This is a genomic window from Microbacterium kribbense, from assembly GCF_039537285.1.
GTDB classification, from domain to species: Bacteria; Actinomycetota; Actinomycetes; order Actinomycetales; family Microbacteriaceae; genus Microbacterium; species Microbacterium kribbense.
The window spans coordinates 342,326-399,197 of record NZ_BAABAF010000008.1 but is presented as its reverse complement, the minus strand read 5'-3'; the positions used below and the strand labels follow the sequence as shown (position 1 = coordinate 399,197).

The window sequence follows — 56,872 nt, the reverse complement described above, 5'->3', positions numbered from 1 at the left end:
GGCGGTGGATAACCCCAGGCGAGGCGCGTGATCGAGCGTCGGGGGAGGAGCCGGTGCCTGATACACTGAATGCGCGCTCCGCATGTCGGGGTGACTACGCGTGCCCACAGCGAGCGGACCTCCGCACGTGGCATCCACTTCCCACCGGTCCCTGATTCAGGGCGGGACGTGTGCCGGGCACCAGGATCATCGGGCGCTCGCCCGAGAAAACAACCGAAAGCGGCGCTTCTGCGCCGAGAACAGGAGAACGGCCATGGCCGTCGTCACCATTCGCCAGCTGCTGGACGCCGGCGTCCACTTCGGACACCAGACCCGCCGGTGGAACCCGAAAGTCAAGCGCTTCATCCTGACCGAGCGCAGCGGCATCCACATCATCGACCTGCAGCAGTCGCTGGGCTACATCGACACCGCCTACGAGTTCGCCAAGGAGACCGTCGCCCATGGCGGCACGATCCTCTTCGTCGGCACCAAGAAGCAGGCGCAGGAAGTCCTCGCCGAGCAGGCCACCCGCGTCGGCCAGCCCTACGTGAACCAGCGCTGGCTGGGCGGTCTGCTGACCAACTTCAGCACCGTCAGCAAGCGCCTGCAGCGCATGAAGGAGCTTGAGGAGCTCGACTACGAGAACCCCTCCGAGAGCGGCTTCACCAAGAAGGAGCTGCTGCTGAAGAAGCGCGAGCTCGACAAGCTGCACAAGTCGCTGGGCGGCATCCGCAACCTGCAGAAGACACCGTCGGCGCTGTGGGTCGTCGACGCCAAGCGCGAGCACCTCGCCATCGACGAGGCCCGCAAGCTCGGCATCCCGGTCATCGGCATCCTCGACACCAACGCCGACCCGGACGAGATCCAGTACCCGATCCCGGGCAACGACGACGCGATCCGCTCGGTCGCGCTGCTGACGCGCATCATCGCCGACGCCGCCGCCGAGGGGCTCATCCAGCGCCACCAGCCCGCCGACGCCGAGTCCGAGACGGCCGCCGAGCCGCTGGCCGAGTGGGAGCGTGAGCTGCTCGAGCAGGGGGCCCCCGAGCAGTCCTCCGCCACGACCGACAAGGTCGCCGACGAGGCCGCCGAGCCGGTCGCCGCCGAGCCTGCCGCCGACAAGGGCGAGCCGGTGGCCGTCGCCGAGGCAGCGGCTGCCGCTGAGACAGAGGTCGCCGAGCCCGAGGTCGCCGAGCCCGAGGTCGCCGAGCCCGAGGCCGCCGCTGCTGTCGAGGCCGAGCCTGCCGCGCAGTAGCACGGGTCGCACGCATTCGTCCGGCGGAGTCGTCCACGGACGACTCCGCCGCGGCATCCACGAGAACCCACCACAGACAAGGAGCCGATACCCATGGCAAACTTCACGATCGCCGACATCAAGGCGCTGCGCGAGCAGCTGGGCACAGGCATGGTCGACACCAAGAAGGCGCTCGAGGAGGCCGACGGCGATCGCGAGAAGGCCGTCGAGATCCTGCGCCTGAAGGGTGCGAAGGGCAACGCCAAGCGCGCTGACCGGTCCACCAGCGAGGGCCTGATCGCCGCGCGCGAGCACAACGGCAAGGCCACGCTGATCGAGCTTGCCTGCGAGACCGACTTCGTCGCGAAGAACGACCGCTTCATCGCATTGGCCGACAAGGTCGCCGATGCCGCCGCCGCCGCCGCAGCGGACTCGGCCGAGGCTGCCCTGGCCGCACCGGCCGGTTCGCAGACCGTGGCCGAGCTCATCTCCGAAGAGGCCGCGATCATCGGCGAGAAGGTCGAACTGCGTCGCGTGCGCACCCTCTCCGGCGATGCATTCCAGGTCTACCTGCACAAGACCAGCAAGGACCTGCCGCCGCAGATCGGCGTCGTCGTCGCCTACAGCGGCGGCGACGCGGAGACCGCGCGCAGCATCGCCCAGCACATCTCGTTCGCCAACCCGTCGTACCTCTCGCGAGAGGACGTGCCGGAGGCAGACATGGAGAAGGAGCGCGAGATCGTCACCGAGATCTCGCGCAACGAGGGCAAGCCCGAGGCCGCGCTGCCGAAGATCGTCGAGGGACGCGTGCACGCGTTCGTCAAGCAGGTGGCGCTGCTGGAGCAGGACTACGCCAAGGACAACAAGCATTCCGTCGCGCAGATCGCGGCGGACGCCGGCATCACGATCACCGACTTCGCTCGGTTCAAGGTCGGCGCGTAGCACGCCCCAAGGGCCCGCATCGGAATCGATGCGGGCCCTTGGCATGCCGGTTCGCTAGGGTGTGATCGCGACGAGAGGGAACATACGTGAACAATGAATCCACGCGGCGCCGCCGCGTTCTGCTCAAGCTCTCGGGCGAGGCATTCGGCGGCGGCTCACTGGGCGTGAACCCCGACGTGGTCGGCCAGATCGCGCGCGAGATCGCAGCGGCGGTGGACCGGGTCGAGATCTCGATCGTCGTCGGCGGCGGAAACTTCTTCCGCGGCGCCGAGTTGAGCCAGCGGGGCATGGACCGCGGCCGCGCCGATTACATGGGAATGCTCGGCACGGTCATGAACGCGCTCGCCCTGCAGGATTTCCTCGAGCAGGCGGGCGCACCCACGCGCGTGCAGTCGGCGATCCAGATGACCCAGGTGGCCGAGCCGTACATCCCGCTGCGTGCCGAGCGACACATGGAGAAAGGCCGCGTCGTCGTCTTCGGCGCCGGCGCCGGCCTGCCCTATTTCTCCACCGACACGGTCGCCGCTCAGCGGGCGCTGGAGGTGCGCGCCGACGAGGTGCTGGTGGCCAAGAACGGCGTCGACGGCGTGTACACGGCGGATCCGAACAAGGATGCCTCGGCCACCAAGATCGAGCGGATCACCTACCTGGAAGCGCTGCAGAAGGGACTGAAGGTGGTCGACTCGACCGCGTTCAGCCTGTGCATGGACAACAAGATGGACATGCGCGTGTTCGGCATGGAGCCGGCCGGCAACGTCACCCGGGCCCTGCTGGGGGAGCCGATCGGCACCCTGGTCACGACCTGATCGCCCGGGCCGCGGGATGGGCCCAGACTAGACTGAGCAGGAACGCCTGAGCGAATGGAGAGACCGTGATCGCGGACGTCTTGGCCGATGGAGCCACGCGGATGGACAAGGCAGTGGAAGTGGCGAAGGACGACTTCGCCACCGTGCGCAGCGGGCGTGCGAACCCGCAGATGTTCCAGAAGGTGCTCGTCGACTACTACGGCACACCGACCCCGCTGGCGCAGCTGGCCTCGCTGAACGTGCCCGAGGCGCGCAGTGTCATCGTCACGCCGTACGACAAAGGGGCGCTCAAGGCGATTGAGCAGGCTATCCGCGACATGCCGAACCTCGGTGTGAACCCCACCAACGACGGCAACATCGTGCGCATCACGATGCCGGAGCTGACCCAGGAGCGCCGCAAGGAGTTCGTCAAGCTGGTGCGGTCCAAGGGCGAGGATGCGAAGGTGCACGTGCGCGGCATCCGTCGCAAGATCAAGGACGAGCTCGATACCCTGAAGTCCGATGTCGGCGAGGACGATCTGGCTCGTGCAGAGAAGGATCTCGACACTCTGACGCGCTCGCACGTCGACGCGATCGACGAGGCGCTCAAGCGCAAAGAGGCCGAGCTGCTCGAGATCTGAGCACCCCTGATGACCGATGCGCCCGATCAGCGGCCTGGGGCGGAAGATCCCGACCGGGCCGATTCGGCGCGCGCAGCGGGCAACGCGGGCCCGCCACCCGGTGGACACGACGACACGGACCCGCAGGATGCCGCCGCCCGATTGCATGAGCACCTGCGCTCCGCACGCGATGAGTTCGGCAGCCAGGTGGCGCGCACCCGCGCCGACTTCGAAGAGGCCAACGAGCGGATCAAGGCCCGCACCGGACGCGACCTGATCGTGGCGATACTGATCGGCCTGGCCGCCGGCGCCGTGCTGCTGCTGTCGCTGCTGATCTACAAGCCAGTGTTCCTGCTGTTGGCCCTGGCGGCGGTGGTGCTCGGCGTGTTCGAATTCAGCCGCGCCCTGCAGGCCCACGGCCGACGCGTCGACCTCATCCCGCAGGTGACCGGTGCGGTCGTCCTGATCGCCTCCGGCTGGTTTTTGAGCATGTGGCTGCATTGGGTCATCACGTGCGCGATCGTCGTGATCGTGCTGGTGTGGCGCCTGATCGCGCAGATGATCGCACGCGACGGCCGCAGCTACGCCGATGTGGTCGGCGACGTACTGACCGGCACGTTCACGCAGCTGTACGTCTCGTTCCTGGGGAGTCTGTGCGTCGTGCTGCTGCGGCAGGACGGCGGCCAGTACTGGGTGCTCGCGTTCATCGTCATCGCCGTCGCCGCCGATACCGGGGCCTACGCCACCGGGCTGACGCTGGGCAAGCACCCGATGGCGCCGCGGATCAGCCCGAAGAAGACCTGGGAAGGCTTCGGCGGTGCGGTCGTCGCTGCGCTGGCGGCCGGCGTGCTGCTGGCGACGTTCATGCTGCATCTGCCGGTGTGGGCCGGCCTGGTCATCGGCGCCGTGATCCTGGGGACGGCGACCGTCGGCGATCTGGGCGAGTCGATGATCAAACGGGATCTGGGCATCAAGGACATGAGCTCCTGGCTGCCCGGTCACGGCGGCGTCCTCGACCGGCTCGACTCGATCCTCCCCTCTGCCGGTGCGGCACTGGCCCTCTACTTCCTCCTGATCCCTCTGGTGGCACCATGACCAACGATTCCCGCGACGCGCGTCCGGCCGGGCACTCCTTCCCCCGCACCGCGGGGCGCGCGAAGGGCTATCAGGTATCCGCCGTCGACGAGTTCCTCGGGCGTGCACGCGCCGCGTTCGAGTCCGCGACGGATGCCGATGCCCTCGCCGCCGCCGATGTCAGATCGGTCTCGTTCCGGCTCGTGAAGCGCGGATATCAGCCGGAAGCGGTCGATGCGGCACTCGTGCGCGTCGAGGACGCCTTCGCCGCTCGTGAGCGCGACCAGGGGATGGCGACGACGGGCACCGGCGCATGGATAAATCAGACCCGGGACCGCGCGCAGGAGATCCTGGACCGGCTCACCCGACCGCCGCGGCGTCGCTTCGACCGCGCGCGGGGTCTGGGCTACGGCTACCGCATCGACGAGGTCGACATCGTCGCCGACAAGATCGCCGCCTACCTGGCCGACGGAAAACCGGTCACCGTCGAGCAGGTGCGCGCGGTGGCGTTCCGGATGCAGCGACGCGGCTACCGCGAGACGCAGGTGGATGCCGTACTGGACGCGGTCGTGGACGTGATGCTCGCGGTCGGCTGAGAACCCACCCGAGCAGCTGATGGCCATCACGCGATCTGCGCGGTAGACTCGGGCCCACTGTGACTTCCGCCAACGAGACGACCCCCGAAGCCTCCCGTGCGATGTTGCGCCGCGACCTGCGGTCCGCGGCGGCGCGGACTGCCCGTCCGGCGCACCCGCACGCGCCGCGCACGGCGGCGAAGGGCCGGACGTGGGGGCGAGCGATCATGGGCGGCTTGGCCGCGCTGGCCGTGATCGGTTTGGCGACGGCGTATCTGACCCCGTTGGGGTCGGTGATCGCGGCGCCCGCCAGCGCCGAGGTCACTCCGCAGGTGACGCTGTACGCGAGCGCGCTGGGGGATGCCCAGACCGTGGAGATCTCATCGCTGGAGCCCGCCTCGGCGACCGCGCTGAACCGGGACGCCTACACGGTGTACGTCAAGCCCAAGCCGACACCCACGCCGAAGCCACAGCCAGCGAGTGTGCGATCGCGAGCCGGCTCGTTCACGGTGCCGTTCGTCGCGCCGAACCCGGGCACGGCCCAGGCCATCGCCTACGACATCGTCAAGGCGCGCGGCTGGAGCGACGGCGAGTTCGCCTGCTTGGTGTCGTTGTGGAAGCGCGAGTCCGGCTGGCGTGTCAACGCCTACAACCCGAGCGGGGCCTATGGCATCCCGCAGGCGCTGCCGGGCAGCAAGATGGCCTCGGCCGGCGCCGATTGGGCCACGAACCCGGCGACCCAGATCAAGTGGGGCCTCGGCTACATCAGCGGCCGCTACGGCACCCCCTGCGGCGCCTGGAGCCACTCGCAGTCCTACAGCTGGTACTGACCCCATGCCGCGATCGCGCCGGCGGCGCCCCGATCCCAGGACCGCTGATTCGTTCGAGCAGTTCGTCGCGGGCTTCACGCGCACCGAGGTGCGCCGTGGTTCGCAGTGGACGGTGCAGCCGGTCTCGGCCGCGCACGCGCAGAAGGTGTACACGTGCCCCGGTTGCGGTGCACCCGTCGAGGTCGGTACGCCGCATCTGGTGATCTGGCGGGCCGACGGCATCCTCGGCGATGCGGCGGACCTCGCCGGCCGTCGGCACTGGCACACGCACTGCTGGAGGGTGTTCTGAGTGGAGATCCGTGGTCCCGTCCTGCTGCCGGCACGGCGCGAAGACATCGAACTGCATACTGCAGACGGCCTGACGCTGGTCGGCGAGCTGGCGCTGCCCGAGCATCGCGACCCGGTCGCCACGCTGGTCACGCTGCACCCGCTGCCCACCGCCGGCGGATTCATGGACTCGCACATCCTGCGCAAGGCCGCCGGGCGGCTGCCGGCGCTGGCGGACCTCGCCGTGCTTCGGTTCAACACCCGCGGCACGACGTCGCCGCGGGGCACCAGCGCGGGCGCCTTCGGTGACGGCGAGACGGAGCGGGACGACGTGGCCGCGGCCATGGCCTTCGTGCGCGAGCGCGCGCTGCCGCGACCCTGGCTGGTGGGCTGGTCGTTCGGCACCGAACTCGCGCTCAAGCACGGTCGCGGGCAGCCGGATGCGGTCGGCCTCATCCTGCTGTCCCCGCCGCTGCGCCGCACCAGCGAGACCGAACTGGCGGCGTGGGCCGACGACCCCCGCCCGGTCGTGGCGCTGATCCCCGAACTGGACGATTACCTGCGGCCCGCCGAGGCCGCGCGGCGCTTCGCGGTCGTGCCGCAGGCCGACGTCGTCCCGGTCGCCGGCGGCCGGCATCTGTGGGTGGGCGAGAACCAGACCCGGCGGGTGCTGAACGAGATCGTGGCGCGGGTCAATCCCGCGGCGCTGCCGCTGCCGACCACATGGGCGGACCAGCCGGCATAGCGTCAGCGCTCGTTCTGGCGGGGAATCACGACCTGGCGGTAGAGGATCAGGATGCTGGCGGCGACGGGGATCGCAATCAGCGCGCCGAGCAGGCCCAACAGCGACCCTCCGGCGAGCGCGGCCACCACGACCAGGGCGCCCGGCACCGACACCGCACGATTCATGATGCGCGGCGAGAGCACGTAGGCCTCCACCTGCATGTAGATCAGGTAGTAGATCGCCGCCACCAATGCGGTGCTGGGCGAGCCGAGCCCGGGGATGAGGCAGGTCAGCACGATGATCGTCGAACCGGTCAGCGTGCCCACGAGCGGGATCAGCGAGAAGAAGAACGCCACGACGGCCAGCACCGCCGGGAACGGCGCATGGATGATGGACAGGAAGATCGAGCTGAGGATGCCGTTGATCAGTCCCAGCGTGACCTGGCCCATCACGTAATAGCCGACCGAACCGGTGATCTGCTCGGCCAGATCGGAGAACCGCGCGCGCTTGGAGGCCGGCACCAGCTGGTACACGGCGTGCTTGAGCGACGGGATCGACGACGTGAAGTAGATCGTCAGGATCAGCACGATGAAGGCGCCGGCCAGCCCCCCGAAGAACGCGATCCCCGCGGTGAGCACGCCCTGCCCGATCGAGCCGCTGATGTCGGCCAGGTTCGTCACGAGCCAGTTCTGCACATAGGCGAAGACGTCGTCGACCTTCAACTGCGGGAAGGTGCGGGTCAACCAGTTCTTGAATTCTTCGAGCGCGTTGGGGTTCTGCGCGATCTGGGTGATCGAATCCACCAGCTGGGTGATCTGGCCGACGATGATCGGCACCACCAGCAGCACGATCCCGGCGAACACGGCCAGCACGCCGAGGATCGTCACGAGCACGGCGAGCCACCGGGGCAGCCGGCGCCGCTCCAGGAACGCGACGATCGGCTCCAGGCCCAGAGCCAGGAACAGCGCGGTGCCGATGTAGAGCAGGATCGTGGACAGAGTCTGGATGCTGCCGATCAGAAGCAGCCCGAGCCCGACGCCCAGCGTCGCGATGAATGCGACGCGAAAGGGGTTCTGCACCTTCATTGCTCATCCTCTCCGACGACGGCTCGTGTGGAAAGACTACTTGCCGACACGCCTGAAGCCGGCCGTGACCCTCCCGGCACGCACACAGGCTGGATTCGCTAACCTGAGACGTCGAGTGAAACGGCCGCGCGGCGGCCCGAGAGGATACATTCGTGCGTTTCGTGTGGGCTGTGGCAGCCTTCGTCCTGGCTGCTGTGATGATCGCCACCGGGATCGCTCAGCGCACCGTGTTCCAGGGTCCGAAGACGGCGACCACGGCGGTGAGCCAGCCCGCAGCGGCGTCCTACACGCTGATCGACGGCGCTGTGCTGAACCGGCTGCCCGGCTCGCAGACACTGCGCGCGGCGCAGTCCGGGACGATCTTCGCCGCCTACGCCCGCACCTCCGACATGAAGTCCTGGCTGTCGGACGTCGCCTACACGTCGGTGACGCTGAATGAGGCCGGCAAGGTGGTCGACACCGTCGTGCCGCCGACCGCGGCCGGGCCCGACGGCGCCGCCGACCGCGATCCGGCCGGTTCTGACCTGTGGCTGGACCAGTTCCAGCAGGATGACATCCTCATCCAGCACCTTCAGCTGCCCGACACGATGAGCGTCCTGGTGGCCACCGACGGCACCAAGCCCGCACCGGCGGCGATCTCCGTCACCTGGTCGCTGCAGACCAACACGCCGTGGGCGGGGCCGCTGATCGCCGGCGGCAGCATCCTGATGGCCATCGGCGTGTTCCTGTACATCCTCGGTCTGCGCAGTCTGCGCCGCCGGCGCGGGCCGCGCCGCAAGGCGCTGCCCCCGCTGCCCGAGACCGAGCCGATCGACATCTCGGTCGCCGCCGCCGACAAGGGCGTGATCAGCGCGGGTCCGGCATCCACGCGCACGCCGCTGACCCGCCGGCGCACCTTCGCGGTGGTGCCGGTCCTGGCGATCTCGGCGCTGCTGATGGCCGGGTGCTCGGCCGATGCGTGGCCACAGCTGGGCGCGTCGGCCACGCCCACGCCCACCCGGACCGTGGTGGACCCCAGCGGAGTGCAGCAGCCGGCCGTCACGCCGTCGCAGGCCGATCGCATCCTCGCCCGCATCTCGCAGACGATTGCCAGCGCCGACGAGAAGCAGGACGCGAAGCTCGCCGCGACCCGGCTGACCGGGGCCGCCCTCGCCGAGCGCGAGACCAACTACACGCTTCGCGGCAAGATCTCCGGTGAGGCGGCGCTGCCGGCGATCCCGGCGACCGGGGTGAAGGTCGTGCTGCCGCAGGCGTACGACGGCTGGCCCCGCACTATCCTGCTGATCGCCGAGCAGAAGGCTGACACAGCGGTCACCTCGACGATCATGATGATGGCGCAGCAGGATGCCTGGAGCCAGTACAAGCTCAGCTACACCGGTCAGCTCGAAGCGGCCGAGCTGCCCGATGTCGCCCCCGCCTACGTGGGTGCGGCGGCCGTGCAGCCGGACTCGTCATTCCTGGTGATGCCGCCCGAGAAGATCGCCGCCGCGTACGCCGACATCATCGACCACGGCGACGCGAGCGCATCCGCGGGTGCGTTCGACACGCACGCCGATCTGTTCCTGAAGGGGGTCATGGCCAAGCGCAAGGAGCAGCTGGCCGAGTTCGACAAGACCGCCGCCAAGGCAGACAAGGACGCCAAGAGCAGCAAGACCGGCAGTCTCACCTTCACGGCGCTGGCGGGGAGCGCGCCGCCGCTGGCGCTGGCGACACTGGAGAGCGGTGCGATCGTGGCAGTCAACGTCAACGAGACCGAGACGGTGAAGCCGACCAACGCCGATGCCGTCATCAAGCTCACCAACAACCCGCGCGTGCAGGCGCTGACCGGCGTGAAGGAGTCCCAGACCGGCTTCACCACGACCTACAGCGACCAGCTCTTCTTCTATGTGCCCGGGGTCGGATCCGGCGATGCCTCGATCCGGCTGCTGGGGTATTCCTCGAACATCCTCGGTGCGAAGGTGGTCAGCAAGAAATGAGTCAACCCAATCCCGGCGCCGTGCTTCGCGGCGCGGTGGACCTGTCGTCGCTGCGCAACCGGCCTGCCCCGGCCGATCCGGCCGCGCCGGCTGCACCCGCGCCGGCAGACGGCCTGGTGGTGGATGTCACCGACCAGACCTTCCCGCAGATCGTCGAGCTCTCCCGCACCGTGCCGGTGGTCATCGACCTGTGGGCGGAGTGGTGCGGGCCGTGCAAGCAGCTCAGCCCGATCCTCGAGAAGGTCGTCACCGAGCTCGGCGGACGCCTCGTGCTGGCCAAGGTCGACGTGGACGCCAACCCGCAGCTGGCGCAGGCCTTCCGCGCCCAGTCCATCCCGATGGTCGTCGCGATGGTCGCCGGCCAGCCGGTGCCGCTGTTCACCGGCGCCGTCCCCGAGCCGCAGGTGCGCGAGGTCTTCGCACAGCTGCTGCAGGTCGCCGCGCAGAACGGGGTGACCGGCACCGTGGCTGCCGGCGCCGGGCAGGACGCCGAGGCGGGTCAATCGGAGCCGGAGGAGCCAGCACTGCCGCCGCTGCACGCCGAGGCGTACGACGCGATCGAGGCGGGCGACTACACCCGCGCCATCGCGGCGTATGAGCAGGCTCTGGCCGCGGATCCGCGCGACGAGGCCGCGCAGGCGGGCCTGGGCCAGGTGCGGCTGCTCGCGCGCGTGCAGAGCATCGATGCGCCGGTCGTCCGCGCGGCCGCGGCCGCCGACGCGCAGGACGTCACCGCCCAGCTTGCCGTCGCCGACCTGGACGTGTCGGGCGGGCACGTCGAGGACGCGTTCGCGCGGCTGCTCGAACTGTTCGCCGCACTCGGACCGGATGAGCGCGCAGAGGTGCGCGAACGGCTGCTGGAGCTGTTCGGCCTGGTCGGCGAGGCCGACCCCCGCGTGGCCACGGCACGCCGGAGCCTGACCTCGCTGCTGTTCTAACGCGGCCGATCTCGTGCCGCCGATCTAGCGCTGCTGTTCCAGCCAGAGCACACTCAGATGGGGCAGCACGAGGCGCGCCAGCCGGTCTGCGCCGGCGTGGACGATGCCCATGTTGCCCTGGCCCGCCCCGCCGTGCTCGACGGCATCGGTGTTCAGGATCTCGTGCCAGTCGCCGTCGGCGGGCAGCTCGAGCTGGTAGCCGTCGATCGTGGTGCCGGAGAAGTTGCAGACGGCCACGAGCGTGTGGCCGGCGTCGTCGCTGCGGGTGAACGCCAGCACGTTCGGGTTCCACAGCGGCCCGCCGATGCGCGAGAACGCGGCGCTGTCGTCGTCTCTGGCCCACAGCGCGGGGCGGGACGCGTAGAGCCGGTTCAGGGTGGCCACGAAGGCCTGCAGCTGCTGATGGCTGGGCTGGTCCAGCAGCCACCAGTCCAGGCTGCGCTGCTCGGACCACTCGGACAGCTGGCCGAACTCCTGCCCCATGAACAGCAGCTGCTTGCCCGGATGCGCCCACATGTAGGCGAGGAACGCGCGCATGCCCGCGAGCTTCTGCCCGTGATCGCCGGGCATCTTAGCCAGCAGGCTGCCCTTGCCGTGCACGACCTCGTCGTGGCTGATCGGCAGCACGTAGTTCTCGCTGAACGCGTAGACGAACGAGAACGACAGCTCGCCGGCGTGATGCGACCGGTACAGCGGATCGCGGCCGATGTAGACCAGCGAGTCGTTCATCCAGCCCATGTTCCACTTGAACCCGAAACCGAGACCGCCGCGATCGGTCGGCGCGGTCACCCCCGAGAAGCTGGTGGACTCCTCGGCCATCATCGCGATCCCCGGATACAGCCGGTAGGCGGTGGCGTTGACCTCCTGCAGGAACTGGATCGCCTCGAGATTCTCGCGTCCGCCGTGGACGTTCGGCTCCCACTGCCCGTCCTCGCGCGAGTAGTCCAGGTACAGCATCGAGGCCACGGCATCCACGCGCAGCCCGTCCACGTGGAACTCGTCGAACCAGTACAGCGCATTGGCCACCAGGAAATTGCGCACCTGGGGGCGGCCGTAGTCGAAGATGTAGGTGCCCCAGTCCTTGTGCTCGCCGCGCCGCGGATCGGGATGCTCGTAGACCGGCTGGCCGTCGAACCGGCCCAGCGCGAAGACATCCTTGGGGAAGTGCCCCGGCACCCAGTCCATGATCACGCCGATGCCGGCGGTGTGCAGCCGGTCGATCAGGTAGCGCAGATCGTCCGGGCCGCCGAACCGGCTGGTGGGGGCGTAGTAGCCGCTGACCTGATAGCCCCACGAGCCGCCGAACGGGTGCTCGGCCAGCGGCATGAACTCGACGTGCGTGAAGCCCAGGGCCTGCACGTGGCCGATCAGCTGGTCGGCGAGGTCACGGTACCCCAGCCCCTGCCGCCACGAGCCCACGTGCAGCTCATAGATCGACATCGGACGCGCGACCGCAACGGCGACGCCGCGCGCAGCGATCCAATCGTGGTCGGCCCACTCGTGCGCGGCGGCGGTCACCACCGACCCGGTGTGGGGCGGCACCTCGGCGCGCTGGGCCATCGGGTCGGCCTTGAGGATCCAGGCGCCCGCGCGGGTATGGATCTCGTACTTGTACACGGTGCCGGCGGGCACTCCCGGGATGAACATCTCCCACACTCCGCTGGCGCCCAGGGACCGCATCGCGTGCCCCTCACCGTTCCAGTCGTTGAAGTCGCCGACCACCCGCACGACCTGGGCGTTCGGAGCCCAGACGGCGAACGCGGTGCCGGCGACTTTGTCCTGGGTGCGCACGTGCGCACCCAGGACGTCCCACAGCCGCTCGTGCCGGCCCTCGGTGATCAGGTGCATGTCCAGCTCGCCCAGCGTCGGCAGGTGCCGGTACGGGTCGTCGGCGGTGTCGGTGGTGCCGTCCGAATAGGTCGCTTCGATCACGTACCGGCGCGACCGGCCCTCGCGGGTACCCGCCCAGACACCTTCGCGCAGGTGCGTCAGAGGCACCCGGTCGCCGTCCGCGAAGACGGCGGTCACGCTGGTGGCCAGGGGCCGGCGAGCCCGCACCGTCCAGACGGCGTGGCCGTCGGCGGCGGTGGCCGGGTGGATGCCGAGCACGTCGTGCGGGGCATAGTGCAGGCCGTGCGCGACCGCGTCCAGCACTTCGTCGCTGATGGTCATCGCGGTCCTTTCACGTGCACGATGTGCACCGGCTCGGTGAACGCGTCCAAGCGCACGAAATCGTGCTCGGACCACGTCCACGCGGCGCCGGTGACGAGATCCTCGACGTCGTACTCGTCGCCGGGGCGGATGCCGAACAGCGTCGTGTCCAGGTGGATCACGGTCTGTCGCACCGAGTGCGGGTCGAGGTTGGCCACGACCACGATGGTGTCGGACGCGCCGGTGGGTGAGAGCGCGGCGTCCAGATGCTTGACGAACACCAGGATCGCGTCGTCGTCGCTGCGGCCGAGGGTCAGATTGCGCAGCTGCCGCAGCGCCGGATGCGCCGCGCGGATCTCGTTGAGCCTGCGCAGATAGGGCGCCAGCGAATCGTCCGCGGCCTCGGCGGCGGCCCAGTCCCGCAGCTTGTACTCGTATTTCTCGTTGTCGATGTTCTCTTCCGACCCCGGCCGGGCTACGTTCTCGAACAGCTCGAAGCCGGCATACACGCCGTACGACGGGGCGGCGGTCGCGGCCAGGGCGGCGCGGATCTTGTAGGCCGGTCGGCCCCCGAACTGCAGGAACTCGGTGAGGATGTCGGGCGTGTTCACGAACAGGTTGGGACGCAGGAAGTCCGCCGTCTGACCGCTGATGGAGGTGAGGAACTCCTCGAGCTCGGCCTTCGTGTTGCGCCAGGTGAAGTAGCTGTAGCTCTGCTGGAACCCGGCGCGGGCCAGCGCGAGCAGGGGCGCGGGCCGGGTGAACGCCTCGGCGAGGAACACCACGTCGGGATGCTCGTCGGTGACGGTGCGGATCAGCCACTCCCAGAACTGCAGCGGCTTGGTGTGGGGGTTGTCCACCCGGAAGATCTGCACGCCCTGCGCGATCCAGTGCCGCACGAGGCGCAGCACTTCGGCGCGCAGACCTGCGGGGTCGTTGTCGAAGTTGACCGGGTAGATGTCCTGGTACTTCTTCGGCGGGTTCTCCGCATAGGCGATCGAGCCGTCCGGCAGCGTCGTGAACCACTCCGGGTGGGCGCTGACCCAGGGATGGTCGGGGGATGCCTGCAGCGCCAGGTCGAGCGCGACCTCCAGGCCTTCGGCGTGTGCGGCGTCGACGAAGTGGCGGAAGTCGGCGAGGGTGCCCAGGTCCGGGTGCACGGCGTCGTGTCCGCCGGCTGCGGCGCCGATCGCCCACGGCGAGCCGGGGTCGTCGGGCCCGGCCTGCAGGGAGTTGTTCGGTCCTTTGCGGTGGGTCTGGCCGATCGGGTGGATCGGCGGCAGATACAGCACCTGGAAGCCCATTCCGGCGACGCCGGCCAGGCGCCCGGCGGCGGTGCGGAAGGTGCCGCTGCGGATCGTGCCGTCGGGGCGCCGATGTGCGCCCTCGGAGCGCGGGAAGAACTCGTACCAGGCACCCACTCCGGCGCGCTCGCGCTCCACGCGCAGCGGCAGGGACTCGCCGATGGTCACGAGCGACATCAGCGGGCGCCGGCGGAACACCTCGGCCAGGTCGGCATCGCGCACGACCCGCAGCGCCTCGACGGCGCCGTGCCGGTCGTCGCCGGCGTCACGCAGCCGGGTGGCGGTCGCCCGCAGCATGCTGCGCTCGCGCACCGGGCGGCTGCGCTCTGCGGCCGCCCGGGTGCACAACGTCGCACCGAGCTCCTGCATCAGGGCGATGTCCACGCCCGCGTCGATCTTCACCTCCGCGGCGTGCTGCCAGCTGGCGTAGTCGTCGGCGAAGCCTTCGAATCGGAACGTCCATTCGCCCTGCTCGAGCAGTGCGACCTCGGTGCGCCAGTGGTCGAAGCCGTCGCGCAGCGGTGTCAGCCGGTGCAGCGACTCGTCGCCGGTGGGGGAGAACAGGCGCAGCTGCACGCCGATGAGGTCATGCCCCTCCCGGAATGCGGTGACCGTGAACGGGACGACCTCGCCGACGAACGCCTTCGGACGCAGCAGCCGATCGGCTGCGCAGAAGGCGGGGCCGGGCTCGAGCAGGGGAATGCGCCCCGTCGCGGTGCCGCCTTCGTGCGGCCACGGCGTGACCGGGCGCCTCGGGATCGCGCTCGGGCTGCGCCAGGCGCTGCTGCGCCTGTGTGAAGTCCGTGTTGCTGCCACGCCTCGAACCTATCGCGCGGCGGGCACGATGCACAGGATGCGTGCCCACCGCCGCGCCGTCACTCGATGTGGAAGAGCTTCGTGCGCACCAGCGCGCCCAGGTGGCGTGCGGCGCGGTCGCCCGGGCTGCCGAACGGGTCGTCGGTGACCATGTACGTCCATGTCGCGGCCGGGCGCCGCAGCCCGAGGGTGCCGATGTCCTGCCCGATCTCTTCCGGGACCAGCGCCTGCAGGAACGCGGCGACGTCGGCGTAGACCTGGTCGAAGAACCCGTCGAATTCGCGCAGCGCGATCGTGTGGAACTCGTCGACGGGGTTCTGTCCCGCGATGGCGCGCAGGTGGATGCCGTCGCGGATCTCCTGGAGCTTGCCGAGCTGGTCCGTCCAGTGCGTGTCCAGGCAGCTCAGCGCCGCGGCGCGGACGGTGCCGGCGGCGGCATCCACCCCCGCGCGCCGCAGCCGATCCAGGTGCTCGGGGATCAGCGTGTGCACGATCCGCTCGGCGAGGTCGCCGGCGATCACTTCGTCGCGGTGCGCGAGCACGGTGGCGCGCTGACGGGCGATGGCACGGTTGTAGCCCCACGTGTTGCGGTGCCGGTCGAGGCGGATGCCCTCGGCGATGCGCTGCGCGCCGTCCACGATGCGCTGCCGGGCACTTGCGGCCAGGGCGTCGCCGGCACGGGCCACCAGGGCCAGTTCGAACGCGGGCGCGTGCGCCGTGACCAGATCGTCGGCCAGGCTCGCGAAGGCGATCGTCGTGCCCGGATCGCCCTGCCGGCCACAGCGGCCACGCAGCTGCGCGTCCAGCCGCCCGGTCGGGTAGCGGCCGGTGGCGATCACGGCGAGCCCGCCGACGGCCGCGACCCGAGCGCGATCGCGCTCGTCGGCGCCGCCGAGCCGGATGTCGGTGCCGCGCCCGGACATCTGCGTCGAGATCGTCACGGCGGCGTATTCGCCGGCGCGGGCGATGATGGCGGCCTCGTCGGCGTCGTGCTTGGCGTTGAGCACCCGCGTGCGGATGCCGGCGCGATCGAGCCGGGCCGCCAGCGCTTCGGATTCGGCGACGCTCTGCGTGCCGACCAGCAGCGGCTGGCCGCTCGCGTGGCGCCTCGCCACCTCGGCGTCGATCGCCGCCTGCGCATCGGCACGGCTGAGCAGGATGCGGTCGGGTTCGTCGATGCGGATGTTCGGCTCATGGCGGGGGATGCGGCCGACCGGCAGCTGGTAGAACTCGAGCAGGTCTTCGGCCACGGCCAGCATCGTCCCGCTCATTCCGGACAGCGTCCGATACCCGCCGAGCAGACTCTGCACCGTGACGGTGTCCAGGACCTGGCCCGCCGCGGTGGCCGCCAGGCCCTCCTTGGCCTCGATGGCCGCCTGCAGCCCGTCCGGCCAGCGCTGCAGATGCGCGATGCGGCCGCGTGCCGAGTTGATCAGCCTGATCTGGCCGTCCGAGACCAGGTAGTCCACATCACGGCGCATCAGGGTGCGGGCGTGCAGCGCGAGATTGATCCGGGTCAGCGTGCGCACGTTCTCGCCCGCGAACAGGTTCACCCCGCCCAGTCGCGCCTCGATCAGATCGAGCCCTGCGTCGGTGAGGACGGCGGTGGTCTGGTCGTCGGCGACGGTGTAGTCGCGCTGCTCGCGCAGGTCGGCCACCAGCTGCGTGGCCGCCGTGAAGTCCTCGCCGGCATCGTCGGCCGTGCCGGCCAGCACGAGCGGCACCGTCGCCTCGTCGATCATCACGGCATCGGCCTCGTCGACGATCGCCGCGTCGAAGTGCGGGTCGACGCGGCCGGCCGCATCGGTGGCGAAGCGGTCGCGCAGCACGTCGAAGCCGATCTCGCTGACCGGTGCGTAGACGACATCGCACCGGTAGGCGTCGCGCCGGGCGGCGTGCGGCGTGTGCTGACCGACCCAGCCGACGGTGATGCCCAGGGCCGCGAACAGCGGCCCCATCCACTGCGCGTCGCGCTCGGCGAGATAGTCGTTGACCGAGATGACGTGCACGTGCCGGCCCGCGACGACATGACCGGCGGCGGCGAGCGCGCCGACCAGGGTCTTGCCCTCGCCTGTGTCCATCTCCACCCCCGTGCCCGACAGCAGGGCGCAGCAGGCCAGCAGCTGCCCGTCGAACGCCGCCAGACCCAGCGTGCGGGCGGCGGCCTCCCGCGCCAGGGCGAGGAAGCGCGCGGTGGGCTCGCGCGGCAGCGCGCGGGAGCCGGTGCGCAGAGCGAGCGCGCGGATGCTGCTGCGCAGTGCGTCGGCATCCAGAGCTCTCGCCTCGTCGGCGCGGCCATGCGCGGCCCGCACCAGGGGAGTGAACGCGCGCAGCGAGGCGGCGCCGGGAAGCCCGAGCAGACTCCGAAGCCACGTCGGACCGGCCCCGCTCACGGCCGGCCGGTTCTGCGGCGTCGGCATCCCGCGGCGATTCCCATGGCCTGACTCTACGGCCGGGCGCCCGTCGTCCGGGCCGATCCGCCGGAGGGCCCGCATCTCGGCGAGGGGAACTGACTGTGTGCGCGAGAGGGGACTTGAACCCCTACGCCCTATACGGGCACTAGCACCTCAAGCTAGCGCGTCTACCTATTCCGCCACCCGCGCAAGGTGAAGGCATTTTGCAACCGAGGAACGACATTATCACGTTCTGCCTGCCGGGCAGAACCATCACGCGGGGCGCGGCGGCGCACCCGGTAGCCTGGAGCACATGCCCACGGCCGCCGACCCCGTCGAACTGTCCGAGGTCGCGCAGATCGCCCGCGACCTCATCCGCATCGACACCACCAATCACGGCAACGGGCGCAGCAATGGCGAGCGCGAAGCGGCCGAATACGTCGGCGCCTATCTGGAGCGGCTGGGCCTGACCCCGCAGTACTACGAACCCGTCGACCGGCGCACCAATGTGTGCGTGCGCGTGCCCGGCGCCGACCGCAGCCGGCCCGCGCTGGTGGTGCACGGGCACCTCGATGTGGTTCCGGCCATCGCCGGCGACTGGAGCGTCGACCCGTTCGAAGGCGTGATCCGGGACGGGATGCTGTGGGGCCGCGGCGCCGTGGACATGAAGAACATGGATGCCATGATCCTGGTCGCCCTCGCCGACATGCTGCGCGCCGGGCGGCAACCGCGGCGGGACCTGATCGTGACGTTCTTCGCCGACGAGGAGAACGGCGGCGTGGAGGGTTCTGCACTGGTCGTCCGGGACCGCCCGGAGTGGTTCGCCGGCGCCACCGAGGCCATCAGTGAGGTCGGCGGATTCTCGATCGCAGTCGGCAGCCGGCGCGCCTACCTGCTGCAGGTGGGGGAGAAGGCCCTGCTCTGGCTGCGCCTGCGCGCCCGCGGGCGCGCCGGGCACGGCAGCGGCTTCCACCCCGACAACGCCGTCACCCGCCTCGCCGAGGCAGTGGCCGCGCTCGGGCGCACGCAGTGGCCGATCCGGCTCACCGACACCACTCGAGCGCTGCTCGCGCGCTTTTCCGAGCTGACCGGCATGGACCAGTCCGATCCCGACGCCCTCGCCGACATGTCCGGCCCCGCCGCACGGTTCATCCGCGCCACGCTGCGCACCACCGCGAACCCGACCGGGCTGACGGCCGGCTACAAGCACAATGTGATCCCCGACACCGCTGAGGCGCTCATCGACGTGCGGGTGCTGCTGGGCACCGAGGACGCCGTGCTCGCCGACATCCGCAAGATCGTCGGCGCCGACATCCAGGTCGAGACGGTGACGGCCGACGTCGGCCTCGAGACGGGGTTCGACGGTCCCCTGGTCGATGCGATGGTCGCCGCGCTCGGCCGCCACGACCCAGGTGTCCCGGTCATCCCGTACCTGATGGGCGGCGGCACCGACAACAAGGCATTGTCGAAGCTGGGTATCACCGGCTACGGGTTCGCGCCGCTGCGGCTGCCTCCGGAGCTGGACTTCACCGGCATGTTCCACGGCGTGGACGAGCGAGTGCCGCTGGACGCGCTCGACTTCGGCCGGCAGGTGCTGGGCGACCTGCTGCAGAATTACTGACGTACTGCATCCGCCGTACCCGCACCCCCGCACGCACGAAAGGCGTTCATGCAGCACTTCTTCGAGGCGATCCTCCTCGGCCTGGTCCAGGGCCTCACCGAATTCCTGCCGGTCTCCTCCAGCGCGCATCTGCGCATCGTCGGCGCATTCCTGCCCGATGCCGGAGACCCCGGTGCGGCGTTCACCGCGATCACCCAGATCGGCACCGAGGCGGCCGTCGTGGTGTTCTTCTGGCGTGACATCGTGCGGATCATCTCGCACTGGTTCCGGGCGCTGGTCGGCCGGCTGCCGCGCAACGACCCGGACGCGAAGATGGGCTGGCTGATCATCATCGGCACCATCCCGATCGTCGTGCTCGGGCTGATCTTCCAGAACGCCATCGAGACGACGCTGCGCTCGCTGTGGATCGTGGCCGGCACGCTGATCGTGTTCGGCGTCATCCTGGGCATCGCCGACATGATCGGCGCGCAGCGGCGCAAGCTCGACGACCTCACCGTCGGGCACGGCATCATCTACGGTCTCGCGCAGTCGCTCGCCCTCATCCCCGGCGTGTCGCGTTCGGGCGGCACCATCACCGCAGGGCTGCTGCTGGGCTACACGCGCGAGGCGGCCGCCCGCTACGCGTTCCTGCTGGCGATCCCGGCGGTGTTCGGCAGCGGCCTGTATGAACTGTACAAGGTCATCAAATCGCCCACCCCGGAAGTCTTCTCGATGGGCGAGACGGCTTTGGCCACCGTGATCGCGTTTGTCGTGGGCCTGACCGTGATCGCGTTCTTCATGAAGTGGATCACGCGGCACAGCTTCATGCCGTTCGTCGTCTACCGCGTCGCGGTCGGCACCGCCCTGATCGTGCTGCTGAGCATGGGCGTCATCACGACGTGAGCGCCGGCGCGGCCGTCAGCGCCGCGGGTCGTCGCGGCCGGGCTTGGCCGGCCCGTCGCCGCCGCGGCGCAGATACCGCTCGAACTCGCGGGCGATCGCATCGCCGGATGCCTCCGGCGAGTCCCAGGTGTCGCGCGCGGCCTCGAGCTGGTGGATGTAGTCGGTCATCTCGGCATCGTCGGCGGCGGCCGCGTCGATGGATGCCTCCCACGTCGCCGCCTGTGTCGCCAGGTCGCCGCGCGGCACGCGGGCGCCGGTGAGCTCCTCCAGGCGATCCAGCAGCGCCAGGCTCGCCTTGGGCGACGGGGTGTGGCCGGCCACGTAGTGCGGCACGCTGGCCCACAGCCCCACGGTCGGGATGCCCACCGCCTCGGCCGCCGATGCCAGCGCGCTGAGAATGCCCACCGGTCCCTCGTAGGTGCTGCGTTCGATGCCCAGGTCGGTGCGCACCTGCTCGTTGTCGCTGCCGGCGAACACCGAGATCGGACGGGTGTGCGGCACGTCGGACATCATCGAGCCGAGCGCGACGAATCCCGTGACGTCCTCGCGCAGCATCACGTCGACGACTTCGGCGCAGAACGCCTGCCACGACCGGGCCGGCTCGAAGCCGGTCAGCAGCCACAGCTGTGTGCCGCGCGTGCGGCCGCCGGGCTTGGCGATGGTCGCGTCGGGCCACTTCAGGCTGCGGTGGCCGGCGGCATCGCTGACCTGCTGCGGGCGGGTGTACTGGTAGTCGAAGTACAGCTCCGGGTCCACCGTGAACACCGACTCGAACCTGCCGTTCTCGCGCAGCACCGACGCCGCCGTGGTGGCGGCCTCGCCGGCATCGTTCCAGCCCTCGAACGCCGCGACCAGCACGCGGCGGCCGAGCGCGGAACCGTGCACCGCATCTGCCGACGTCGTCATCCCTCCAGGATAGGCGCAGGCACCCCCACCTCTCGAAGACCCGGCCCGCTCCGTCGATAGCATGGGACGATGACCGATCGACTGCCTGCCGCCGTGCTGTGGGACATGGACGGCACTCTGGTCGACACCGAGCCCCATTGGATGGCCGCGGAGACCCCGCTGGTCGAGCAGTTCGGCGGCACCTGGTCGCACGAGCAGGCGCTGCAGATGGTGGGCCTGGGCCTGCACGACGCGGCGCGCATCCTGCAGGACGAGGGCGTGCGGATGGCTGCCGATGCCATCGTGCACCGGCTGACCGACGATGTCCTGGCCTCCCTGGCCCGCGAGGGCGTGCCGTTCCGACCGGGGGCACGCGTGCTGCTGCAGAGCCTGCGGGCGGCAGGCGTCCGCACCGCCGTGGTCACGATGTCGATGCGCCGGATGGCGCAGCAGATCGTCGACCTGATCGAATTCGACGCGTTCGACGTGATCATCGCCGGCGACGACGTCACCCGGCCCAAGCCCCACCCGGATCCCTACCTGCAGGCGTGTGCGGCGCTGGGCGTGGACGTCGTCGACGTCGTCGCCATCGAGGATTCGCCCAACGGGTTGCGGTCGGCCGTCGCCTCCGGCGCGGTCTCGATCGGGGTGCCGCTGATGGTGTCGCTGGCCGGAGTCGGGGCGGATGCGCTGTGGCCCACTCTGGCCGGGCGCACCGCCGACGACATCGCCGCCGTGTTCACCGCCGTGCGGGATGCGCCCGGCCAGAAAGGCATCGCATGACCGAGACCGCCCCGCGCCCCTCCGGCCCGTTCCGCTACGGCGACCGGGTGCAGCTGACCGGACCCAAGGGCAAGCTCTACACGATCACGCTGCGCGAGGGGGGCGAACTGCACACCCACCGCGGCGTGCTGCGTCACGCCGCACTCGTGGGTCTGCCGGACGGATCGGTCGTGCCCGGCGGCGGGGACGCCGAATACCTGGCCCTGCGTCCGCTGCTGCGCGACTTCGTCATGTCGATGCCGCGCGGCGCGACGATCGTCTACCCGAAGGACTCCGCCCAGATCGTCGCCCAGGCCGACATCTTCCCCGGCGCCGTCGTGGTCGAAGCCGGCGTCGGGTCCGGCGCCCTGTCGCTCTCGCTGCTGCGCGCGGCGGGCGACGCCGGCCGGGTGATCTCGTTCGAGCGGCGCGAGGAGTTCGCCGACGTCGCCCGCGCCAACGTGGCGACCTTCCTCGGGCGCACCCCCGCGACCTGGGAGGTCGTGCTGGGGGATCTCGCCGAGGCGCTGCCCGCCCACGTGCCCGCCGCCGGCGTGGACCGGGTCGTGCTCGACATGCTCGCGCCGTGGGAGTGCCTGGACGTCGTCGCCGATGCGCTGACGCCCGGCGGCGTCGTGCTCTGCTACGTCGCCACGGCCACCCAGCTCAGCCGGGTCGCCGAATACCTGCGCGGCACCGGCGCGTTCACCGAGCCCGAGGCCAGCGAGACCATGGTGCGCGGCTGGCACGTTCAGGGCCTGTCGGTGCGGCCGGATCACCGGATGGTCGCGCACACCGGATTCCTGATCACGGCGCGGCGTCTGGCGCCGGGCGCCGTGCCGCCGGACGTGCGCCGGCGCACCGTCCGCAAGACCGCCTACGGCGACGAGGACGTCGAGCTGTGGACGCCGGGCGCGGTCGGCGACCGCGACATCACCGACAAGAACCTCCGCAAGCGCGTGCGCGAGGCCCAGCGCGCCGCCGACGGCGCCCGCCAGGCCGCCGCCGGGCGGGAGGGGGCCGCCGGCTCGGCAGAGGCACCGAGGCCGACCGCCTAGACTGTTGCGGTGCGTAAACTCCCCGCCGTCATCGCCACCCTTTCCCTGGCAGCAGTCGCTCTAGTCGGCTGCGCGTCTTCGAGCGATCCCGCCGCGTCGTGTGTGCGGCACACCGACGCCGGGTCGCACACGATGAGTCTCATCTCGGTGACCGGCCCGACCACGTCGGTTCCCACCGTGGACGTGCGCACGCCGTTCCACACCACGACGACCCAGTTCGCCGACGTCAATGTGGGCGATGGCAAGATCCCGATCACGAGCGATTCGCAGATGGTGGTGCTCGACGTGACCCTGGTCAGCGCCGGCACCGGCAAGAAACTGGTCAGCACGCAGTACAGCGGCGACCTGTCGCAGGTGGTCTCGCTGTCGCGCTGGGCGCAGCAGTTCCCGGCATTCACCGATGCGCTGCACTGCGCCACCGCCGGCAGCCGGGTCGCCGTCGCGATGGCGCCCGGCGCCATCGACCCCGCATCCGCGCAGGGGCTGGGCATGAGCAAGGACGACTCCCTGATCGCCGTCGTCGAGGTGCGCAAGGTGTATCTGGGCGCCGCGGACGGGACGCCGGCCTACACCTCCGGCTGGGGCCTGCCCGCCGTCGTGCGCGCACCCGGCGGACGGCCCGGCATCATCGTGCGCGACGGTGCGGCACCGCAGCACCTGAGCGTGCACGTGCTCGAGCGGGGCGCCTTCCAGAAGGTCACCGGCGACCAGCCGGTGCTCGTGAACTACACGATCGTGAACTGGACGGACAAGACCGTCGCCAGCACCACGTGGGACGGCGAGCCGAAGTTCATCACGCTGTCCAGCGAGTCCAAGGGCATGCAGGCGGCCATCAAAGGTCAGACGGTCGGATCGCAGGTCATGGCGATCATCCCCAAGACCGACGGCACCTCGGGCGTCAAGGACACCCAGGTGGCGGTCATCGACATCCTCGGCGTCGGACCGGCACCCGCCACCGCCGCGCAGTAGCCGAGGCGGCCGCGCGCCTAGGATGGGTGCGTGCCTGACGACGCCTCTGGATCAGCCTCCGCCGGCGCGCGCAACGCGCCCGCCGAGCGGCTGCTCAATCTCGTCGTCGCGCTGATGGCGACCGGACAGGGCCTGACCAAGGACGCGATCCTCGGGTCGGTCTCCGGCTACCGCGAGCAGGCCGAGTCCGGGGCATCCAAGGATGCACTGGAGAAGATGTTCGAGCGCGACAAGGAGAGCCTGCGCGGGCTCGGTGTGCCGATCGAGACGATCGGGGACCGGCTCGATCCGGACGACCTGCGCCAGGCCCGCTATCGCATTCCGACCGCGGAATACGCGCTGGCCGGCGATGTCGCCTTCACGCCCGCCGAGATCGCGGTGCTGAACCTGGCCGGCGGCGTGTGGAGTCAGGGGTCGCTGTCGGCCGAGGCGCGCAGTGCGCTGCGCAAGATCCGGTCCCTGGGCATCACCGTCGACGAGCCGATCATCGGCTACTCACCGCGGATCAGCCTGCGCGAGGCATCCTTCGCACCCCTGCAGCGCGCCATCGAGCAGAGTCGAGTCGTCACGTTCGGCTATCTGAAGCCGGGGGAGGACGCCCCGCGCACCCGCACGATCCGCCCGCTGGCGCTGGTCGAGTTCGAGGCGCGCTGGCACGTGTTCGGTCAGGACGTCGATGCGCAGGCCGATCGCACGTTCCTGCTCTCGCGCATCGTGGGCGAGGTGAAGATCACCCGAGCCGGCTTCGACGACGCCCTGCGCGAGGGCGCCGGCGATCGCGCACTGGCGGGTCTGAACGACCTCGCGGGCCGGCAGAGCGCCCTGCTGGAAGTCACACCCGGCACTGAGGCCGCACTGCGCCTGAACCGGCGCGCCGCCCCAGCGGCGCAGGGGATCCGGGTGCCGTACGTCGACGTGCACGTCTTGGCCGACGAGCTCGCCTCCTACGGGCCCGAGGTGCGGGTCGTCCGGCCCGATGACCTGCGCGAGGCGGTGGTGCGGCGGCTGGATGCCGCGCTGCGGGTGCACGGGGGCGCCCCATGACCCGGTCGCGCCCGGTGCCGGCGACCGAACGGGCCGCGCTGATGCTGCAGCTGGTGCCCTATCTGATCAACAAGGGCGAGGTTTCGGTCGCAGAGGCGGCGGCGGACTTCGATCTCGCACCCGAGCAGCTGCGCGAGATGGTCCGCTCTCTCACCGTCATCGGCCGTCCCGGGGACGCCGGATTCTGGCAGATGTCGAACGATCTGTTCGACATCGACTGGGATCTGCTCGACGAGCAGGACCGGATCGTCATCACCAATGCGGTGGGCCTGCAGGACGCGCCGCGCCTGACCGCGCGCGAGGCGGCCGCGCTGCTGGCCGGACTGCAGCTGGCCCAGTCGCTGCCCGGGGTCGGCGCCAGCGGCCTGGTCGCGGGTCTGCTGGGCAAGCTCGCCAGGGGCGCCGCGAGCGCCCCGGCGGACGTCATCGTCGCCTCCGAACCCGTGGACGAAGTGCGCACCACGGTCGATGAGGCGCTGCGCCGCGGGGTCGCGCTGTCGTTCGCGTACAAGGCGCCGGATGCCCCGGAGACGGTGCGCACCGTCGACCCCGTGAAGGTGCACATCGCCGACGGAGCGTGGTACCTGCAGGGCTGGTGCCACCTGCGCCAGGCGATGCGCACCTTCCATCTGGACCGGGTCAGCGCCCCGAGGCTGACCGAGGTTGCGATCACCCACGGCGCCGAGCCGGTGCCGGAGCTGTTCGAGCAGACCGAGGGCGACATCGTCGCGACCATCCGCTTTCCGGCGGCGGTCGCCCCGCTGCTGGGCGCCTACCTCGACCAGGCCCAGGTCGAGACGGCGGCGGGGGTGTCGGTGGCGACGCTGCGACTGGGGGACGTGCACAGCCTCAAGCGCCTGGCCGCGGGTTTCGGCGGAGACCTCGAGGTCCTGGAGCCGGCATCGGCCCGTCGGGCGGCCGCCGACTGGGCCCGCGCGGCACTCGAACTGTACGCCGGGATCTGAGCCGCCGCGCCGCGGAAGATGCTGCGGGGCGGATGCCGGGGTAGACTTTACCGACCGCACACGAAACGGGGATTCCAATGGGCGCATTCGGGTGGCCGCACCTCCTGATCATCCTGGTGGTGATCCTTCTGCTGTTCGGCGCCGCCAAGCTGCCGGCCCTGGCCAAGGGCCTGGGCCAGTCCGCGCGCGTGTTCAAGGGCGAGATGAAGGCGATGAAGGACGACGAGACGGCGGCCGCGGCATCCAGCCCCGCCGTCGCCGAACCGCCTGCAGCGCCGGCCGCACCGCCGGCCGAGTCGACCCCGGCCCCGGTGGCCGGCAGTGGGCACGAGGCTGGCAAGACCGCGCAGTAGCATGACACAGACCGGTGTGCCGCAGATCGGACAGCCGGCGCAGCCGGCCCACGACAAGCGGATGTCGCTGGCGCAGCATTTCCGCGAACTGCGTCGGCGGCTGGTGATCGGCGCGATCGGCCTGGTCGTGGGCATGGCGATCGCGTTCATCATCAGCGGCCCGGTGATCGACCTGCTGTCGATGCCGATCGCGAAGATCGCCGCCAGCAACGGCGACTCGTACACGGCGCTGAACTTCAACACCGTCACGAGCGGATTCGACCTGCGGATGCGGATCGCGTTCGCGATCGGCCTACTGCTGTCGGCGCCGGTGTGGCTCTGGCAGCTGTGGGCGTTCATCATGCCGGGGCTCACGCGCAAGGAGATCCGCTACACCGTCGGCTTCACCACCGCCGCGGTGCCGCTGTTCGCAGCCGGTCTGTACGTCGGGTGGCTCATCATGCCGCACATGGTCGAGATCATGGCGCTGTTCGTGCCCAACAGCAAGGGCATCGCGCAGTTCTACGACTACTCGACGTACTACGACTTCGTCTTCAAGCTGCTGCTGGTGGTGGGGGTCTCCTTCGTCACACCCGTGTTCCTGGTGGCACTGAATCTGGCCGGCATCATGTCCGGACGCACGATCCTGCGCGGCTGGCGGATCGCGATCCTGATCATCATCGTCTTCGCCGCCGTCGCGACCCCGGCCGCCGACGTCACCTCGATGCTGCTGCTGGCCGGCATCCTGTGCGTGCTCTACTTCGTCGCCGCCCTCCTGTCGGTGCTGTTCGACAAGCGCAAGGCCAGACGCGCACCGGTGGAGCCAGTGGTGTGACGGGTCCCAGCCCGGCAGAACGCTTCGCGCGCGCCCAGTCTGAACACGCCCATCCCATCACCACCGCATTCGCCGCCGGGCTGAGATTCGACCTCGACCCGTTCCAGAGCGCGGCCTGCCAGGCCCTCGAAGACCAGCACGGCGTGCTGGTGGCGGCCCCCACCGGCGCGGGCAAGACCGTCGTCGGCGAGTTCGCGATCCATCTCGCGATGCGCCAGGCCGCCGACAAAGCGTTCTACACGACGCCGATGAAGGCGCTGTCCAACCAGAAGTTCCGCGAACTGGTCGCCGTCTACGGCCCGGATGAGGTCGGCCTGCTCACCGGCGACGTCAGCATCAATCCGCACGCGCGGGTGGTCGTGATGACCACCGAAGTGCTGCGCAACATGCTCTACGCCGACTCGGCGGCGCTGCGCGGGCTGCGCTTCGTCGTGATGGACGAGGTGCACTACCTAGCCGACCGGTTCCGCGGCGCGGTGTGGGAAGAGGTCATCATCCACCTGCCGCAGCGGGTCAAGCTGGTCTGCCTGTCGGCCACCGTCTCCAACGCCGAGGAGTTCGGCGACTGGCTGAACACCGTCCGCGGCGACACCGAGGTGATCGTGTCCGAGACACGGCCGGTGCCGCTGGAGCAGCACGTGCTGGTGCGCGGCGACCTGCTGCCGCTGTTCGAGGACCGCACGGCGGCATCGGGCCCGCAACTGAACCGCGACCTGCTGCGGATCCGCGCGTTCACCGGCAACGGCGCCGCCCGCCACGACGGCGCGCGGGGCGGCGGCCGATACGACCGGTCCCACCGCCGGCAGCGCGGCGGGCACGGCCCGCGCAGCGCCCGCGGGTCCCGGGCCGATCGGGTCGACCGGCCGGACGTGGTCCGGCTGCTGGAGCGCGACCGGCTGCTGCCGGCGATCTTCTTCATCTTCAGCCGCGTCGGCTGCGAGGCCGCCGTCACCCAGGTGCGGCGCAGCGGGCTGCGGTTGACCACACCCGACGAACGCAACCAGATCCGGCAGATCGTGCAGGCGCGCACCGCGAACCTGGCCGAGGAGGACCTCGGCGTGCTCGGATTCTTCCAGTGGCAGGACGACCTCGAGCGCGGCATCGCCGCGCACCACGCCGGACTTCTGCCGGCGTTCAAGGAAGTCGTCGAGGAGCTGTTCCAGCGCAAGCTCGCCAAGGTCGTGTTCGCCACCGAGACGCTGGCGCTGGGCATCAACATGCCGGCCCGCACCGTGGTGCTGGAGAAGCTCGAGAAGTTCAACGGCGAGGCGCGGGTGCCGATCACCTCCGGCGAGTATACCCAGCTGACCGGTCGCGCCGGTCGGCGGGGGATCGACGTCGAAGGCCATGCCGTCATCCAGTGGGCGGACGGGATGGATCTGCCGGCGGTGGTATCCCTCGCCTCCCGCCGCACCTATCCGCTCAACTCCAGCTTCCGGCCCACTTACAACATGGCCGTGAACCTGATCGACCAGTTCGGCCGGTCCCGCGCGCGGGAGATCCTGCAGTCCTCGTTCGGACAGTTCCAGGCCGACCGCTCGGTGGTGGGACTGGCCCGCCAAGTGCGCGAGAACGAAGAATCGCTGGCCGGCTACCAGAAGTCGATGACCTGCGACCGTGGCGACTTCACCGAGTACTCCAGCATCCGGCGCGAGCTTTCCGATCTGGAGCGGCTGAACCGGCGCGACGGGATGGCCACGCACGCCGCCCGGATGAAGCGGCAGGACGAGATCCAGGCGCTGCGTGGCCGCCTGCAGCGGCATCCGTGCCATTCCTGCCCCGATCGGGAGGCGCACGCGCGCTGGGCGGAGCGGTACTGGAAGCTGCAGCGCAGCACGCAGAAGCTGCGCACGCAGATCCACACCCGCACCGGCAGCGTCGCCCGGCAGTTCGATCGGGTCGTAGACGTGCTGGTGGCGCTGGACTACGTGCGCATCGCCGCCGAGGGCGCGGCCATGCTGGCGCCGGCGGGCCGGACGATGCGGCGCATCTACGGCGAACGCGACCTGCTGGTGGCCGAGGCGCTGCGCCAGGGCATCTGGAACGAGCTGGATGCCGCCGGACTTGCCGCACTCGCGTGCTGCCTGGTCTACGAGCCGCGGCGCGACGACGACCCCGCGGACCACCGCCTGCCACGCGGACCCTTCCGCGGCGCCCTGACGGCCACCCAGCGGCTCTGGGCGCAACTGGACGACCTGGAACACGACCATGGCCTCGCCGGGACGGCAGAGGTGCCCGCAGGGCTGGCGCAGGCCATGCACAGCTGGGCCCGCGGCGTCGCACTGGAGCGCGTGCTCGTCGAAGCGGACCTGCCCGCCGGCGACTTCGTGCGCTGGGCGAAGCAGACCATCGACCTGCTCGACCAGCTGTCTCTGGTCGGCGAGGACGCGCTCGCTCGCACCGCGCGACAGGCGCGGGACGGAGTGCGCCGCGGCATCGTGGCGTATTCGTCGGTCTGACCGCCGCGCGGCTCAGCCCACGGAGGTGCCGAGCGCGCCCACGACGGCGTCCAGAGCCGTGCCCGAACCGTCGCGGCGGGCCCCGCCGTCCGGCAGCGCGCGCACCGCGCCGTCCGAGCCGACCGCGCGCACGTTCTGGCCCGACCAGGCCAGGATCAGCGCGTCTTCGCCCTTGAGGAACCGATGCGCGCGCACACCGCCGGTGCCGCGCCCCTTGACCGGGTACTCGGCGAAGTCGGTGACCTTGGCCGAGCCGGCGTCGGTCCCGGCCAGCGCCGCGGTGCTGCCGGCGATCGTGACCACGACGGCATCGTCAGCTTCGGACGGCAGCGCCGTGAAGAAGACGACCCGCTGCCCTTGTGCGACGCGCACGCCGGCCATCCCGGCGGCCGAGCGGCCCTGCACCCGCACCGCCGACGCGCCGAATCGCAGCAGCTGCGCATCCGAGGTGATGAACACCAGCTCGGCGTCATCGGGTGCGCCGGCGGCGCCGACGACGCGGTCGCCGGGCTTGAGCGAGATGACCTCGGCCTCGTGCTTGCCGGTGGCGAGCTCGGCGGCTGAGACCCGCTTGACGACCCCGTGCGCGGTGCCCAGTGCGACGGCGGGCTCGGCCGTCAGCGGCACGATCGCCACGACGTGCTCGTCCCCGCCCAGTGCCAGGTACTGGTCGGCCCGGGTACCGGCGCCCAGCTGCACCGAGTTGGCCGGCACCGACGGCAGATCGACCGGCGTGAACCGCACCAGCCGGCCCGCCGAGGTGATCGCGCCCACATCGCCGCGGGTGGTGGTGTCCACGCTGGCGCGGATCGCGTCGTGCTTGGCGCGGCGCGAGGGGGTCAGGATGCCGCCGCCGTCGGCGTCGGCGGCCAGATCGGCGCGCACCATCCGGCCGGTGGCCGACAAGAACACCCGGCACGGGGTGTCGGCGATCTGAAGCTGTGGTGCGGCCTTCGCGCTGCGCGGTCGGATCGGCCCGCCGTCCAGCAGCAGCGTGCGCCGCGGGGTGCCGTACGCCTCGGCGGCGGCATCCACCTCGCGTGCCACCTGCTGGCGCAGCAGCACCTCACTGCCCAGCAGCTCCTCCAGCGCCGCGATCTGCGCGTTCAGCTGGTCGCGCTCGGTCTCCAGCTCGATGCGCGAGAACTTCGTCAGCCGCCGCAGCCGCAGCTCCAGGATGTACTCGGCCTGCAGCTGCGAGAGGTCGAAGACGTCCTGCAGCCGGGTGCGGGCCTGCTCGCCGTCATCGCTGCCGCGGATCACCTGGATGACCTCGTCGATGTCGAGGATCGCGATCAGCAGGCCCTCGACCAGGTGCAGCCGCTCGCGGCGGCGGGCCAGGCGGTACCGGCTGCGCCGGGTGACCACCTGCACACGGTGATCGAGGTAGACCTGCAGCAGCTCCCGCAGCCCGAGGGTCTGCGGCTGGCCGTGGACGAGAGCGACGTTGTTGATCGAGAACGAGTCCTCCAGCGGCGTGAGCCGGTAGAGGTGCTCGAGCACGGCGTTCGGATCGAAGCCGGTCTTGACGGTGATCACCAGGCGCAGCCCGTGCCGCCGGTCGGTGAGGTCGGCCACGTCCGAGATGCCGGTGAGCTTCTTGGCATTCACGGCGTCTTTGATCTTCTCGATCACCCGCTCCGGGCCGACCAGATAGGGCAGCTCGGTGACGATGATGCCGGTGCGGCGCGGACCGATCGGCTCGACCGAGACCTTCGCCCGGGTGCGGAACGCGCCCCGCCCGGTCGCATAGGCCTCTTTGATGCCGTCCACGCCGGTGATGATGCCGCCGCCGGGCAGGTCCGGGCCCGGCACGAACTCCATCAGCTCCTCGAGCGTGGCATCCGGGTTCTCCAGCAGATGCACGGCGGCCGCGGCGACCTCGATCAGGTTGTGCGGGGCCATGTTGGTGGCCATCCCCACCGCGATGCCGGAGGCGCCGTTCACGAGCAGATTCGGGAACGCCGCCGGCAGCACCGACGGCTGCTGGAACTGGCCGTCGTAGTTCGGGATGAAGTCGACGACGTCCTCGTCCAGGCTTTCGGTCATCGCCATCGCCGGGGCGGCCAGCCGGGCCTCCGTGTAGCGGGAGGCGGCCGGGCCGTCGTCGAGCGAACCGAAGTTGCCGTGCCCGTCCACCAGCGGCACGCGCAGCGTGAACGGCTGCGCCAGGCGCACCAGCGCGTCGTAGATCGCGGAATCTCCGTGCGGGTGCAGCTTGCCCATCACCTCGCCGACCACGCGCGCGCTCTTGACGTGCCCGCGGTCGGGGCGCAGACCCATCTCGGCCATCTGGTAGAGGATGCGCCGCTGCACCGGCTTCAGCCCGTCGCGGGCATCCGGCAGGGCGCGCGAGTAGATCACCGAATACGCGTATTCGAGGTACGACCCCTGCATCTCGGCCGACACATCGACGTCTTCGATGCGCTCGTGGCTCGCACTGGGCGGCGAAGGGGTGTGGGCAGACATACGGCTCCGGGTCTCGGGTGGTGGATGCGGGGCGTGCGCGATGTGCGAGACTGGCCCCGATGTCTCTCAGCCTACCGGCGGACGCGCCGCACACCCGGAGCCTGGCCGGCATCCTGCCGGAGTTGGTGGCCGCTCTGGAGGGGCGTTCGCAGTGGCTTGCACCGGCTTCGGGCGCCATCGTGTTCGTCGTCGACGGCCTGGGCGCGCACAACCTGTCGGCCCGGTCCGGCCACGCGCGGTTCCTCACCGCCGCGCGAGCGCGCAAGGACGTCGCCCGCACTGTCTTCCCGTCCACGACGGCGGCCGCGCTGACCAGCCTGCTCACCGGCGTGCTGCCCGGACAGCACGGCGTCGTCGGCTACCGCGCCCTGGTGCCGGGCACCGACATCGTCGCCAACCAGCTCAAGGGCTGGGACGAAGGAGCCCTTGACCCGCTGATCTGGCAGCGCGCGCAACCGATCCTGGAAGCCGAGGCGGCGCGCGGCCGGCCGTGCTTCGTGGTCTCCAAGCCGGTCTTCGTGAACTCCGGTTTCACCGCGGCGACGCTGCGCGGGGCCGAGATGCATCCGGCCGGCACGGTGACCGAGCGGGCGATGATCGCCGCAGACCTCGTGGCACGCCATCCCGGCGCCCTCGTCTATGTGTACACGCCGGATCTGGATGCCGCCGGCCACAAATTCGGCTGGGAGTCCGACGAGTGGTCGGCGGCCCTCGAGCGCACCGACGCCGCGATCGGCCAGATGGCCGCGGCACTGCCGCCGGGCGCCGGCGCGATCGTCACGGCCGATCACGGCATGGTCGACGTGCCGCGGCATCGTCAGGTGCTGCTGGGCGACGGTGACGGCCTGACCGACGGGGTGCGGCACGTGGCGGGGGAGCCGCGGATGCTGCACCTGTATGCCGAGGACGGCCGAGCGTCGGGCGTGCTGGCGGCCTGGCGGGCGGCCGAAGGCGGGCGGTCCTGGGTGCTTGCGCGCGACGAGGCCATCGGCGCCGGCCTGTTCGGCACCGTCGACGACGCCGTGCGGGCCCGCATCGGCGACGTGCTGGTGGCCGCGCGCGCCGGTATCGCGTATTACGACGATCGCGTCGCCGACAAGAAGCCGCAGAACATGGTCGGCCAGCACGGCTCGCTCACGCCGGAGGAGCGCACCGTGCCGCTGGTGCGGCTCGGGGCGTTCGCGGCGGCGCGCTAGTCAGTTGTCTTCGGTGCGGGCGCCGAAGACGATCTCGTCCCACGACGGCATCGCCGGGCGGCCCTTGCGCCGGCCGTCGCCCGACGCCGAGGCCGGCGCGCGGTCGTCGTCCGCCGGTTCGTCGGCTGCGGGCGAGTCGACCTCGTAGCCCGGCTCCAGCGCGTCGAACAGCGCCACCGGCTGGGCCGGCTGCGGCTCATCCTCGAACGTGGGCAGCGGTGCCCGCTGACCGCGGCGGCGCCGCAGCGCCTCGAGCAGATCGGCGGTCTCACTGGTGGTGTGCGACTGCTCGGGCGCGCGCTTGATCGCGGCGTCCTGGGCTGCCGCGGACGCGGGAGAGGCCGCGGCCTCGGCCTCGGCGATCATCCGGCGCGGACCGAACGCGGAGCCCTCGAAGCTCGAGTCGTCCTTGGCGGGCGCGGTCTCCAGTGCCCGCAGTCGCGGGATGAGCCCGTCCGGCAGCGACCCCTGCCGCGACAGCGCGGTGGCGTCCGCGTTCAGCGGAGACAGGGTGCTGCGGCGCGGATCGAAGCTCCAGCGCGCATCATGGTCGACGTCGGCCGCGGTGAACTCCAGCTTGAGCACCCAGCCGGCGTCCTCCTTCCAGCTCGTCCAGCGCTCGCCCGACGCGCCGGCCTCGGTGAGCTTGGTGCGCACCGCACCGCCGAACGTGGGGGTGGCGTCGTCGAGGTCGCCGGCCAGCAGCACCGGCACCGCAAGGGCCTGGTCGACGATGTGCTCGCGCTCGGCCAGCACGGGGCTCTCGTATCGGGCGACATCCTCGAGGCTCACGTCCAGCGCCTCGGCGACCTCGGCGGCGGACAGGCCCGCACGGATGCGCGCCTGGATGTCGCGGGGGCTCGGCCTCGGCCCGCGGCGCTCCGGCTCATGCTGGCGGTGCGAGCGCTTCAGTTCTGCCCGCAGCACGCCGTCGACGGCCAATGTGAACCGCTGTCCGGACTCGGTCGCCAGGACGAGGGCGTCGTCTTCGGAGCCGATGACTCTGAGCTGTTCCATGGGAACCGCGCCTTTCCATCTGGGTGTTCGCCCATGTTCGCACGCACCCGGGCGCGGTGCGGGAATATCCCGGGCGCGCCGCCCGTTTCACCGCAGGATCAGGGCGTGGGGGCAGGGCGCAACCGGTCGCATTTGCGAAATGGCTCCGCGTCGTGCAAACTGTCGCCGCCCGCTTCGGGTATCGCGCACCACACCATGGGAAAGTAGAGACGTTCAGCAATGGCCACCGATTACGACGCACCCCGCAAGAACGAGGACGACAGCGAGTCGATCGAGGCCCTCAAGGAGCGCGTACCCGACAAGCTGTCGGGGTCGGTCGACGTCGACGACGCCGACAACCCTTCGGGCTTCGAACTGCCGGGCGCGGACCTGTCGGACCTCGAGCTCGATGTCGTCGTGCTGCCGCCGCAGCAGGATGAGTTCACCTGCGTGAGCTGCTTCCTCGTCAAGCACCGCTCACAGCTGGACCACGAAGACGCGCTCGGTCCGATCTGCGTCGACTGCGCCGCCTGAGCCGGTCAGCTGTGATCCGCCGTGGCCCGCTGGGCGCGGCGGATCGCCACCACGAGACGGTCGGGCGTGCGCGATGAGATCACCCAGACCGGTGCCGGGTCGTCGGGGTCGGTGACGGCCACCCGGGCCACGCCGTCGATGCCGCCGCGGATCAGATGCCAGGCGGCCCGCTCCAGCCCCGGGCCACGCAGGAACCGGGCCTGCGGGCCCGCATAGGCCTGCGCCTCGCCGAGCAGGTCGACCCCGATGTGGGCGCGCCCGGCGTACAGCACGCCGCCGCGCACCTCGATGCGGGGAGCGGTGCCGATCAGCAGTGCCACCACCCCGACGGCCACCAGCACGCCGACGGCCATGGCGAGCGTCTTGTCGAACGGCACGAAGACCATCATGGCCATCGGGGCGACCACCGCGGCGCTGACGATCACCCACAGCGATGGTGTCAGGCGCTCGTGATATCTGATGGCGGAGCCTGAAGTGGCGCCGGGAGTTGTCTTCTGCATTACCCTCGTTGAGTGACCGAAACCGTGGACGTCCCCATTATCGCCCCCGAGCTTCCGGCATACGCGCACCCGGGCGATGCCGGCGCGGATCTGGTCTCGACCGAGGCGCTGCGGCTGCAGCCCGGCCAGCGCGCGCTGGTGGGCACCGGCGTGCGCATCGCCCTGCCGGACGGCTACGTCGGGTTCGTCGTGCCGCGCAGCGGCCTGGCCACCCGGCATGGCATCACGATCGTCAACTCACCGGGGACGGTGGATGCCGGCTACCGCGGCGAGCTGAAGGTGACGCTGCTGAACACCGACGCGAGCGAGCCCTACGACATCGCCCCGGGCGATCGCATCGCACAGCTGATCGTGATGCCGGTCTCGCGCGCGCGGTTCATCCCGGTCGACGAGCTGGACGAGACCGCGCGCGGCGCGCGCGGGTTCGGCTCCACCGGCTACCAGAACGAAGCGAGGATCTCCTCATGACCGATGCCACCCCGGCTGCCGCCGCCGGCAAGTCCGCCCCCGAGGACCGCGCCACGGCCGGCCCGTTCGACGACTCCGAGGCCAATCCCGTCCAGCCGTTCATCGACCTGGGTGGAATCAAGATCCTGCCGCGGGCGGGCCTGAACCTGCGCCTGGAGGTCGAGGAGCAGTCGCAGCGCATCGTCGCGGTCGGCCTGGACTACGCCGACTCGACGCTGCAGGTGCAGCCGTTCGCGGCACCGCGCTCGAGCGGGCTGTGGGACGAGACCCGCGAGCAGATCCGCCAGCAGGTGCGCGAGCAGGGCGGCCGCGTCGAGGAGCGCGACGGCCCGCTGGGCGCGGAGCTGCTCGCCGAAGTGCCGGTGGCGGCCCCTGACGGCACCACCGGACGCCGCCTGGCGCGCTTCGTCGGCGTCGACGGCCCGCGCTGGTTCCTGCGCGGCGTGGTCGGGGGAGCGGCCACCAGTGACGTGGCTGCCGCGGCGCAGGTCGAGGACCTGTTCCGCTCGATCGTCGTCGTGCGCGGCGGCTCGCCGATGCCCCCGCGCGACCTGATCCCGCTGAAGATGCCGTCCACGCCGGGCGCGGCGTGAGCGCAGCCGACGCCCGCGGCAACGACCCGCATGAGACAGCCGCCGACGACGAGCCGGATGCTGCGCGCGACGCCGGGCAGCCGGCGGCATCCGAGCTGATCGGCGCGGCCCTCGGCGGCGCGGCGCGGCGCGCGGGGCTGGACCCCGCGCAGGCCACCAGCACCGGGCACCTGGTCTGGCGTGCCATGGGCGGCTGGCGCGGCATCCTCGAATCGGTGCTGCCCACCCTCGTGTTCATCGTCGTGTGGACGGTCACCGTCGATCCCGCCACCGGCCAGGGCAACCTGTGGCTGGCGGTCGGACTGTCGGTCGGGCTCGCCGTCGTGTTCACGCTCGCCCGGCTGATCGGCCGGTCGCCCGCGGCCGCCGCGCTCGGCGGGCTCATCGCGACCGCCGCCGCCGCCGGGCTCGCGCTGTGGACCGGCCGCGCCGCCGACAACTTCATTCTGGGCCTGGTCACCAACGGCGCCTACGGCACTGCAGCGCTCGTCTCGGCCCTGATCGGCTGGCCGCTGATCGGCCTGGCCGTCGGCTGGCTCATGAACGACGGCACGGCATGGCGGCAGGACGCCCGCAAGCGGCGTGTCTTCTTCTGGCTGACGATCGGGTGGGCGGGGCTGTTCGCGTTGCGCCTGGCCGTCGAGCTGCCGCTGTTCCTGACCGACCAGGTCACGGCCCTGGGCACCCTGAAGCTGATCATGGGACTGCCGCTGTTCGCGCCCATGGTGGCGGTCACCTGGCTCGCCGTGCGCGGGCTGTACCCGAAGGCGGACGCCGGCGCGTCCGACGTGTAGCGGCGCGGGGCGGATGCTATATTTATCTTGACATCAAGATAAATTGCCCGCTCGCGATGAGGTCGCCCTCACTGGCGCTCCGCGCCCGAGCGGGACAGGATGGGGACCGCGGGCGCTGGCCCGACCACCCTCCGCCGACGAAGGAGCCAGACGTGTCCACGGTTGACAGCTTCGGTGCCAAGAGCACCCTGACGGTCGGCAGCACCGACTACGAGATCTACCGCATCGACGCCGTCGACGGCTATGCGAAGCTCCCGTACAGTCTGAAGGTGCTGCTGGAGAACCAGCTGCGCACCGAGGACGGCAAGAACGTGACGGCATCCCAGATCCGGGCCCTGGGCGACTGGGACCCGCAGGCGGAGCCCGACACCGAGATCCAGTTCACGCCGTCGCGCGTGCTCATGCAGGATTTCACCGGTGTGCCCTGCATCGTCGACCTCGCCACGATGCGCGAGGCGATGGTCGACCTGGGCGGCGACCCGACCAAGATCAACCCGCTCTCACCGTCCGAGCTGGTCATCGACCACTCCGTCATCGCGGACCTGTTCGGCACGCCGGACTCCTTCCAGCGCAACGTCGAGATCGAGTACCAGCGCAACGGCGAGCGGTACCAGTTCCTGCGCTGGGGCCAGACCGCCTTCGACGACTTCAAGGTCGTCCCCCCGGGGACCGGCATCGTGCACCAGGTCAACATCGAGTACCTGGCGCGGGTGACCTTCACCCGCGAGGTGGGCGGCGTGCTCCAGGCATACCCCGACAGCCTGGTCGGCACCGATTCGCACACCACGATGGTCAACGGGCTGGGGGTGCTCGGCTGGGGCGTCGGCGGCATCGAGGCCGAGGCGGCCATGCTCGGCCAGCCCGTGTCGATGCTGATCCCGCGCGTGGTCGGCTTCAAGCTGTCCGGCGAGATCCCCGCAGGCGTCACCGCCACCGACGTCGTGCTGAACATCACCGACATGCTGCGCCGGCACGGCGTCGTCGGCAAGTTCGTCGAGTTCTACGGCGCCGGCGTCGCCTCCGTGCCGCTGGCCAACCGCGCCACTATCGGCAACATGAGCCCCGAGTTCGGCTCCACCGCCGCGATCTTCCCGATCGACGACGTCACGCTGGACTACCTGCGGCTGACCGGCCGCAGCGAAGAGCAGGTCGATCTGGTGCGCGCCTACGCGCACGAGCAGCACCTGTGGCACGACCCGGGCGCCGAACCGGTGTTCAGCGAGTACCTCGAGCTGGACCTGTCCACCGTGGTCCCCTCCATCGCCGGGCCCAAGCGCCCGCAGGACCGCATCCTGCTGTCCGAGTCGAAGCAGCGCTTCGAGAAGGACCTGCTCAACTACGCCGACGTCGAGCACGACCTGGTCGACCTCGAGGTGTCCGAGTCGTTCCCGGCATCCGACCCGCCCTCGAACACGCCCGAGGACGCGCACAGCGAGCACCACCATCACCACCGCTCGCACGCGCCGGCCACGGCCTCGCACCCGACCCCGGTCGAGCTGGCCGACGGTGAGAAGTTCACGATCGACCACGGCGCGGTCACGATCGCCGCGATCACCTCGTGCACCAACACCTCCAACCCGTCCGTGATGCTCGCGGCGGGCCTGCTGGCCCGCAATGCGGCGCACAAGGGTCTGAAGGTGAAGCCGTGGGTCAAGACCACACTGGCCCCGGGCTCGAAGGTCGTCACCGAGTACTACAACAAGTCGGGGCTGACCGAGGACCTCGAGAAGCTCGGCTTCTACACGGTCGGCTACGGCTGCACCACGTGCATCGGCAACTCCGGTCCGCTGATCGAGGAGATCTCGGCCGCCGTAGGCCGGAGCGACCTGGCGGTGACCGCGGTGCTCAGCGGCAACCGCAACTTCGAAGGCCGGATCAACCCGGACGTGAAGATGAACTACCTCGCCTCGCCGCCGCTGGTGATCGCCTACGCCCTGGCCGGCACGATGAACTTCGACTTCGAGGCCGACGCGCTGGGCACCGACACCGATGGGCAGGACGTCTTCCTGAAGGACATCTGGCCCGCCGCCGACGAGGTGGAGGCGACCATCGAGTCGTCGATCGACACCGAGATGTTCACCCGCGAATACGCGTCGGTGTTCGACGGCGACGACCGCTGGCGTGCGCTGCCGACGCCGGTGGGCGCGACCTTCGAGTGGGCGGATGCCTCGACCTACGTGCGCAAGCCCCCGTACTTCGAGGGCATGACCGCCGAGCCCCAGCCGGTCACCGACATCGCCGGTGCGCGCGTGCTGGCCAAGCTCGGCGACTCGGTGACCACCGACCACATCTCGCCGGCCGGATCGATCAAGGCCGACAGTCCGGCCGGTCGCTACCTGACCGAGCACGGTGTGGACCGCAGGGACTTCAACTCGTACGGCTCGCGTCGGGGCAACCACGAGGTGATGATCCGCGGCACGTTCGCGAACATCCGGCTGCGCAACCAGCTCCTGACCGACGTCGAGGGCGGCTACACGCGCGACTTCACGCGGGAGGACGGCCCGCAGGCGTTCATCTACGACGCGTCGCAGAACTACCAGTCGGCCGGCGTGCCGCTGGTGGTCCTGGCCGGCAAGGAGTACGGCTCCGGCTCGTCGCGCGACTGGGCGGCCAAGGGCACCACGCTGCTGGGCGTGCAGGCGGTCATCGCCGAGAGCTTCGAGCGCATCCACCGCTCGAACCTGATCGGCATGGGCGTCATCCCGCTGCAGTTCCCGGCCGGCCAGAGCGCCGACAGCCTGGGGCTGGACGGCACCGAGGAGTTCGCGATCACCGGCATCGAGCAGCTCAACGACGGCGCCACGCCCAAGACCGTGCACGTGGTCGCCACGGCGACCGACGGCTCCGGTCGGGCGCCCGTCGAGTTCGACGCCGATGTGCGCATCGACACACCCGGTGAGGCCGACTACTACCGCAACGGCGGCATCCTGCAATACGTGCTGCGTTCGCTGGTCTGATCGGCGCCGCACTGATTACTGTGGAGGACATGCAGCCACGTTCACGTCTGCCCGGGGCGCTCATCGCCGTGGGCGGCGTGGTCGTCGTCGCCTGGGTCGTCTTCGGCCGTGCGCTGTTCGGCGTCGCGGGGCAGCTGACCGTCGTCTACCTGGTCACGCTGGGCGTGCTGCTGGTCGTGCTGAACGCGTTCATCTCGGACAGCGTGATGCGCACCGCCCGGCGGGGCTTCCAGCACCGCCGCGCGACCTTCGCGATGCTGTTCGTCTCGTGGGGGTGCGCACTCGTGCTGGGGCTGCTGATCCCCGACATCACGACGGACGGGCTGCAGACCATTGCGACGGGGGCGAGCGAGCCCGGGCGTGGCATCGCGGTGGGCTTCGCCAACCCGTTCGGGGTCGTCATGGTGGTGTGCACGATCTGGGCGCTGGTGCTGGCCCGCGGCGACTCCAACGGCCGGGCGGACCGGCCGCACGTCGAGGAGGACGACGGCTACTGACCCGACGGCTTTCCGGGCCTGCGGCGGCGCGGGGTGCGGCTTAGGATGGAAGGCGCCCGAGCGACTGCCCGTGGCGGAAGGAGCCCGATGGCGATCCTGCCCACGATCTCCGGTCCCCGCGACCTCGATGCGCTCTCGACGGCGCAGCTGAGGCAGCTCGCCGCCGAGATCCGCGGCTTCCTGATCGACAACGTCGCGCGCACCGGCGGACACCTGGGGCCGAACCTGGGCGTCGTCGAGCTGACCATCGCGATCCACCGCGTGTTCGACTCGCCCGGCGACCCGATCGTCTTCGACACCGGCCACCAGTCCTACGTGCACAAGCTGCTCACCGGCCGCCAGGACTTCTCGCAGCTGCGTGCCCGCGGGGGGCTGGCCGGCTACCCCCAGCGGGCGGAGAGCCCGCACGACGTCGTGGAGTCCTCGCACGCCTCCAGCTCGCTGAGCTGGGCCGACGGCATCTCGCGCGCCTTCGCGCGCACCGGCCGCCGCGACCGGCACGTCGTGGCCGTCGTCGGCGACGGCGCGCTGACCGGCGGCATGACGTGGGAGGCGCTGAACAACATCTCGGACGACAACGACCGCAATCTGGTGATCGTCGTCAACGACAACGGCCGCTCCTACGCGCCCACGATCGGCGGGATGGCGCGGTATCTGAACCGGGTGCGCACGGCGCAGACCTACCGGCAGCTCGACGAGGGGTCGGCGAACCTGTTCCGACGGTTCGGCCCGGCCGGACGCGCGCTGCACCGCGGTCTGCGCGGCGGTACGCGCGGCTTCCTGTCCCGCTTCACCGGCAACGAGGCGCTGTACTCGAACCTCGACATCAAATACCTCGGCCCGATCGACGGACACGACCTGCCGACCCTGATCGAGACGCTGCGCCTGGCCAAGCAGTACGGCGCCCCGGTGATCGTGCACGCCATCACCGAGAAGGGCCGCGGCTACGGCCCGGCGCGCCACGACGAGGCCGACCAGTTCCACGCGGTCGGGCGGATCGACCCGCGCACCGGGGCCGCACTGGGCTCGGGGTCTGCGACCAGCTGGACCGAGGTGTTCGGCGCCGAGCTTGCCGAGATCGGCGCGCAGCGCGCCGACGTCGTGGCGGTGACCGCCGCGATGCTGCGCCCGACCGGGCTGCTGCCGTTCGCACAGCGCTTCGCCGACCGCGTGCACGACGTCGGCATCGCCGAGCAGCATGCCGTGGCCTCGGCGGCGGGGCTCGCTTACGGCGGCCTGCACCCGGTGGTGGCGCTGTACGCCACGTTCGTGAACCGGGCGTTCGACCAGATGCTGATGGATGTCGGTCTGCACCATGCCGGCGTCACGTTCGTGCTCGACCGCGCCGGCGTGACCGGTCCGGACGGCCCCAGCCACCATGGCATCTGGGACCTCGCGACGCTGCAGCTGGTGCCTCACATCAGGATCGCCGCTCCGCGCGACGCCGAGCGGCTGCGGGAGGAGCTGCGTGAAGCCGTCGCCACCGACGACGGCCCGACCGTGCTGCGCTACCCCAAGGGCGCCGTCAGCGCGCCGCTGCCGGCTCTGGAGCGTCTGCCGGACGGCGTGGACGTGCTGGCGCGCGGCGAGAGCGCGGACGTGCTGCTGATCGGCATCGGCCCGATGGCGCACACGGCGATGGATGTCGCGGCTGCCCTGCGGGCGCAGGGCATCGGCGCGACCGTGATCGACCCGCGCTGGGTCGTGCCGGTCGCCCCCTCGGTGACGCAGCTGGCGGCATCCCACCGCCTCGTCGTCACGATCGAGGACGGCATCCGGGTCGGCGGCATCGGCACCCGGATGCGGCAGGTGCTGCGCGAGGCCGGGGTGGACACCGCCGTGAGCGAGCTGGGCCTGCCCGATGAGTTCATCCCGCACGCCAGCCGGGACCAGATCCTCGCCGACGCGGGCCTGACCGCGCCGCAGATCGCCCAGGACATCGTGGCCCAGGTGCTCGGCACCCGCGTGCCGGTCGCGCGGCGATCCGGCCAGGCCGAGCCCGACTGGAACGCCGAGATCTCACCGAGACCGCGCAATCTGCGTCGCTGAGCCGTGTGCGGGCGCAGTTCGCGCGTTCTCGGCGAGCACCCGGTTCTCGGCGGGCGCCGGGCACGGCGTGCGCGCCGGGCGGGTCAGCCGCCGATGCCGACGATCTTCGGGTCGTGGAAGGGCGCGCCGGACACCCGCTCGGAGGCGCCCTCGCGGTCGAGGTACGGCGACGCACCGCCGTCGATGAACGGCCAGCCGGCGCCGAGGATCAGGCACAGGTCGATGTCTTCGACCTCGGGCACCACGCCTTCGGTGAGCATCAGGTGCATCTCGCGGGCCAGATGGTCTTGCACGCGACGCAGGATCTCGTCCTCGGCGACCGGGGAGGTGCCGACGGCACCCTTCAGCACCTTCTGCGCAGCCTTGGTCCAGCCGGTGACGCGACCGTTCTTGTCCTTCTCGACGACCTGCGGCAGGTCGGCCAGCTCGTGGAAGTTCGCCGACGCGAAGAACCGATCCGGGAACGCGTGCGCCATCGTGTCCTGCACGTGGGCGGCGACCTTCCAGCCCACCAGATCGATCAGCTGGAACGGCGTCATCGGCAGCCCGAGCGGAGCGAACGCCTTCTCGACGGTCAGCAGCGGGGTGCCCTCGTACAGTGCCCGCGCGGCCTCGCCCATCACGCCCGCCAGCAGCCGGTTGACGACGAAGCCGGGGGCGTCGGCGGTGCGCACGGCGCTCTTGCCGAGCCCGCGCGCGACCACGAACGCCGTGGACAGCGCGGCATCCGTGCTCTGCGGGGTCGCCACGATCTCGATCAGCGGCATCACGGCGACCGGGTTGAAGAAGTGGAAGCCGATCAGCCGCTCGGGGTGCGCGAGCTTCGACCCGATCTCGGCGACCGACAAAGACGACGTGTTGGTGGCCAGGATCGCGTCTTCGGCGATGATCTGCTCGATCTCGCCGAACACCTGCTGCTTGACGCCGACCTCTTCGAAGACCGCCTCGATGACGAAGTCGCAGTCGGCGTATTCGCTCTTGTCGGTCGTGCCGTGGATGAGCCCGCGCAGCTTGTTCGCCGTGTCGGAGTCGATCCGGCCCTTCGCGGCGAGCTTGTCGATCTCGTCGCCGATGTAGGCCAGGCCCTTGTCCACGCGCGCCTGGTCGAGGTCGGTGATCAGCACCGGGACCTGCAGCTTGCGCACGAACAGCAGGGCGAACTGGCTGGCCATCAGGCCCGCGCCGATCACGCCCACCATCGTGACCTTGCGGGCCAGGGCCTTGTCGGGGGCGCCGACGGGGCGCTTGGCGCGCTTCTGCACGAGGTCGAAAGCATACATGGATGCCGCGAACTGGTCGCCGACGACCAGTTCGGACAGCTCCTCGTCTTCGCGGGCGAAGCCGGCGGCCTTGTCCTTGCGCGAGTTGCCGCTGCGGGCCTTCTCCAGCAGCTCGAGGGCGGCATAGGGGGAGCGGGGCACCGTGCCGATGCGCGCCTGCAGCATGCCGCGGGCGATCTTGATCGCCGCCGGCCACTTCACGGTGCGCTCGATGCGCCCCGGCTCGTTCTTGCGCTCCACCGTGATCTGGCCGCCGAGCACCTGGTCGGCCCAGCGCAGCGAGTCCTCGAGGAAGTTCGCCGCTCCGAAGATCGCGTCGAAGATGCCGTAGTCGAACGCCTGCTGCGGGCGCAGCATCCGGTTCTGCTTGAGCGGGTTGGAGACGACGACCTCGAGTGCGTTCTCGATGCCGATCAGATTCGGCAGCAGGCAGGCGCCGCCCCAGCCGGGGATGATGCCCAGGAACACCTCGGGCAGCGCGATGGCCGCCGCGGATGCGTCCACCGTCCGGTAGGACGAGTTCAGCGCGATCTCCAGACCCCCGCCGAGGGCGAGGCCGTTCACGAACGCGAACGTGGGCACGCCCAGCGCACCGAGCATGCCGAGCACCTGGTGGCCGCGCTGGGCGATCAGCTTCGCGTTCGCCTTCGAGTCGAGCCGTGAGATGTCGGACAGGTCGGCGCCGGCGGCCAGGATGTACTGCTTGCCGGTGATGCCGACCGCCTGGATCTGGCCGGAGGCGGCCCGCTGTGCGAGGCCGGTGAGGGTCTGGTGCAGCTCGGCCAGCGTGGCCGGGCCGAGCGTGTTGGGGCGGCGGTGGTCACGGCCGTTGTCCAGCGTGATCAGAGCGAGCGTCTTGCCGGAGGACAGGCGCACGTCCTGCACGGGGGAGTGCGTGACGACCTCGTCCGCCGCGAAGGCGTCCAGCGGGGTGAAGTCGACGTCGGCGTACTGTGCGGATATCGGGTCGGTCATGTCGGCGCCGCTCACTTCTTCTTGCCGTCGTAGTAGGGGTTCTCCCAGATGACCGAGCCGCCCTGGCCCAGGCCCACGCACATCGCGTTGAGCCCATAGCGCACGTCGGGCCGCTCGGCGAACTGGGCGGCGAGCTGGATCATCAGCCGCACGCCGGTGGCCGCCAGCGGGTGGCCGACGGCGATCGCACCGCCCCACTGGTTGACGCGTGGGTCGTCATCGGCGATGCCGAAGTGGTCCAGCAGTGAGATCACCTGGATGGCGAAGGCCTCGTTCAGCTCGAACAGGCCGATGTCGTCGATCGTCAGCCCCGCCTTGCGCAACGCCTTCTCGGTGGACGGGATCGGGCCGATGCCCATGATCTCGGGGGCGACGCCGGCGAACGCGAACGAGACGAGCTTCATCTTCGGCGCAAGGCCCAGCTCGCGCACGGCGTCGCCGCCGGCCAGCAGCGACATCGTCGCACCGTCGGTCAGCGGCGACGACGTGCCGGCGGTGACCCGGCCGTGTGGCCGGAACGGCGTCTTCAGGCCGGCCAGACCCTCCATCGTGGTCTCGGGCCTTCGCCCCTCGTCGACGGTCGCCAGGCCCCAGGCGCCGTCGGCGCCGCGCGTGGCCACCGGCACCAGATCGGGCTGGAACTTGTTCGCGTCGTAGGCCGCCTGCACCTTCTGCTGGCTGAGCATGCCGTATCGGTCGGCGCGCTCGCGCGTCAGGTGCGGGAACCGGTCGTGGATGCGCTCGGCCGTCACGCCCATGTTCAGCGCGGCCGGGTCGACCAGCTTCTCGGCCACGAAGCGCGGATTCGGGTCGGCATTGGCACCGATCGGGTGATGACCCATGTGCTCGACGCCGCCGGCGAGGGCCAGGTCGTACATTCCGGTGCCGATGGATGCCGACATCAGGGCGACGCTGGTCATCGCGCCGGCGCACATCCGGTCGATGGCGAGACCGGGCACCGACTCGGGCAGGCCCGCCAGCAGCGAGACGGTGCGGCCCAGGGTCAGCCCCTGGTCTCCGGTCTGGCTGGTCGCGGCCACGGCGACGTCGTCGATCCGCTCGCCGGGCACCTGCGGATTGCGCTCCATCAGCCCGATGGTCGTCTTCACGGCGAGGTCATCGGCGCGGGTGTTCCAGTACATGCCCTTCTCGCCGGCACGTCCGAACGGGGTGCGCATGCCATCGACGAAGAAGACGTCCGAGAGCTCGGCCACAATGCCTCCAAAACTAGGGAATGACCCCAGCCTAGGCAGTGCCCAGAGCCGGCCCCGAACCGGGTGTGCGCAACCTACGAAGCGTCCGCGGGGGCATCCTCGGCCACTTGCACGGAAGCGACAAAGGCATCGGCGATCAGCTGTGCAGTCTCTGCAATCTGCCACCGTCGCGCGCCCAGGTCCGCGAGCGCGTCGCCGATGGCCTCGGCCGTCGCGGGCTCGGGCGGCTGCCAGGCCACCCGGCGCAGCAGCTCGGGGGTCAGCAGGTTCTCGGCGGGCATCTGCAGCGCCTGCGCATGCGCCTCGACCACCGGCCGGGCGGCCTTGATGCGCTCGTCGGCCGCGGCGTTGCGGTCGCGCCACGCCCGCACCGGCGGCAGCCCGCCGCCGCCGAGCCGCTCCAGCGGCAGATCCGCCGCCGCGCGGCCGCGCTCGATCGCCGCCCACCAGCGGTCCAGCTGCGAACGGCTGGCCCGGCCGGTGAACTCGTGCACACCGGCGAGCTCGCCCTTCGAGCGCGGGTCGGCGCGCACCGCGGCCACCAGTGCACGGTCGGGCACCAGGCGGCCGGGCGAGACATCCTGCTGCTGCGCGAACTCCTCGCGCGCCTGCCACAACTCGCGGGCGACGGCGAACGCGCGCCGGCCGTGCAGCGTGTGCAGGCCGCTCAGGCGCCGCCACGGGTCTTCGCGCGCAGGCTTGGGCAGCCGGGTCAGCTCGGCGGCGAACTCTTCCTGCGCGAAGCCGATCTTCTGCTGCTGCACCAGCTCGGCATCCAGCGCATCGCGCACGTCGATCAGATGCAGCACGTCCAGCGCGGCGTACTCCAGCCAGGACTGGGGCAGCGGGCGGGTCGACCAGTCGGAGGCGGAGTGGGCCTTGGCCAGCGTGATGCCGAGGATCTCCTCGACGACCGCACCCAGGCCCACGTGCTCGTGGCCCAGCAGGCGCGCGGCCAGCTCGGTATCGAAGATCGTCCGGGGGACCAGCTCCAGCTCGCGCAGGGACGGCAGGTCCTGGCTGGCGGCGTGCAGCACCCATTCCTGGTCGGCCAGAACGTCCTGCAACGGCGCGAAGTCGCCGATCGCGGGCGGGTCGAACAGGAACACCCCGGCATCCCGCCGGTACATCTGCACCAGGTACGCCCGCTGCGAGTAGCGGTACCCGCTGGCCCGCTCGACGTCGACCGCGACCGGGCCGGTTCCTTCGGCCAGCGCCTGTGCCGCGTCGCGCAGGGCGCCGGCATCGGTCAGCACGTCATAGTCAGTCACGCATCATCCTCCGCGCCGTGAACACCTCGATACCCTCCGACCCCGGCGGCAGGCCGGCCAGCATGCAGACCAGCTCCGCCCACGCCTGTACGTGCGCGCCCATCTCGCCCTCGGGCGACCAGGACGCGCGCAGCTCGATCTGGGATCCGTCGCCCTCGGCGGCCAGCGAGCCGAAGCCCCGGGAGAGCGTCTTGGTGGCGGTGCCCGCGGCCGAGTGGTATCCGGCCTCGCGCGAGGCGAGGGCATCGACCAGCCACGACCAGGCGACGTCGGCAAGGAGTGGATCGCTGCCGATCTCAGGCTCGAGCGGAGCCTGTGCGAAACTCACGATACGCCATGGCCCGTCCCACCCATCCGGTTCGTCCGGATCGTGCAGCAGGACGAACCGGCCGGTGCCGTATTGCGACTGGCCGTCGGCCGCATCCGGGCGCACATCGGCGGCCAGCGCGAGCGCGAACGGGGCGAGGCCCGCGGGTGCGGCGATCTCACGCACGACGAGGTCCGACCGGAACGAGGCGGCGTGCACCTGCGCCGCAGCATGCTCGAAGGGCGTGGAGGGGAGAGGTTCTGCCACGCGGACAGACTAGAGTGAACCGTCGATGAAGCCTTCCAGGCGCGCCGCACCCGTCGGCGCCGAACCCGCACTCCGCACCGGTGTTCTCGCCGGTATCGTCGTCCTCGCCACCGCGCTGGCGGCCGTTGTGGCCGCCTGGGGGCTGGTGTCGCTGCGGATGGCCCGACTCGTGGTGCGGCCGGCCGAGCGCGTGCCCGACACCGAGATCGTCGGCCTGGACCTGGCGGCGCAGACGATCACCCTGGCGCGCACGCCCGATACGGCTCTGCCCGGCCGCTACGGTCTGTTCACCTCGGGCACCGAGTCGTACGTGAAGATCGGCACGGTGCTCAGCTCCGACGAGAAGACCGTCACGCGCAAACTGCTCACCGAGATCGGGCCCGATTCGCGGCTGCAGGGCGAAGCCGCCTTCAGCGGGTGGTATTACGACACTCCCGAGCAGCTGCATCTGCCGTTCAGCGACGAGCTGATCGGCTCGGCGATCGGAGCCTGCCCGGCATGGCTGTTCCCGGCCGACGCGCAGGCCGACACCTGGGTGATCGGCATCCACGGGCGCGGGACCAAGCGCGCCGAATGCCTGCGCGCGGTGCCGGTGATGACCGCGCTCGGATTCCCGATGCTGGTGGTCTCGTACCGCAACGACGGTGAAGCCCCGCGCACCCGCGGCGGCACCTACGCGCTGGGCGCGACGGAATGGCGCGACGTGGATGCCGCGATCGGCTTCGCGCTGCGCCGGGGCGCGCGCAGGGTCATCCTGATGGGCTGGTCGATGGGAGGAGCGATCGCGCTGCAGGCGGAGCTGACCTCGCCGCACCGGGACGCCATCGCGGGGCTCATTCTGGACTCGCCGGTCGTGGACTGGCGGGTCGTGCTGGACTACCAGGCGCACCAGCGCCGGCTTCCGGCGCCGGTCACAGACCTGGCGATGGAGGCCATCCAGACCGATTGGGCCAAGCCGCTGACCGGCTCGTCCGGGATTCCGCTGGACCGGCTGGATGTCGTGGAGCGCGCCGCCGAGCTCCGGCATCCGATTCTCATCCTGCACAGCGACGACGACGGCTTCGTGCCCTCGGATGCCTCGCACCGGCTGCTTCTGGCGCGCCCCGACCTCGTCGCGCTTGCGGTGTTCCAGGTCGCGCGGCACACCAAACTCTGGAACTACGACCCGCAGCGGTGGACCGACAGCATCCGGTCGTGGCTGTCGGCCCACCGGCTCAGCGCGGTGGACGCGTCCGAGGCACCTCAGCCGTAGGCTCGGCGACGCCGTGCTCGTAGGCGTAGATCACCGCGTGCACGCGATCGCGCAGTTCGAGCTTCGCGAGCACCCGGCCCACGTGCGTCTTCACCGTCGTCTCGGACACGAACAGCGCCCGGGCGATCTCGGCGTTGGTCAGTCCGCGGGCGAGCAGTCGCAGGATCTGCTGCTCGCGGGGTGTGAGCCGCGAGATCCTGCCCGTCGAATCCGCCGTCACCGGCGCCCGCTGCAGGAACGCCGCGATCACCCGCCGGGTGACGCTCGGGGCCAGCAGCGATTCACCGGCGTGCACCGAGCGGATGCCGGTGACCAGCAGCTCCGGCTCCACATCCTTCAGCAGGAAGCCGCTGGCACCGGCCCCCAGTGCGTCGTACACGTACTGGTCCATGTCGAAGGTCGTGAGCATCACGACGCGGGTGCCGTCGCCGATCGCCGGATCGGCGAGGATGCGCCGGGTCGCCTCGATGCCGTCGGTGCCGGGCATCCGCACATCCATGAGCACGATGTCGGGCTGCAGGAGCCGAGCCTGGGCGATCGCGTCGTCCCCGTCGACCGCGTCGCCGAGCACGGCGAAGTCGGGTTCGATCTCGAGGATCATGCGGAATCCGCGCCGCACGAGCGCCTGGTCGTCGGCGATGAGGATGCCGATGCTCACGCTGCGCCTCCGCCCGCCGCCGGCGCGGTGGTCTCCGGTGCGACGGCATCCCGGAGCGCGGCGTCCGGTGTGTACGGCAGCCGGGCGACGAGCTCGAACCCGCCCGCATCGCGCCGGTGGGCGATCAGCGTGCCACCGTACAGCGAGACGCGCTCCCGCATGCCGAGCAGACCGTGGCCGGGCTCGGGATGTGGAGCGACGGCCGCTCCGTCATCCTGGATCGTGATGACGATGCCCTCCGCTCCGCGGGTCACCGTCACGTCGACCCGGTGGGGCGAGTCGGCATGACGGAGCGTGTTCGTGAGGCCCTCCTGCGCGATGCGATACGCGGTCAGGCCCACCCCCGGCGGCGGGTCCGGTCCGTCGCCGGCCGTGTGCACCGCGACCGGGAGGCCGGCGGCCCGGAATTTCTCCGCCAGCGTCTCGAGCTGGTCCAGGCCTGGAGCAGGATGGCGGTCGATGTCGTCGTCGCCCTGGCGCAGCATCCCCACGACCCGCCGCATCTCGACCAGCGCCTCCCGTCCCACGGCCTCCACGGTCTCCAGCGCCTCGCGTTCGGCGACCTGATCCGCCGTGAGCCGGCGGCGCACCGCGGACGCCTGCACGGTCATCACGCTGACGCTGTGCCCGATCACATCGTGCAGCTCCCGGGCGATCCGGCTGCGCTCCTCGGCCGCCGCTCGCGCCTCCTGCTCGGTGCGCACGGCCCGCCGATGCGCGGCGTGCAGCATCTGGCTGCGCACGAGTGCGCCGATGAGCCAGGCCACGAGCCACGGCGAGAACCAGCCGAGCTGCTGCAGGCGCAGCAGCGGGGTGGTCGCGACGGGGTCGAAGCCGTCCCATGCGACCCACAGCACGGCAAGCAGCACGAGCCCCCACCACGATCTGCGCCGATCGAGGTAGCGACCGGTCGAGTAGCCGGCGACGATGCCCGGCAGGGCCACTCCGAGCCCCTCCGGTGCACCGAAGACGGCGAACTCCGCGACGCTGACGGCGGTGATCGCGGCCAGGCACCACAACGGTGCGACGCGGCGGATCACCAACAGCAGCCCCGTGATCACGTAGACAGCGGCCTCGGCGACCGGCGGCCCCTGCAGGTGGGTGGCGTTCACGCCCCAGAACGCCTCGACGATGCCCGAGACGGCAGCCGCGCCGGCGATCGTGAGGTCAAAAGCCCAGCTGGGAGGCTTCACGCTCTCACCGTACGACCTGGCCTGCGCGAGCGCATCATCCTCTGGCATGATCCCGGCGTCGTCGGCGCGGACTGCCTCGCCCGTGCGGACGACTGCGCCGGTCCGGTCGGGCGGCAGCAAGACCGTCACTGCGCAGGACGCGGGCAGCGGTGCCGGGCTCCTACCGTTCGGAGTGCGGCCCGATCTCCGGGTGGCTCACCCTCGGGAGGAACCAATGTCCACATCCATCGCCCCGCGCTCAGCGGGCATCGGCCTGCTCGTCTACGCCCTGGCGACGTTCGTCGCCTTCATGCTCTCGGGGGCACCCGGCGGCGACTACTCCGACACGAAAGTCGTCGGCTACATCGCTGCCGCGCATGCTCCCGTCGCCTTCATCGTCTGGTACATCGCCGCCCTGGGGGCTCTGGCACTGGTCGTGTTCGGCGCGGGACTGCGGAAGATCCCCGGCGTCGGGCAACCGCTGTCGGCGCTGGCCACCATCGGCGCCGCTCTCAGCGTGGCCGGATCGCTGCTGGCCGGGGGAGTCGCGGTCGGGATGTCAGAAGGCGGCAGCGTCGTGCGCGAGCAGACTCCGCATGCCGTGGTCTACCTCGTCACCGAGATCGGGAACCTGGCCGCAGTGTGCGGGCCGGCGCTGTGCGTCGGGGTCATCGCGATCGTGATCGCGATGCGCACCCGGATGCCGGTCTGGCTGCAGGTGGTCGCCGTGATCGGCGGCGTGTGCGGCATCCTGGCGCCGTTCTATCTCACGTACCTGCTCTACCTGCTCGCCGTGCTGGCGCTGGGCGTCGCGCTCCTGACCGGGCGGGCGGTGCGGGAGCGGATGCCGGAGCGCGCGTCATCCATCGTGTGACGGCGCTCCGCACGCAGGACGCACACCGGCCCGGGCAGCGCCCGAGCCGGTGTGCGTTCAGATCGAGGTAAGCGCCCGCACCTGGCGCTGCGCGCGCACCAGCATGCCGGTCATGCCCGACAGTCGCAGCGGCGAGACCGCGCGGGTCAGGCCCAGGCTCATCGCATAGTCGCTGGGAATGGCCAGCACCTCCTCGGCGGGCAGTCCGGAGATGCCCTGCACGAGGATGCTGGCGAACCCGCGGGTGGTGGGGGCCTCGGCCGGCGCCGTCGCGTGCAGCGCGACGATGCCGTCGTTGACCTCGGTGGCGATGAACACCGGCGACTGGCACTCGCTGACCCGCTCGTACATCTCGGGGTGGCCCTCGTAGCGGGCCGGGACCGCCGGCAGCTCCTGGGAGAACTCCAGCAGAAGCTGCAGGCGCTCCGGCTCGTCCAAGTCCAGGAACTCGTCCCGAATCTGTGCGAGGGCGTCCGGCAGGTGCGGTTCAGTCATCCTGCAATTGTCCCACGCGCGCTCAGCGGTCTGCCGGGATCTCGCCCGGCTCGGTGCCGGTTACGATCGGCACGCGCACGGCGGAGCCCCACTCGGTCCAGGAGCCGTCGTAGTTGCGCACATCCTCGAAGCCGAGCAGGTGCTGCAGCACGAACCAGGTGTGGCTCGAGCGCTCACCGATGCGGCAGTACGAGATGATCGGCACGCCGTCGGTCAGGCCGACCTCGGTGCGGTAGATCGCCTCGAGCTCGGGGCGGGCCTTGAACGTGCCGTCCTCGGCCACGGCGCGCTTCCACGGCACGCTCTTCGCGGTCGGGATGTGGCCGCCGCGCAGCGAGCTCTCCTGCGGGTAGTCGGGCATGTGCGTCTTCTCGCCGGTGTACTCCTCGGGCGAGCGCACGTCGATCAGCGGCTTGTCGAGGTTGGCCAGCACGTCCTCCTTGAACGCGCGCAGCTCGTTGTCGTCGCGCTCGACCACGGGGTACTCAGTGCGCTCGCGCACCGGGACCTCGGTGGTCACCGGCCGCTTCTCGGCCAGCCACAGGTCGCGGCCGCCGTCGAGCAGACGGACGTCCTCGTGACCGAACAATGAGAACACCCAGAGCGCGTATGCCGCCCACCAGTTGTTCTTGTCGCCGTAGATGACGATCGTGTCATCTCGCGAGATGCCCTTGCTGCTGAGCAGTTCGGCGAAGCCGGCACCGTCCAGGTAGTCGCGCACCACCGGGTCGTTCAGCTCGGTGTGCCAGTCCACCTTCACCGCGCCGGGGATGTGGCTGACCTCGTACAGCAGCACGTCCTCGTCGGACTCCACCACGACCAGGCCCGGCTGGCCGAGACGCTCCTGCAGCCAATCCGCCGTCACAAGTCGCCCCGGGTCGGCATACTCGCTGAACTTCGCAGACGACGTGTCGAGCTCTACTGCCATGGGTGTGCTCCTCTGAGAGAAATCCGGTCTTGTCGACGGCGTAGGGTTGATGCCGTCTCTTCCGAGATTAGCCGCCCGCTCGGGCGCCGAGCCCGTTCGTTCACACTCCGTCATGTTCTGGCATATGACGGAGTGTCCGCCCCGCAGGAGCAGCAGCGTTGTCCACTTCGATCGTGCATCTGACCGACCGCCTCCCGGTGGTGACCGGCGATGAGATGGTCGCCGCCCTGGTGCCGCCGCCGCAGTTCGAGGCCGCCACGTTCGACTCGTACCGGCCCGATCCGGAGTATCCGTCGCAGCTGAGCACGAAAGAGACGCTGATCGCGTTCAGCTCGCCGTCAGGGCCCGCGCCGAAGGCGCGGCTGTTCCACCGCGCGAAGAAGCAGGCCGAGCTCAAGCCCGGCGTGTACCTGGACGGCGGTTTCGGGGTCGGCAAGACCCACCTGCTGGCGGCTGTGTACCACGCGACGCCGGCCCGCCGGAAGTACTTCGGCTCGTTCATCGAGTACACGGCGCTGGTAGGGGCTCTGGGCTACCAGAAGACCGTGGAGCTGTTCCGCGGCTCGCAGCTGCTGTGCATCGACGAGTTCGAGCTGGACGACCCGGGCGACACGATGGTGATGACCCGGATGCTGGGAGAGCTGGTCTCAGGCGGCACGAAGCTCGCCGCGACATCCAACACTCCGCCGAACGCGCTGGGGGAGGGCCGGTTCGCCGCGCAGGATTTCATGCGTGAGATCCAGGCGATGTCGGACCGCTTCCAAACCATCCGCATCGACGGCACCGACTACCGGCAGCGCGCCGTGGACGGCGTCGCGCCGGCCCTGACCGCCGACGCCTACGAGCGGGAGCTGGCCGACGCCGCAGGGGCTCAGGCCGTGTCGGATGACGTGTTCGGCGAGCTCATCGCCCACCTCGCACGCGTGCACCCATCGCGGTACCTCCGGCTGATCACCGATGTCGGCCTGATCGGACTGCGCGACGTGACACAGCTGGACGATCAGTCCGCGGCGCTGCGGTTCGTCGCTTTCGTGGACCGCGCCTACGACGCGCAGCTGCCGATCCGCGCCACCGGGCATTCGCTCAGCGACGTGTTCAGCGCGGAGATGCTCGCCGGTGGCTACCGCAAGAAGTACCTCCGGGCGGTCTCGCGTCTGATCGCCCTGACCACCTCGTGAGTCCGGCCCGCTCGCACCGGCGGCGAAACATGATCTTCACATCCACGGGCCGGCTGTAACCGGCGCGAAACATTACTCGCGGTGTGCGGTAACGCGCCGGGAACAGACTGTGCCGCATGGACAGCGGAAATCTTTCCTGGTATCTCGTGGCCACGGCCCTGGTGCTGCTGATGACGCCCGGCGTGGCGTTCTTCTACGGCGGGCTGGTGCGGGCCAAGAGCGTCGTCAGCATGATGATGATGAGCTTCGGGGCGATGGGGATCGTCGCGGTGCTCTGGATCCTGTACGGATTCAGCATGCAGAACGTGTCGACCGGGTGGGTGGGGTTCGTCGGCGACCCGTTCGCCGACTTCGGGCTGGCCGGCCTCGCCTCGGGGGCGAGTTCGAACGTCGACCTGGTCGGCGTGGCATTCGGCGCGACGTTCGCGATCATCACGGTGGCGCTGATCTCGGGCGCGATCGCGGATCGTGCGAAGTTCGGCGCGTGGATGGCGTTCGTGGCGCTGTTCGTCACGTTCGACTACTTCCTGGTCGCCGGGTGGGTGTGGAACCCGAACGGATGGATCGCCACGCTCGGCACGCATCTGGGGCTCTCCGCGAATGTGATCGACTACGCCGGCGGCACCGCGGTGCACATCAACGCGGGTTCGGCGGCGCTGGCGCTGGCACTCGTGCTGGGCAAGCGGGTCGGGTTCAGCAAGCACATCAACAAGCCGCACAACGTTCCGCTGGTGCTGCTGGGTGCGGGGCTGCTGTGGTTCGGCTGGTTCGGGTTCAACGGCGGCGCAGCGGCCACCGGCGGCGGGATCGCGGCATCCGGTTCACCGATCGGACTGATCACGATCAACACGCTCGGCGCGACGGCGGCGGCCATCCTCGGCTGGCTCCTGGTGGAGCGGTTCACCGGCCGCAAGCCGACGGCCGTGGGCGCGGCATCGGGCGCCGTCGCCGGGCTGGTGGCGATCACCCCCGCCTGCGCGAATCTGACGCCCGGATGGGCGCTGCTGCTGGGACTTGTCGCCGGCATCGTGTGCGCCAAGGCGATCGAGCTGAAGTACCTGCTGCGCATCGACGACTCGCTGGACGTGGTCGGCGTGCACCTGGTCGGCGGCCTGCTGGGCACGCTGTATCTGGGCCTGTTCGCCACCGGGACCGGCCTGCTGGTCGGTGGCAACGCCGACCAGCTGATCGTGCAGGCGATCGCCGCGATCTCGGTGATGGCCTTCTCGTTCGGTGTCTCGTGGGTGATCGGATGGAGCATCCAGAAGACGATGGGCTTCCGGATCCGCAGCGAGGACGAGCTGGCGGGCGTGGACACCGTCGTGCACGGCGAGAGCGGCTATGAGTTCCCGGATGGCACGGTCGGCAGCGGGCCGATTCCGATCATCCCGGCTGTGGCGGCCGCGCCGGCCGCGCCGGCCGAGCCGGTGGAGCCGGCCGTGCCGGCGGCCGACCGGGTTCTGAGCTGAGTCGGCTGCCGTCGGGCGGGGCCGGTCCGACGCCGTTCGATAAGGTGACGGGATGAGTTCTGGCGACGGCATCCTTTCCCGAATCCTGCGGCTGCTGGTCGGCGGACAGCGCTCCGGCCGCATCTCGGGGCGCCGGGCGGCACCCCGCTCGAGCCCACCGGCTGATGAGTTCACGCCGGGCCGCGACGGCGGCACCGCGACGCACGAGATCGCGCCGCCCGCTGGAAACGACCTCACGATCGGCTACGCGCCCAAGATCGACGGCGCACCTGATGCCGGCGAGATCGTCTGGACGTGGGTGCCGTTCGAAGAGAACGACGGCCGCGGCAAGGATCGGCCGGTGCTGGTGATCGGCCGGCTCGACCAGGAGCACGTGTACGCGGTGAAGCTGACCAGCAAGGACCATGACGGCGACCGCGAGTTCCTGTCGATCGGGTCGGGCAGCTGGGATTCCGCGGGCCGGCCGTCGTGGGTCGACGTCGACCAGTTCTACCTCGTGCACCGGTACGGGCTGCGCCGGGAGGCGGCGGCGCTGGACCGCGAGCGCTTCGAGAAGGTCGCAGCGGTGCTGCACCGGCGCTACGGGTGGGCCGTCGCGGACTGATCCGCGCGCGCCGGCCGGATGCGCGTGGCGGGGGTGTCGTGGGTGGGCGATGCCGGACTCGAACCGACGACCTCTTCCGTGTGAAGGAAGCGCGCTACCAACTGCGCCAATCGCCCCATGGCCCTGCGGGGCCGAGTATCGATGTTACCGGATGAACGGGGGTTGTTCGAACCAAATCGGTGTGACACGCGCGGGGGATGTCGGGTTTTGCGCAGCGCTTTGGATCGGCTAAAGTCAATTCAGCGCCGGAGAGATCCGATGCGAAATGCGGATGTAGCGCAGTTGGTAGCGCATCACCTTGCCAAGGTGAGGGTCGCGAGTTCGAGTCTCGTCATCCGCTCGAGTGTGAGGATCCTCCCCGGAGGATCAC

50 protein-coding genes and 3 tRNA genes are annotated in these 56,872 nt (G+C 70.5%); 35 read left to right on the top strand and 18 right to left on the bottom strand.

Going from position 1 to position 56,872, the window contains the following annotated elements; translation table 11 throughout:
- Window positions 1–253 precede the first annotated feature (253 nt).
- The 9 genes from rpsB to ABD705_RS12930 all read left to right on the top strand — a co-directional run bounded on the left by rpsB (window position 254) and on the right by ABD705_RS12930 (window position 7,051).
- Entirely contained in the window at window positions 254–1,234 is a 981-nt protein-coding gene (gene rpsB / locus ABD705_RS12970; RefSeq protein WP_344784210.1) for a 30S ribosomal protein S2, read from the top strand.
- A 93-nt stretch (window positions 1,235–1,327) separates the two neighbouring features.
- Entirely contained in the window at window positions 1,328–2,155 is an 828-nt protein-coding gene (tsf, locus tag ABD705_RS12965; RefSeq protein WP_344784209.1) for a translation elongation factor Ts, read from the top strand.
- 86 nt (window positions 2,156–2,241) lie between these two features.
- Complete coding sequence (gene pyrH / locus ABD705_RS12960) at window positions 2,242–2,961, top strand: UMP kinase (RefSeq protein ID WP_344784207.1); 720 nt, start codon at window positions 2,242–2,244, stop codon at window positions 2,959–2,961.
- Window positions 2,962–3,026: 65 nt separating this feature from the next.
- Window positions 3,027–3,581: a ribosome recycling factor gene (frr, locus tag ABD705_RS12955; protein WP_344784205.1), complete on the top strand. Its 555-nt coding sequence runs from the start codon at window positions 3,027–3,029 to the stop codon at window positions 3,579–3,581.
- 9 nt (window positions 3,582–3,590) lie between these two features.
- Window positions 3,591–4,655, top strand: a complete 1,065-nt coding sequence (locus ABD705_RS12950) for a phosphatidate cytidylyltransferase (RefSeq protein ID WP_425562082.1) — start codon at window positions 3,591–3,593, stop codon at window positions 4,653–4,655.
- A complete protein-coding gene (locus ABD705_RS12945; protein WP_344784203.1) occupies window positions 4,652–5,230 on the top strand; it encodes a DivIVA domain-containing protein in 579 nt (192 codons plus the stop codon). Before ABD705_RS12950 ends, ABD705_RS12945 begins: the two co-directional genes overlap by 4 nt.
- A 59-nt stretch (window positions 5,231–5,289) precedes the next feature.
- Complete coding sequence (locus tag ABD705_RS12940; protein WP_344784201.1) at window positions 5,290–6,039, top strand: aggregation-promoting factor C-terminal-like domain-containing protein; 750 nt, start codon at window positions 5,290–5,292, stop codon at window positions 6,037–6,039.
- Between the two features lie 4 nt (window positions 6,040–6,043).
- Window positions 6,044–6,328 carry a hypothetical protein gene (locus tag ABD705_RS12935; RefSeq protein WP_344784199.1) on the top strand — a complete coding sequence of 95 codons (285 nt, stop codon included), beginning with the start codon at window positions 6,044–6,046 and terminating at the stop codon, window positions 6,326–6,328.
- The gene (locus ABD705_RS12930; protein ID WP_344784197.1) at window positions 6,329–7,051 is read left to right on the top strand and encodes an alpha/beta hydrolase; all 723 of its coding nucleotides are present in this window, start codon (window positions 6,329–6,331) and stop codon (window positions 7,049–7,051) included.
- Window positions 7,052–7,053: 2 nt separating this feature from the next.
- Here the strand turns inward: ABD705_RS12930 and ABD705_RS12925 are convergent, their stop codons facing one another.
- Window positions 7,054–8,115 carry an AI-2E family transporter gene (locus ABD705_RS12925; protein ID WP_344784196.1) on the bottom strand — a complete coding sequence of 354 codons (1,062 nt, stop codon included), beginning with the start codon at window positions 8,113–8,115 and terminating at the stop codon, window positions 7,054–7,056.
- 152 nt (window positions 8,116–8,267) lie between these two features.
- Between ABD705_RS12925 and ABD705_RS12920 the strand changes: the two genes are divergently transcribed.
- Window positions 8,268–10,091 (top strand): DUF8094 domain-containing protein, encoded by a 1,824-nt coding sequence (locus ABD705_RS12920; RefSeq protein ID WP_344784194.1) that lies wholly within the window; start codon window positions 8,268–8,270, stop codon window positions 10,089–10,091.
- Window positions 10,088–11,029: a tetratricopeptide repeat protein gene (locus ABD705_RS12915; RefSeq protein ID WP_344784192.1), complete on the top strand. Its 942-nt coding sequence runs from the start codon at window positions 10,088–10,090 to the stop codon at window positions 11,027–11,029. Before ABD705_RS12920 ends, ABD705_RS12915 begins: the two co-directional genes overlap by 4 nt.
- Window positions 11,030–11,053: 24 nt before the next feature.
- Here the strand turns inward: ABD705_RS12915 and glgB are convergent, their stop codons facing one another.
- The 4 genes from glgB to ABD705_RS12895 all read right to left on the bottom strand — a co-directional run bounded on the left by glgB (window position 11,054) and on the right by ABD705_RS12895 (window position 17,903).
- Window positions 11,054–13,201: a 1,4-alpha-glucan branching protein GlgB gene (glgB, locus tag ABD705_RS12910; RefSeq protein WP_344784190.1), complete on the bottom strand. Its 2,148-nt coding sequence runs from the start codon at window positions 13,199–13,201 to the stop codon at window positions 11,054–11,056.
- Window positions 13,198–15,300 carry a maltotransferase domain-containing protein gene (locus tag ABD705_RS12905; protein WP_425562081.1) on the bottom strand — a complete coding sequence of 701 codons (2,103 nt, stop codon included), beginning with the start codon at window positions 15,298–15,300 and terminating at the stop codon, window positions 13,198–13,200. Before ABD705_RS12905 ends, glgB begins: the two co-directional genes overlap by 4 nt.
- Before the next feature lie 59 nt (window positions 15,301–15,359).
- Entirely contained in the window at window positions 15,360–17,720 is a 2,361-nt protein-coding gene (secA2, locus tag ABD705_RS12900; protein ID WP_344784188.1) for an accessory Sec system translocase SecA2, read from the bottom strand.
- Window positions 17,721–17,818: 98 nt separating this feature from the next.
- A tRNA-Leu gene (locus ABD705_RS12895) sits at window positions 17,819–17,903 on the bottom strand.
- 103 nt (window positions 17,904–18,006) lie between these two features.
- Here ABD705_RS12895 and ABD705_RS12890 point away from each other — a divergent pair.
- Both ABD705_RS12890 and ABD705_RS12885 read left to right on the top strand, forming a co-directional pair.
- Window positions 18,007–19,314, top strand: a complete 1,308-nt coding sequence (locus tag ABD705_RS12890; RefSeq protein WP_344784186.1) for a M20/M25/M40 family metallo-hydrolase — start codon at window positions 18,007–18,009, stop codon at window positions 19,312–19,314.
- 48 nt (window positions 19,315–19,362) lie between these two features.
- Window positions 19,363–20,196, top strand: coding sequence for an undecaprenyl-diphosphate phosphatase (locus tag ABD705_RS12885; protein WP_344784184.1), 834 nt, complete (start codon window positions 19,363–19,365; stop codon window positions 20,194–20,196).
- A 15-nt stretch (window positions 20,197–20,211) separates the two neighbouring features.
- Here the strand turns inward: ABD705_RS12885 and ABD705_RS12880 are convergent, their stop codons facing one another.
- Window positions 20,212–21,102, bottom strand: a complete 891-nt coding sequence (locus ABD705_RS12880) for a PAC2 family protein (RefSeq protein ID WP_344784182.1) — start codon at window positions 21,100–21,102, stop codon at window positions 20,212–20,214.
- A 69-nt stretch (window positions 21,103–21,171) separates the two neighbouring features.
- Between ABD705_RS12880 and ABD705_RS12875 the strand changes: the two genes are divergently transcribed.
- The 8 genes from ABD705_RS12875 (at window position 21,172) to ABD705_RS12840 (ending at window position 29,505) form a co-directional block, all read left to right on the top strand.
- Complete coding sequence (locus ABD705_RS12875; RefSeq protein ID WP_344784180.1) at window positions 21,172–21,864, top strand: HAD family hydrolase; 693 nt, start codon at window positions 21,172–21,174, stop codon at window positions 21,862–21,864.
- A complete protein-coding gene (locus ABD705_RS12870) occupies window positions 21,861–22,901 on the top strand; it encodes a tRNA (adenine-N1)-methyltransferase (RefSeq protein ID WP_344784178.1) in 1,041 nt (346 codons plus the stop codon). The genes ABD705_RS12875 and ABD705_RS12870 overlap by 4 nt, the downstream gene beginning before the upstream one ends.
- Window positions 22,902–23,048: 147 nt before the next feature.
- Window positions 23,049–23,870: an FKBP-type peptidyl-prolyl cis-trans isomerase gene (locus tag ABD705_RS12865; RefSeq protein WP_344784176.1), complete on the top strand. Its 822-nt coding sequence runs from the start codon at window positions 23,049–23,051 to the stop codon at window positions 23,868–23,870.
- Window positions 23,871–23,984: 114 nt separating this feature from the next.
- Window positions 23,985–24,914, top strand: a complete 930-nt coding sequence (locus ABD705_RS12860) for a helix-turn-helix transcriptional regulator (protein WP_344784290.1) — start codon at window positions 23,985–23,987, stop codon at window positions 24,912–24,914.
- Window positions 24,911–25,879 (top strand): helix-turn-helix transcriptional regulator, encoded by a 969-nt coding sequence (locus tag ABD705_RS12855; protein ID WP_344784174.1) that lies wholly within the window; start codon window positions 24,911–24,913, stop codon window positions 25,877–25,879. Before ABD705_RS12860 ends, ABD705_RS12855 begins: the two co-directional genes overlap by 4 nt.
- A 77-nt stretch (window positions 25,880–25,956) precedes the next feature.
- Complete coding sequence (gene tatA, locus ABD705_RS12850) at window positions 25,957–26,232, top strand: Sec-independent protein translocase subunit TatA (RefSeq protein ID WP_344784172.1); 276 nt, start codon at window positions 25,957–25,959, stop codon at window positions 26,230–26,232.
- 1 nt (window position 26,233) lies between these two features.
- Window positions 26,234–27,046, top strand: a complete 813-nt coding sequence (gene tatC, locus ABD705_RS12845; RefSeq protein WP_344784170.1) for a twin-arginine translocase subunit TatC — start codon at window positions 26,234–26,236, stop codon at window positions 27,044–27,046.
- Window positions 27,043–29,505: a DEAD/DEAH box helicase gene (locus ABD705_RS12840; RefSeq protein WP_344784168.1), complete on the top strand. Its 2,463-nt coding sequence runs from the start codon at window positions 27,043–27,045 to the stop codon at window positions 29,503–29,505. The genes tatC and ABD705_RS12840 overlap by 4 nt, the downstream gene beginning before the upstream one ends.
- A 12-nt stretch (window positions 29,506–29,517) precedes the next feature.
- On the opposite strand, the gene ABD705_RS12835 is transcribed toward ABD705_RS12840, so the two are convergent.
- A complete protein-coding gene (locus ABD705_RS12835) occupies window positions 29,518–31,974 on the bottom strand; it encodes a DNA gyrase/topoisomerase IV subunit A (protein WP_344784166.1) in 2,457 nt (818 codons plus the stop codon).
- A gap of 59 nt (window positions 31,975–32,033) precedes the next feature.
- Here ABD705_RS12835 and ABD705_RS12830 point away from each other — a divergent pair, with 59 nt between their 5' ends.
- On the top strand, window positions 32,034–33,170 hold the full coding sequence (locus ABD705_RS12830) for an alkaline phosphatase family protein (RefSeq protein WP_344784164.1): 1,137 nt from the start codon (window positions 32,034–32,036) through the stop codon (window positions 33,168–33,170).
- On the opposite strand, the gene sepH is transcribed toward ABD705_RS12830, so the two are convergent.
- Window positions 33,171–34,187, bottom strand: a complete 1,017-nt coding sequence (sepH, locus tag ABD705_RS12825) for a septation protein SepH (RefSeq protein ID WP_344784162.1) — start codon at window positions 34,185–34,187, stop codon at window positions 33,171–33,173. It abuts the gene before it with no gap.
- A gap of 219 nt (window positions 34,188–34,406) precedes the next feature.
- Between sepH and ABD705_RS12820 the strand changes: the two genes are divergently transcribed.
- Window positions 34,407–34,700 carry a DUF4193 domain-containing protein gene (locus ABD705_RS12820; RefSeq protein ID WP_344784160.1) on the top strand — a complete coding sequence of 98 codons (294 nt, stop codon included), beginning with the start codon at window positions 34,407–34,409 and terminating at the stop codon, window positions 34,698–34,700.
- A 5-nt stretch (window positions 34,701–34,705) separates the two neighbouring features.
- Here ABD705_RS12820 and ABD705_RS12815 read toward each other — a convergent pair whose 3' ends face one another.
- Window positions 34,706–35,200, bottom strand: coding sequence for a DUF3093 domain-containing protein (locus ABD705_RS12815; protein ID WP_344784158.1), 495 nt, complete (start codon window positions 35,198–35,200; stop codon window positions 34,706–34,708).
- Between the two features lie 12 nt (window positions 35,201–35,212).
- Between ABD705_RS12815 and dut the strand changes: the two genes are divergently transcribed.
- The 6 genes from dut to dxs all read left to right on the top strand — a co-directional run bounded on the left by dut (window position 35,213) and on the right by dxs (window position 42,558).
- Window positions 35,213–35,668 carry a dUTP diphosphatase gene (dut, locus tag ABD705_RS12810; RefSeq protein ID WP_344784156.1) on the top strand — a complete coding sequence of 152 codons (456 nt, stop codon included), beginning with the start codon at window positions 35,213–35,215 and terminating at the stop codon, window positions 35,666–35,668.
- Window positions 35,665–36,261 (top strand): DUF3710 domain-containing protein, encoded by a 597-nt coding sequence (locus ABD705_RS12805; RefSeq protein ID WP_344784155.1) that lies wholly within the window; start codon window positions 35,665–35,667, stop codon window positions 36,259–36,261. Before dut ends, ABD705_RS12805 begins: the two co-directional genes overlap by 4 nt.
- Window positions 36,258–37,055: a DUF3159 domain-containing protein gene (locus ABD705_RS12800; RefSeq protein WP_425562080.1), complete on the top strand. Its 798-nt coding sequence runs from the start codon at window positions 36,258–36,260 to the stop codon at window positions 37,053–37,055. Before ABD705_RS12805 ends, ABD705_RS12800 begins: the two co-directional genes overlap by 4 nt.
- A 152-nt stretch (window positions 37,056–37,207) precedes the next feature.
- Window positions 37,208–40,012: an aconitate hydratase AcnA gene (gene acnA / locus ABD705_RS12795; protein ID WP_344784153.1), complete on the top strand. Its 2,805-nt coding sequence runs from the start codon at window positions 37,208–37,210 to the stop codon at window positions 40,010–40,012.
- Window positions 40,013–40,041: 29 nt separating this feature from the next.
- Window positions 40,042–40,509 (top strand): hypothetical protein, encoded by a 468-nt coding sequence (locus ABD705_RS12790; RefSeq protein ID WP_344784151.1) that lies wholly within the window; start codon window positions 40,042–40,044, stop codon window positions 40,507–40,509.
- Between the two features lie 87 nt (window positions 40,510–40,596).
- On the top strand, window positions 40,597–42,558 hold the full coding sequence (gene dxs / locus ABD705_RS12785; RefSeq protein WP_344784149.1) for a 1-deoxy-D-xylulose-5-phosphate synthase: 1,962 nt from the start codon (window positions 40,597–40,599) through the stop codon (window positions 42,556–42,558).
- 83 nt (window positions 42,559–42,641) lie between these two features.
- Here dxs and ABD705_RS12780 read toward each other — a convergent pair whose 3' ends face one another.
- The 4 genes from ABD705_RS12780 to ABD705_RS12765 form a co-directional block, all read right to left on the bottom strand.
- Window positions 42,642–44,813 (bottom strand): 3-hydroxyacyl-CoA dehydrogenase NAD-binding domain-containing protein, encoded by a 2,172-nt coding sequence (locus ABD705_RS12780; RefSeq protein WP_344784147.1) that lies wholly within the window; start codon window positions 44,811–44,813, stop codon window positions 42,642–42,644.
- Between the two features lie 11 nt (window positions 44,814–44,824).
- Window positions 44,825–46,027: a thiolase family protein gene (locus ABD705_RS12775; protein ID WP_344784145.1), complete on the bottom strand. Its 1,203-nt coding sequence runs from the start codon at window positions 46,025–46,027 to the stop codon at window positions 44,825–44,827.
- Window positions 46,028–46,101: 74 nt separating this feature from the next.
- Window positions 46,102–47,298: a ribonuclease D gene (locus tag ABD705_RS12770; RefSeq protein WP_344784143.1), complete on the bottom strand. Its 1,197-nt coding sequence runs from the start codon at window positions 47,296–47,298 to the stop codon at window positions 46,102–46,104.
- Window positions 47,291–47,872 carry a DUF3000 domain-containing protein gene (locus tag ABD705_RS12765; RefSeq protein WP_344784141.1) on the bottom strand — a complete coding sequence of 194 codons (582 nt, stop codon included), beginning with the start codon at window positions 47,870–47,872 and terminating at the stop codon, window positions 47,291–47,293. Before ABD705_RS12765 ends, ABD705_RS12770 begins: the two co-directional genes overlap by 8 nt.
- Window positions 47,873–47,897: 25 nt before the next feature.
- On the opposite strand from ABD705_RS12765, the gene ABD705_RS12760 reads away from it, so the two are divergent.
- Window positions 47,898–49,124, top strand: a complete 1,227-nt coding sequence (locus tag ABD705_RS12760) for an alpha/beta hydrolase family protein (RefSeq protein WP_344784139.1) — start codon at window positions 47,898–47,900, stop codon at window positions 49,122–49,124.
- On the opposite strand, the gene ABD705_RS12755 is transcribed toward ABD705_RS12760, so the two are convergent.
- On the bottom strand, window positions 49,087–49,782 hold the full coding sequence (locus ABD705_RS12755) for a response regulator (RefSeq protein WP_344784138.1): 696 nt from the start codon (window positions 49,780–49,782) through the stop codon (window positions 49,087–49,089). The two genes, ABD705_RS12760 and ABD705_RS12755, sit on opposite strands and share 38 nt — an antisense overlap.
- Entirely contained in the window at window positions 49,779–50,975 is a 1,197-nt protein-coding gene (locus ABD705_RS12750) for a sensor histidine kinase (RefSeq protein ID WP_344784136.1), read from the bottom strand. Before ABD705_RS12750 ends, ABD705_RS12755 begins: the two co-directional genes overlap by 4 nt.
- A 214-nt stretch (window positions 50,976–51,189) precedes the next feature.
- Here ABD705_RS12750 and ABD705_RS12745 point away from each other — a divergent pair, with 214 nt between their 5' ends.
- Window positions 51,190–51,828: a hypothetical protein gene (locus tag ABD705_RS12745; RefSeq protein WP_344784134.1), complete on the top strand. Its 639-nt coding sequence runs from the start codon at window positions 51,190–51,192 to the stop codon at window positions 51,826–51,828.
- A 57-nt stretch (window positions 51,829–51,885) separates the two neighbouring features.
- Here the strand turns inward: ABD705_RS12745 and ABD705_RS12740 are convergent, their stop codons facing one another.
- Both ABD705_RS12740 and ABD705_RS12735 read right to left on the bottom strand, forming a co-directional pair.
- Window positions 51,886–52,323, bottom strand: a complete 438-nt coding sequence (locus ABD705_RS12740; protein ID WP_344784132.1) for a SufE family protein — start codon at window positions 52,321–52,323, stop codon at window positions 51,886–51,888.
- Window positions 52,324–52,345: 22 nt separating this feature from the next.
- On the bottom strand, window positions 52,346–53,251 hold the full coding sequence (locus ABD705_RS12735; RefSeq protein WP_344784130.1) for a sulfurtransferase: 906 nt from the start codon (window positions 53,249–53,251) through the stop codon (window positions 52,346–52,348).
- 215 nt (window positions 53,252–53,466) lie between these two features.
- On the opposite strand from ABD705_RS12735, the gene zapE reads away from it, so the two are divergent.
- From zapE to ABD705_RS12720, 3 genes are all read left to right on the top strand, one after another.
- Window positions 53,467–54,429: a cell division protein ZapE gene (zapE, locus tag ABD705_RS12730; protein WP_344784287.1), complete on the top strand. Its 963-nt coding sequence runs from the start codon at window positions 53,467–53,469 to the stop codon at window positions 54,427–54,429.
- A gap of 116 nt (window positions 54,430–54,545) precedes the next feature.
- The gene (locus tag ABD705_RS12725) at window positions 54,546–55,898 is read left to right on the top strand and encodes an ammonium transporter (protein ID WP_344784128.1); all 1,353 of its coding nucleotides are present in this window, start codon (window positions 54,546–54,548) and stop codon (window positions 55,896–55,898) included.
- Window positions 55,899–55,950: 52 nt separating this feature from the next.
- Complete coding sequence (locus ABD705_RS12720; RefSeq protein WP_344784126.1) at window positions 55,951–56,502, top strand: type II toxin-antitoxin system PemK/MazF family toxin; 552 nt, start codon at window positions 55,951–55,953, stop codon at window positions 56,500–56,502.
- A 43-nt stretch (window positions 56,503–56,545) separates the two neighbouring features.
- Here the strand turns inward: ABD705_RS12720 and ABD705_RS12715 are convergent.
- Window positions 56,546–56,618, bottom strand: a tRNA-Val gene (locus tag ABD705_RS12715).
- 151 nt (window positions 56,619–56,769) lie between these two features.
- Between ABD705_RS12715 and ABD705_RS12710 the strand changes: the two genes are divergently transcribed.
- A tRNA-Gly gene (locus ABD705_RS12710) sits at window positions 56,770–56,842 on the top strand.
- Window positions 56,843–56,872: the final 30 nt, after the last annotated feature.

Excerpts from the sequence above, each read along its gene's own strand:
- ABD705_RS12880 (WP_344784182.1), bottom strand. The coding sequence starts at position 21,102 with ATGACGACGTCGGCAGATGCGGTGCACGGTTCCGCGCTCGGCCGCCGC.
- dxs (WP_344784149.1), top strand. The coding sequence starts at position 40,597 with ATGGCGATCCTGCCCACGATCTCCGGTCCCCGCGACCTCGATGCGCTC.
- ABD705_RS12915 (WP_344784192.1), top strand. The coding sequence starts at position 10,088 with ATGAGTCAACCCAATCCCGGCGCCGTGCTTCGCGGCGCGGTGGACCTG.
- ABD705_RS12735 (WP_344784130.1), bottom strand. The coding sequence starts at position 53,251 with ATGGCAGTAGAGCTCGACACGTCGTCTGCGAAGTTCAGCGAGTATGCC.
- tatA (WP_344784172.1), top strand. The coding sequence starts at position 25,957 with ATGGGCGCATTCGGGTGGCCGCACCTCCTGATCATCCTGGTGGTGATC.
- ABD705_RS12760 (WP_344784139.1), top strand. The coding sequence starts at position 47,898 with ATGAAGCCTTCCAGGCGCGCCGCACCCGTCGGCGCCGAACCCGCACTC.
- ABD705_RS12855 (WP_344784174.1), top strand. The coding sequence starts at position 24,911 with ATGACCCGGTCGCGCCCGGTGCCGGCGACCGAACGGGCCGCGCTGATG.
- ABD705_RS12925 (WP_344784196.1), bottom strand. The coding sequence starts at position 8,115 with ATGAAGGTGCAGAACCCCTTTCGCGTCGCATTCATCGCGACGCTGGGC.
- ABD705_RS12870 (WP_344784178.1), top strand. The coding sequence starts at position 21,861 with ATGACCGAGACCGCCCCGCGCCCCTCCGGCCCGTTCCGCTACGGCGAC.
- ABD705_RS12950 (WP_425562082.1), top strand. The coding sequence starts at position 3,591 with ATGACCGATGCGCCCGATCAGCGGCCTGGGGCGGAAGATCCCGACCGG.
- sepH (WP_344784162.1), bottom strand. The coding sequence starts at position 34,187 with ATGGAACAGCTCAGAGTCATCGGCTCCGAAGACGACGCCCTCGTCCTG.
- ABD705_RS12835 (WP_344784166.1), bottom strand. The coding sequence starts at position 31,974 with ATGTCTGCCCACACCCCTTCGCCGCCCAGTGCGAGCCACGAGCGCATC.
- ABD705_RS12725 (WP_344784128.1), top strand. The coding sequence starts at position 54,546 with ATGGACAGCGGAAATCTTTCCTGGTATCTCGTGGCCACGGCCCTGGTG.
- tatC (WP_344784170.1), top strand. The coding sequence starts at position 26,234 with ATGACACAGACCGGTGTGCCGCAGATCGGACAGCCGGCGCAGCCGGCC.
- ABD705_RS12745 (WP_344784134.1), top strand. The coding sequence starts at position 51,190 with ATGTCCACATCCATCGCCCCGCGCTCAGCGGGCATCGGCCTGCTCGTC.
- rpsB (WP_344784210.1), top strand. The coding sequence starts at position 254 with ATGGCCGTCGTCACCATTCGCCAGCTGCTGGACGCCGGCGTCCACTTC.
- ABD705_RS12890 (WP_344784186.1), top strand. The coding sequence starts at position 18,007 with ATGCCCACGGCCGCCGACCCCGTCGAACTGTCCGAGGTCGCGCAGATC.
- ABD705_RS12720 (WP_344784126.1), top strand. The coding sequence starts at position 55,951 with ATGAGTTCTGGCGACGGCATCCTTTCCCGAATCCTGCGGCTGCTGGTC.
- ABD705_RS12860 (WP_344784290.1), top strand. The coding sequence starts at position 23,985 with ATGGCGACCGGACAGGGCCTGACCAAGGACGCGATCCTCGGGTCGGTC.
- glgB (WP_344784190.1), bottom strand. The coding sequence starts at position 13,201 with ATGACCATCAGCGACGAAGTGCTGGACGCGGTCGCGCACGGCCTGCAC.
- ABD705_RS12935 (WP_344784199.1), top strand. The coding sequence starts at position 6,044 with ATGCCGCGATCGCGCCGGCGGCGCCCCGATCCCAGGACCGCTGATTCG.
- ABD705_RS12740 (WP_344784132.1), bottom strand. The coding sequence starts at position 52,323 with ATGACTGAACCGCACCTGCCGGACGCCCTCGCACAGATTCGGGACGAG.
- ABD705_RS12830 (WP_344784164.1), top strand. The coding sequence starts at position 32,034 with ATGTCTCTCAGCCTACCGGCGGACGCGCCGCACACCCGGAGCCTGGCC.
- ABD705_RS12820 (WP_344784160.1), top strand. The coding sequence starts at position 34,407 with ATGGCCACCGATTACGACGCACCCCGCAAGAACGAGGACGACAGCGAG.
- ABD705_RS12945 (WP_344784203.1), top strand. The coding sequence starts at position 4,652 with ATGACCAACGATTCCCGCGACGCGCGTCCGGCCGGGCACTCCTTCCCC.
- ABD705_RS12805 (WP_344784155.1), top strand. The coding sequence starts at position 35,665 with ATGACCGATGCCACCCCGGCTGCCGCCGCCGGCAAGTCCGCCCCCGAG.
- ABD705_RS12780 (WP_344784147.1), bottom strand. The coding sequence starts at position 44,813 with ATGACCGACCCGATATCCGCACAGTACGCCGACGTCGACTTCACCCCG.
- zapE (WP_344784287.1), top strand. The coding sequence starts at position 53,467 with ATGGTCGCCGCCCTGGTGCCGCCGCCGCAGTTCGAGGCCGCCACGTTC.
- ABD705_RS12885 (WP_344784184.1), top strand. The coding sequence starts at position 19,363 with ATGCAGCACTTCTTCGAGGCGATCCTCCTCGGCCTGGTCCAGGGCCTC.
- secA2 (WP_344784188.1), bottom strand. The coding sequence starts at position 17,720 with ATGCCGACGCCGCAGAACCGGCCGGCCGTGAGCGGGGCCGGTCCGACG.
- ABD705_RS12875 (WP_344784180.1), top strand. The coding sequence starts at position 21,172 with ATGACCGATCGACTGCCTGCCGCCGTGCTGTGGGACATGGACGGCACT.
- ABD705_RS12815 (WP_344784158.1), bottom strand. The coding sequence starts at position 35,200 with ATGCAGAAGACAACTCCCGGCGCCACTTCAGGCTCCGCCATCAGATAT.
- tsf (WP_344784209.1), top strand. The coding sequence starts at position 1,328 with ATGGCAAACTTCACGATCGCCGACATCAAGGCGCTGCGCGAGCAGCTG.
- ABD705_RS12790 (WP_344784151.1), top strand. The coding sequence starts at position 40,042 with ATGCAGCCACGTTCACGTCTGCCCGGGGCGCTCATCGCCGTGGGCGGC.